Source organism: Crocosphaera sp. (assembly GCF_030064895.1).
GTDB lineage: Bacteria > Cyanobacteriota > Cyanobacteriia > Cyanobacteriales > Microcystaceae > Crocosphaera.
The window spans coordinates 57,672-115,342 of record NZ_JASJEB010000001.1 but is presented as its reverse complement, the minus strand read 5'-3'; the positions used below and the strand labels follow the sequence as shown (position 1 = coordinate 115,342).

The 57,671-nt window shown below is 35.7% G+C and carries 55 protein-coding genes and 2 pseudogenes (2 of these 57 cut by a window edge); 30 read left to right on the top strand and 27 right to left on the bottom strand.

Features of this window, described 5'->3' with window-relative positions:
* Both QNJ66_RS00570 and QNJ66_RS00565 read right to left on the bottom strand, forming a co-directional pair.
* Positions 1 to 672, bottom strand: the 5' portion of a protein-coding gene (locus QNJ66_RS00570; RefSeq protein ID WP_300501943.1) for a MinD/ParA family protein. Its footprint begins 105 nt before the window's first position; the window shows 672 of its 777 coding nt (coding positions 1-672); the start codon lies at positions 670 to 672; the stop codon falls past the left edge of the window.
* A 306-nt stretch (positions 673 to 978) separates the two neighbouring features.
* Positions 979 to 1,167 (bottom strand): hypothetical protein, encoded by a 189-nt coding sequence (locus tag QNJ66_RS00565; protein ID WP_300501942.1) that lies wholly within the window; start codon positions 1,165 to 1,167, stop codon positions 979 to 981.
* Between the two features lie 121 nt (positions 1,168 to 1,288).
* Here QNJ66_RS00565 and QNJ66_RS00560 point away from each other — a divergent pair, with 121 nt between their 5' ends.
* On the top strand, positions 1,289 to 1,972 hold the full coding sequence (locus QNJ66_RS00560) for a hypothetical protein (protein ID WP_300501940.1): 684 nt from the start codon (positions 1,289 to 1,291) through the stop codon (positions 1,970 to 1,972).
* 145 nt (positions 1,973 to 2,117) lie between these two features.
* Here QNJ66_RS00560 and QNJ66_RS00555 read toward each other — a convergent pair whose 3' ends face one another.
* Positions 2,118 to 3,689 carry an energy transducer TonB gene (locus QNJ66_RS00555; RefSeq protein ID WP_300501938.1) on the bottom strand — a complete coding sequence of 524 codons (1,572 nt, stop codon included), beginning with the start codon at positions 3,687 to 3,689 and terminating at the stop codon, positions 2,118 to 2,120.
* Positions 3,690 to 3,936: 247 nt separating this feature from the next.
* On the opposite strand from QNJ66_RS00555, the pseudogene QNJ66_RS26140 reads away from it, so the two are divergent.
* A pseudogene (locus QNJ66_RS26140) lies at positions 3,937 to 6,927 on the top strand (COR domain-containing protein).
* Positions 6,928 to 7,053: 126 nt separating this feature from the next.
* Here the strand turns inward: QNJ66_RS26140 and QNJ66_RS00540 are convergent.
* A complete protein-coding gene (locus tag QNJ66_RS00540; RefSeq protein WP_007307215.1) occupies positions 7,054 to 7,329 on the bottom strand; it encodes a hypothetical protein in 276 nt (91 codons plus the stop codon).
* Between the two features lie 252 nt (positions 7,330 to 7,581).
* Positions 7,582 to 9,216, bottom strand: coding sequence for an alpha-D-glucose phosphate-specific phosphoglucomutase (locus tag QNJ66_RS00535; protein WP_300501932.1), 1,635 nt, complete (start codon positions 9,214 to 9,216; stop codon positions 7,582 to 7,584).
* Positions 9,217 to 9,378: 162 nt separating this feature from the next.
* On the opposite strand from QNJ66_RS00535, the gene QNJ66_RS00530 reads away from it, so the two are divergent.
* Positions 9,379 to 9,729, top strand: coding sequence for a GTPase (locus QNJ66_RS00530; RefSeq protein WP_300501931.1), 351 nt, complete (start codon positions 9,379 to 9,381; stop codon positions 9,727 to 9,729).
* A 140-nt stretch (positions 9,730 to 9,869) separates the two neighbouring features.
* Here QNJ66_RS00530 and QNJ66_RS00525 read toward each other — a convergent pair whose 3' ends face one another.
* Positions 9,870 to 11,609: an alkaline phosphatase D family protein gene (locus QNJ66_RS00525; RefSeq protein ID WP_300501929.1), complete on the bottom strand. Its 1,740-nt coding sequence runs from the start codon at positions 11,607 to 11,609 to the stop codon at positions 9,870 to 9,872.
* Between the two features lie 523 nt (positions 11,610 to 12,132).
* Between QNJ66_RS00525 and QNJ66_RS00520 the strand changes: the two genes are divergently transcribed.
* The 6 genes from QNJ66_RS00520 (at position 12,133) to QNJ66_RS00495 (ending at position 16,757) form a co-directional block, all read left to right on the top strand.
* Complete coding sequence (locus QNJ66_RS00520; RefSeq protein ID WP_300501928.1) at positions 12,133 to 12,762, top strand: type I restriction enzyme HsdR N-terminal domain-containing protein; 630 nt, start codon at positions 12,133 to 12,135, stop codon at positions 12,760 to 12,762.
* Positions 12,763 to 12,936: 174 nt separating this feature from the next.
* Positions 12,937 to 14,136: a glutathione S-transferase N-terminal domain-containing protein gene (locus QNJ66_RS00515; protein WP_300501927.1), complete on the top strand. Its 1,200-nt coding sequence runs from the start codon at positions 12,937 to 12,939 to the stop codon at positions 14,134 to 14,136.
* A 125-nt stretch (positions 14,137 to 14,261) separates the two neighbouring features.
* Positions 14,262 to 14,510 (top strand): type II toxin-antitoxin system ParD family antitoxin, encoded by a 249-nt coding sequence (locus tag QNJ66_RS00510; protein ID WP_300501925.1) that lies wholly within the window; start codon positions 14,262 to 14,264, stop codon positions 14,508 to 14,510.
* 81 nt (positions 14,511 to 14,591) lie between these two features.
* On the top strand, positions 14,592 to 15,287 hold the full coding sequence (locus tag QNJ66_RS00505) for a DUF47 family protein (RefSeq protein WP_300501923.1): 696 nt from the start codon (positions 14,592 to 14,594) through the stop codon (positions 15,285 to 15,287).
* A gap of 40 nt (positions 15,288 to 15,327) precedes the next feature.
* The gene (locus QNJ66_RS00500) at positions 15,328 to 16,446 is read left to right on the top strand and encodes an inorganic phosphate transporter (RefSeq protein ID WP_300501922.1); all 1,119 of its coding nucleotides are present in this window, start codon (positions 15,328 to 15,330) and stop codon (positions 16,444 to 16,446) included.
* On the top strand, positions 16,446 to 16,757 hold the full coding sequence (locus QNJ66_RS00495) for a nucleotidyltransferase family protein (RefSeq protein ID WP_300501920.1): 312 nt from the start codon (positions 16,446 to 16,448) through the stop codon (positions 16,755 to 16,757). Before QNJ66_RS00500 ends, QNJ66_RS00495 begins: the two co-directional genes overlap by 1 nt.
* Before the next feature lie 50 nt (positions 16,758 to 16,807).
* Here the strand turns inward: QNJ66_RS00495 and QNJ66_RS00490 are convergent, their stop codons facing one another.
* The 6 genes and pseudogenes from QNJ66_RS00490 to QNJ66_RS00465 form a co-directional block, all read right to left on the bottom strand.
* On the bottom strand, positions 16,808 to 16,936 hold the full coding sequence (locus QNJ66_RS00490) for a hypothetical protein (protein ID WP_300501918.1): 129 nt from the start codon (positions 16,934 to 16,936) through the stop codon (positions 16,808 to 16,810).
* A gap of 80 nt (positions 16,937 to 17,016) precedes the next feature.
* Positions 17,017 to 18,078, bottom strand: a pseudogene (locus QNJ66_RS00485) (tetratricopeptide repeat protein); the annotation flags it as partial.
* A gap of 84 nt (positions 18,079 to 18,162) precedes the next feature.
* Positions 18,163 to 19,485: an AAA family ATPase gene (locus tag QNJ66_RS00480; RefSeq protein WP_300501917.1), complete on the bottom strand. Its 1,323-nt coding sequence runs from the start codon at positions 19,483 to 19,485 to the stop codon at positions 18,163 to 18,165.
* Positions 19,486 to 19,796: 311 nt separating this feature from the next.
* The gene (locus tag QNJ66_RS00475; protein ID WP_300501915.1) at positions 19,797 to 20,012 is read right to left on the bottom strand and encodes a hypothetical protein; all 216 of its coding nucleotides are present in this window, start codon (positions 20,010 to 20,012) and stop codon (positions 19,797 to 19,799) included.
* Positions 20,012 to 20,194: a hypothetical protein gene (locus QNJ66_RS00470; RefSeq protein WP_300501914.1), complete on the bottom strand. Its 183-nt coding sequence runs from the start codon at positions 20,192 to 20,194 to the stop codon at positions 20,012 to 20,014. Before QNJ66_RS00470 ends, QNJ66_RS00475 begins: the two co-directional genes overlap by 1 nt.
* 209 nt (positions 20,195 to 20,403) lie before the next feature.
* A complete protein-coding gene (locus QNJ66_RS00465; RefSeq protein ID WP_300501971.1) occupies positions 20,404 to 22,758 on the bottom strand; it encodes an ATP-dependent helicase in 2,355 nt (784 codons plus the stop codon).
* A 144-nt stretch (positions 22,759 to 22,902) separates the two neighbouring features.
* On the opposite strand from QNJ66_RS00465, the gene QNJ66_RS00460 reads away from it, so the two are divergent.
* Positions 22,903 to 23,286 carry a hypothetical protein gene (locus QNJ66_RS00460; RefSeq protein ID WP_300501912.1) on the top strand — a complete coding sequence of 128 codons (384 nt, stop codon included), beginning with the start codon at positions 22,903 to 22,905 and terminating at the stop codon, positions 23,284 to 23,286.
* Positions 23,271 to 24,305, top strand: coding sequence for an ABC transporter substrate-binding protein (locus QNJ66_RS00455; RefSeq protein WP_366146265.1), 1,035 nt, complete (start codon positions 23,271 to 23,273; stop codon positions 24,303 to 24,305). Before QNJ66_RS00460 ends, QNJ66_RS00455 begins: the two co-directional genes overlap by 16 nt.
* Positions 24,306 to 24,349: 44 nt before the next feature.
* Here the strand turns inward: QNJ66_RS00455 and QNJ66_RS00450 are convergent, their stop codons facing one another.
* Positions 24,350 to 25,564, bottom strand: coding sequence for a DUF790 family protein (locus QNJ66_RS00450; RefSeq protein ID WP_300501910.1), 1,215 nt, complete (start codon positions 25,562 to 25,564; stop codon positions 24,350 to 24,352).
* A gap of 148 nt (positions 25,565 to 25,712) precedes the next feature.
* On the opposite strand from QNJ66_RS00450, the gene QNJ66_RS00445 reads away from it, so the two are divergent.
* Positions 25,713 to 26,558 (top strand): tetratricopeptide repeat protein, encoded by an 846-nt coding sequence (locus QNJ66_RS00445; protein ID WP_300501909.1) that lies wholly within the window; start codon positions 25,713 to 25,715, stop codon positions 26,556 to 26,558.
* 362 nt (positions 26,559 to 26,920) lie between these two features.
* Here the strand turns inward: QNJ66_RS00445 and QNJ66_RS00440 are convergent, their stop codons facing one another.
* The 3 genes from QNJ66_RS00440 to galE form a co-directional block, all read right to left on the bottom strand.
* Complete coding sequence (locus tag QNJ66_RS00440; RefSeq protein WP_300501907.1) at positions 26,921 to 27,364, bottom strand: hypothetical protein; 444 nt, start codon at positions 27,362 to 27,364, stop codon at positions 26,921 to 26,923.
* Between the two features lie 67 nt (positions 27,365 to 27,431).
* Positions 27,432 to 27,713 carry a hypothetical protein gene (locus tag QNJ66_RS00435; RefSeq protein ID WP_300501905.1) on the bottom strand — a complete coding sequence of 94 codons (282 nt, stop codon included), beginning with the start codon at positions 27,711 to 27,713 and terminating at the stop codon, positions 27,432 to 27,434.
* Between the two features lie 42 nt (positions 27,714 to 27,755).
* Entirely contained in the window at positions 27,756 to 28,760 is a 1,005-nt protein-coding gene (gene galE / locus QNJ66_RS00430; RefSeq protein ID WP_300501903.1) for a UDP-glucose 4-epimerase GalE, read from the bottom strand.
* 327 nt (positions 28,761 to 29,087) lie between these two features.
* On the opposite strand from galE, the gene ahcY reads away from it, so the two are divergent.
* The 5 genes from ahcY to QNJ66_RS00405 all read left to right on the top strand — a co-directional run bounded on the left by ahcY (position 29,088) and on the right by QNJ66_RS00405 (position 34,387).
* Positions 29,088 to 30,365: an adenosylhomocysteinase gene (ahcY, locus tag QNJ66_RS00425; protein WP_300501902.1), complete on the top strand. Its 1,278-nt coding sequence runs from the start codon at positions 29,088 to 29,090 to the stop codon at positions 30,363 to 30,365.
* A 143-nt stretch (positions 30,366 to 30,508) separates the two neighbouring features.
* On the top strand, positions 30,509 to 31,126 hold the full coding sequence (locus QNJ66_RS00420; RefSeq protein ID WP_300501901.1) for an exopolysaccharide biosynthesis protein: 618 nt from the start codon (positions 30,509 to 30,511) through the stop codon (positions 31,124 to 31,126).
* 251 nt (positions 31,127 to 31,377) lie between these two features.
* Positions 31,378 to 32,118 (top strand): class I SAM-dependent methyltransferase, encoded by a 741-nt coding sequence (locus QNJ66_RS00415; protein ID WP_300501899.1) that lies wholly within the window; start codon positions 31,378 to 31,380, stop codon positions 32,116 to 32,118.
* Positions 32,119 to 32,122: 4 nt separating this feature from the next.
* The gene (locus QNJ66_RS00410) at positions 32,123 to 32,941 is read left to right on the top strand and encodes a methyltransferase domain-containing protein (RefSeq protein WP_300501898.1); all 819 of its coding nucleotides are present in this window, start codon (positions 32,123 to 32,125) and stop codon (positions 32,939 to 32,941) included.
* A gap of 339 nt (positions 32,942 to 33,280) precedes the next feature.
* A complete protein-coding gene (locus tag QNJ66_RS00405; RefSeq protein ID WP_300501896.1) occupies positions 33,281 to 34,387 on the top strand; it encodes a DUF3370 family protein in 1,107 nt (368 codons plus the stop codon).
* 69 nt (positions 34,388 to 34,456) lie between these two features.
* Here QNJ66_RS00405 and QNJ66_RS00400 read toward each other — a convergent pair whose 3' ends face one another.
* Positions 34,457 to 35,581 carry a precorrin-8X methylmutase gene (locus QNJ66_RS00400; protein ID WP_300501894.1) on the bottom strand — a complete coding sequence of 375 codons (1,125 nt, stop codon included), beginning with the start codon at positions 35,579 to 35,581 and terminating at the stop codon, positions 34,457 to 34,459.
* 103 nt (positions 35,582 to 35,684) lie between these two features.
* Between QNJ66_RS00400 and QNJ66_RS00395 the strand changes: the two genes are divergently transcribed.
* Positions 35,685 to 37,634: a heavy metal translocating P-type ATPase gene (locus QNJ66_RS00395; RefSeq protein WP_300501892.1), complete on the top strand. Its 1,950-nt coding sequence runs from the start codon at positions 35,685 to 35,687 to the stop codon at positions 37,632 to 37,634.
* A 48-nt stretch (positions 37,635 to 37,682) separates the two neighbouring features.
* A complete protein-coding gene (locus tag QNJ66_RS00390; protein ID WP_300501890.1) occupies positions 37,683 to 37,823 on the top strand; it encodes a hypothetical protein in 141 nt (46 codons plus the stop codon).
* A gap of 30 nt (positions 37,824 to 37,853) precedes the next feature.
* Here the strand turns inward: QNJ66_RS00390 and QNJ66_RS00385 are convergent, their stop codons facing one another.
* Complete coding sequence (locus QNJ66_RS00385; protein WP_300501888.1) at positions 37,854 to 38,825, bottom strand: tetratricopeptide repeat protein; 972 nt, start codon at positions 38,823 to 38,825, stop codon at positions 37,854 to 37,856.
* Between the two features lie 203 nt (positions 38,826 to 39,028).
* Between QNJ66_RS00385 and menB the strand changes: the two genes are divergently transcribed.
* The gene (gene menB, locus QNJ66_RS00380) at positions 39,029 to 39,862 is read left to right on the top strand and encodes a 1,4-dihydroxy-2-naphthoyl-CoA synthase (protein ID WP_300501886.1); all 834 of its coding nucleotides are present in this window, start codon (positions 39,029 to 39,031) and stop codon (positions 39,860 to 39,862) included.
* Here menB and QNJ66_RS00375 read toward each other — a convergent pair.
* Positions 39,854 to 40,129: a helix-turn-helix transcriptional regulator gene (locus tag QNJ66_RS00375; protein ID WP_300501884.1), complete on the bottom strand. Its 276-nt coding sequence runs from the start codon at positions 40,127 to 40,129 to the stop codon at positions 39,854 to 39,856. The two genes, menB and QNJ66_RS00375, sit on opposite strands and share 9 nt — an antisense overlap.
* An 87-nt stretch (positions 40,130 to 40,216) precedes the next feature.
* Here QNJ66_RS00375 and trpD point away from each other — a divergent pair, with 87 nt between their 5' ends.
* On the top strand, positions 40,217 to 41,263 hold the full coding sequence (gene trpD, locus QNJ66_RS00370; protein ID WP_300501883.1) for an anthranilate phosphoribosyltransferase: 1,047 nt from the start codon (positions 40,217 to 40,219) through the stop codon (positions 41,261 to 41,263).
* An 87-nt stretch (positions 41,264 to 41,350) separates the two neighbouring features.
* Here the strand turns inward: trpD and QNJ66_RS00365 are convergent, their stop codons facing one another.
* A complete protein-coding gene (locus tag QNJ66_RS00365; protein WP_300501882.1) occupies positions 41,351 to 41,788 on the bottom strand; it encodes a DUF29 domain-containing protein in 438 nt (145 codons plus the stop codon).
* A 553-nt stretch (positions 41,789 to 42,341) separates the two neighbouring features.
* On the opposite strand from QNJ66_RS00365, the gene QNJ66_RS00360 reads away from it, so the two are divergent.
* Positions 42,342 to 42,752 carry a hypothetical protein gene (locus QNJ66_RS00360; protein WP_300501967.1) on the top strand — a complete coding sequence of 137 codons (411 nt, stop codon included), beginning with the start codon at positions 42,342 to 42,344 and terminating at the stop codon, positions 42,750 to 42,752.
* Positions 42,753 to 42,801: 49 nt separating this feature from the next.
* On the opposite strand, the gene QNJ66_RS00355 is transcribed toward QNJ66_RS00360, so the two are convergent.
* From QNJ66_RS00355 to QNJ66_RS00335, 5 genes are all read right to left on the bottom strand, one after another.
* Positions 42,802 to 43,104 carry a YggT family protein gene (locus tag QNJ66_RS00355; protein ID WP_300501880.1) on the bottom strand — a complete coding sequence of 101 codons (303 nt, stop codon included), beginning with the start codon at positions 43,102 to 43,104 and terminating at the stop codon, positions 42,802 to 42,804.
* A gap of 152 nt (positions 43,105 to 43,256) precedes the next feature.
* The gene (locus tag QNJ66_RS00350) at positions 43,257 to 44,858 is read right to left on the bottom strand and encodes a GTP-binding protein (RefSeq protein ID WP_300501879.1); all 1,602 of its coding nucleotides are present in this window, start codon (positions 44,856 to 44,858) and stop codon (positions 43,257 to 43,259) included.
* A 205-nt stretch (positions 44,859 to 45,063) separates the two neighbouring features.
* Positions 45,064 to 46,749, bottom strand: coding sequence for a dihydroxy-acid dehydratase (gene ilvD, locus QNJ66_RS00345; RefSeq protein WP_300501878.1), 1,686 nt, complete (start codon positions 46,747 to 46,749; stop codon positions 45,064 to 45,066).
* An 85-nt stretch (positions 46,750 to 46,834) separates the two neighbouring features.
* On the bottom strand, positions 46,835 to 47,170 hold the full coding sequence (locus QNJ66_RS00340) for a DUF5615 family PIN-like protein (RefSeq protein WP_300501876.1): 336 nt from the start codon (positions 47,168 to 47,170) through the stop codon (positions 46,835 to 46,837).
* A complete protein-coding gene (locus QNJ66_RS00335) occupies positions 47,160 to 47,483 on the bottom strand; it encodes a DUF433 domain-containing protein (protein WP_300501874.1) in 324 nt (107 codons plus the stop codon). Before QNJ66_RS00335 ends, QNJ66_RS00340 begins: the two co-directional genes overlap by 11 nt.
* A 142-nt stretch (positions 47,484 to 47,625) precedes the next feature.
* Between QNJ66_RS00335 and QNJ66_RS00330 the strand changes: the two genes are divergently transcribed.
* Together QNJ66_RS00330 and QNJ66_RS00325 are read left to right on the top strand one after the other, a co-directional pair.
* The gene (locus QNJ66_RS00330) at positions 47,626 to 48,075 is read left to right on the top strand and encodes a toll/interleukin-1 receptor domain-containing protein (protein ID WP_300501873.1); all 450 of its coding nucleotides are present in this window, start codon (positions 47,626 to 47,628) and stop codon (positions 48,073 to 48,075) included.
* A gap of 131 nt (positions 48,076 to 48,206) precedes the next feature.
* Positions 48,207 to 49,562, top strand: a complete 1,356-nt coding sequence (locus tag QNJ66_RS00325; RefSeq protein ID WP_300501871.1) for a tetratricopeptide repeat protein — start codon at positions 48,207 to 48,209, stop codon at positions 49,560 to 49,562.
* Between the two features lie 21 nt (positions 49,563 to 49,583).
* On the opposite strand, the gene QNJ66_RS00320 is transcribed toward QNJ66_RS00325, so the two are convergent.
* Complete coding sequence (locus QNJ66_RS00320) at positions 49,584 to 50,789, bottom strand: transglutaminase domain-containing protein (protein WP_300501870.1); 1,206 nt, start codon at positions 50,787 to 50,789, stop codon at positions 49,584 to 49,586.
* 296 nt (positions 50,790 to 51,085) lie between these two features.
* On the opposite strand from QNJ66_RS00320, the gene QNJ66_RS00315 reads away from it, so the two are divergent.
* The 5 genes from QNJ66_RS00315 to QNJ66_RS00295 all read left to right on the top strand — a co-directional run bounded on the left by QNJ66_RS00315 (position 51,086) and on the right by QNJ66_RS00295 (position 55,273).
* Positions 51,086 to 52,432, top strand: coding sequence for an AAA family ATPase (locus tag QNJ66_RS00315; protein ID WP_300501869.1), 1,347 nt, complete (start codon positions 51,086 to 51,088; stop codon positions 52,430 to 52,432).
* Positions 52,433 to 52,434: 2 nt separating this feature from the next.
* Positions 52,435 to 53,145 (top strand): helix-hairpin-helix domain-containing protein, encoded by a 711-nt coding sequence (locus tag QNJ66_RS00310; RefSeq protein WP_300501867.1) that lies wholly within the window; start codon positions 52,435 to 52,437, stop codon positions 53,143 to 53,145.
* A gap of 148 nt (positions 53,146 to 53,293) precedes the next feature.
* A complete protein-coding gene (locus QNJ66_RS00305; RefSeq protein ID WP_300501865.1) occupies positions 53,294 to 53,572 on the top strand; it encodes a hypothetical protein in 279 nt (92 codons plus the stop codon).
* The gene (locus tag QNJ66_RS00300) at positions 53,569 to 53,982 is read left to right on the top strand and encodes a nucleic acid-binding protein (protein ID WP_300501863.1); all 414 of its coding nucleotides are present in this window, start codon (positions 53,569 to 53,571) and stop codon (positions 53,980 to 53,982) included. The genes QNJ66_RS00305 and QNJ66_RS00300 overlap by 4 nt, the downstream gene beginning before the upstream one ends.
* Before the next feature lie 115 nt (positions 53,983 to 54,097).
* Positions 54,098 to 55,273, top strand: a complete 1,176-nt coding sequence (locus tag QNJ66_RS00295) for a M20 family metallopeptidase (protein ID WP_300501861.1) — start codon at positions 54,098 to 54,100, stop codon at positions 55,271 to 55,273.
* Between the two features lie 55 nt (positions 55,274 to 55,328).
* Here the strand turns inward: QNJ66_RS00295 and dnaN are convergent, their stop codons facing one another.
* Positions 55,329 to 56,513: a DNA polymerase III subunit beta gene (dnaN, locus tag QNJ66_RS00290; RefSeq protein ID WP_300501860.1), complete on the bottom strand. Its 1,185-nt coding sequence runs from the start codon at positions 56,511 to 56,513 to the stop codon at positions 55,329 to 55,331.
* Between the two features lie 412 nt (positions 56,514 to 56,925).
* On the opposite strand from dnaN, the gene QNJ66_RS00285 reads away from it, so the two are divergent.
* A protein-coding gene (locus tag QNJ66_RS00285) for a SulP family inorganic anion transporter (protein WP_300501858.1) crosses the window boundary here: on the top strand, positions 56,926 to 57,671 show its 5' portion. The gene runs 745 nt beyond the window's last position; the window shows 746 of its 1,491 coding nt (coding positions 1-746); the start codon lies at positions 56,926 to 56,928; its stop codon lies beyond the right edge, outside the window.

Below are 57,671 nucleotides of genomic sequence, written 5' to 3'. Positions count from 1 at the left end.
AGATAAGGGTAAAATACCTACTACAGGCAATTGATAGGTTTCATGAACCTTATCTTTCAAAACACCAAAATCGATGTCAGGTAAAACTTTATTCACCACTAATAACATTTTCGGCACTTCTAATTCCCTGGCCACCTCGACAATAACCGCCGTTCCTAAATAGTCTTGTTGGTCTGGTCGTAAAATAATCACCAAGGCACTAGATAAACCAATAGAAAGTAAGGTTTCCTCGTTTAAACCCGGGTGAGTATCCACAAAGAGATAATCTAACTCTAAGGTATCTCCCACCTCATAAAACCCTTGTTGCAGCAACTCTACGTCGTACCCTTCGCTAAGAATAGTGGCAATATCTTCACTTTTCATACTCGAAGGAATCAAAAAGATTTTCCCGTTAGGGTTAGCCGCAACCCCACTGGGGTGATCTAGGACATAACTGACATCATAAGCAATTTGTTCTGCCGAGCAATCATCATCCCAAAGATAATCATTGAGAGTCTTGTTAATTTTTGTTTCATCTAGGCGAAAAAGAATGTGAATTCCTGGAGATTGGATATCGGTATCAACAATACCCACACGCTTACCTAACATGGCCATGGTGGTAGCTAGGTTAGCCGTCATATTAGATTTTCCTGTTCCACCGCGATAAGAATGGATAGAAACAATTTGGGTCATAATAAGGTGTTTTAATCAGATTAAATAAGTTATTGGGTGCAGGTTCAGAAACCAGGTAGACTATTTCCTAGATTCAGTAGATCAATACCTGAGAGAAGAGAATATAGCCTGAATTTTGGGACTACCTAGTTTCTTCTTGATCTAGCCTACCGCTTGATTGGCTAACACTTTGGCTCTATTGTGCCTAGTATTACACGCTTCCAGTGATCGCCCTAACATTAATAGTCTTCCCAAAAATCTGGCACAAATTATCATGTCCTAGTTAAACAACCCTTTAAGCAAAAATTAACACCTTACCAACTTTGATTAATCGTGGGGAAAATTCAGCAGAGGTAAGCGATCGCCTCTAAATATTTCTTCACTTTCTTGCCCCCACTCTAACAAATCTTGGCCAACGGTTTTCATCATCATTAACCCTACCAAGACAGGAAGGGTTGCGACACTAAGTCCCATTGTTGTTAAATGAGAACACTGATTTTGATTTTGATTATTCATGGATTTTCCTTTTTTTGTTCAACAGAATAGGAATAACAACTAATTCGCTTGGATAAATCTGAATTTTACCAATAGTTGTTGATAAACTCTTATCATAAAGATAATATATTAATTCTTACTTATGGCACGTCGCAATTCTTCCCCAAACACTTCTATAAATCCTCAACATAACAACACCAGTTCTTCTAGAGAGGCTGATTTTGACATTCAACAAGAATTGTCTCGCCTCCAGGAGGTCATTTATGAGAGTTTCCATATTCCAGTTTCAAGATGGACAATTATCGATGAGGATAAAGTATTAGAACAACTAGAATTCATTGGGACTAAGATTCCTGAGGCCATAACAAAAGCATTACAGGTTCTTCAACAAAAACAAGAAATTATGGCCAATGCAGAAGCTTATGCACAACGTATTATCCAACAAGCGCAACAAGAAGCAGCAGAAATTTTAGACGAATCAGGAATTATTCAACAAGCGCAACATGAGGCCAATCAAATTCGCCAACAAGTACAAAGCGAATGTGAAGCTATCCAAGCTCAAACCATGGCTGAAATTGAGCAACAACGACAGATGTCCAATGGAGAGATAGAACAGCTTTATCATAAAAGTGTCCGCGAAGCACAACAAATTCAAGAAGGTGCTGACGAATACGCAGATGCAGTTCTCACCCGTCTAGAACAGGAATTAGGTGAAATGTTAGGAGTGGTTCGCAATGGCCGCCAACAACTCTATAATCATTCTGCTCAACGTCAAACTAATAATTCCGGGAAACAACTATCTGAGGGCAAGAAACAACGTCCCTAGTCTTCCTAAAATTTTGTCTGGGGAGAGGGGGAGAGGGGGAGACTGGGAGACTGGGAGACTGGGAGACTGGGAGACTGGGAGACTGGGAGATAGGGGAGCAAAATATTATTATTCTTTGCTTCCCACACTCCCCACACTTCTTGGTCTACTTTCTACCAGCAGGTGGTGCAACTGCCCCATCTAATTTAGGAGTTGAAGGAGAATTGGCGTTAGGGTTGCTTTCTGCTGGGGTATTAGATGGATTTTTAGGTTGAGGAGTTTTATTTTCTGTTGGAGAAGTTGTGGGTTGAGGTTGAGGTTGAGGGGTTTTATTTTCCGTTGGAGAAGTTGTGGGTTGAGGTTGAGGTTGAGGGGTTTTATTTTCTGTTGGAGAAGTTGTGGGTTGAGGTTGAGGTTGAGGGGTTTTATTTTCTGTTGGAGAAGTCGTGGGTTGAGGTTGAGGTTGAGGTTGAGGAGTTTTATTTTCTGTTGGAGAAGTTGTGGGTTGAGGTTGAGGTTGAGGTTGAGGAGTTTTATTTTCTGTTGGAGAAGTTGTGGGTTGAGGTTGAGGTTGAGGGGTCTTATTTTCCGTTGGAGAAGTTGTAGGTTGGGGTTGAGGTTGAGGGTTTCTTTCCCTTTCAACAACACCAGTTCCACAGATTTTGGGGTCGTATTTGAAGGATACTCTAACTCTTGTTGGTTGAGTAAAACTGAGGGCGCGTACTTGTTGTAATCCCTGATTATTCAAAAGGCCATAACCTGAACTTTGAGTCATAAAAGGAGGTTTTTCTAATTGTCCATTACTATTAACAGCAACATTGTAAATGGCAGTTCCTTCTAATTTCAGGTTACAAGCAGCTTTTGGATAGGTTCCTTTAATATTCATCGTTTGATTTTTTAAAGTAACTCCGGTTTGCTGCATCCATTCGAGATCCCTGCGTCTCGCTTCTTGTCTGGTGGTTCCTTGAGCATTGTAGGTTAAATTCTCCGCTCCTCTTAAAGTATCTTGTAAAAGATTCTTAATAATTTGTTCCTGTCGGTCCGTGGTGTTATTGGAATTACGGGATATGGGAGGGTTATTAGGCTGAACGGGTAATCGAGGGTTAGTAGCTACAGGATTTTGTGTATTAGGGCGATCTGGTTGAAACAGTGGATTATTAGGTTTAGGGGGAGTTGCATCGCCAAAATCAATATTTTGACGTGGATCAAGGGTTTCCGTATTCTCTATGTTAGGAACTGGGGGAGTTTTTGGGGTTGGGGTTTGTAGGGAAGGAGGAGGTAAAGGAATCCGAGAAATAGGTGCAGGAGGAGGGGTAAAAGAACGTCGTGGAGGCAGAGCAATAGGAATTCTATTATAGTTATTTTGAGAATTAAGAGGAGGTAAAGGGGGTAAAGCCGGAGGTGCGGGTAAATTATTAAAATTGTTGGGTAAAGAAGATCCTAAAGAGGGAGAATCGAGCATAGGTAGATCCCCTAAACTAGAATTAGGAAACTCTGGCATGGTTGATAAACCTGCGTTTTGATCAGGGAGGCGATTTTGTTCGTTCGGGTTTAATTCAATTAGGGGAACATTAATCGGTCCTGATTCTGATACTTCTGGTTCAGATTTGGGTAAATTAGTAGCATAGGGAAGCAGTAAAAATAAAGCTAGTCCATGAAGCCCAACAGAAACCACAGTAGAGATAAGATTAGAATTAATGATGCCAAGGGGCGCACTTTTAAAATAGGATGATGCCATAGTGGTTATACTTAGGTTTTTATAAAGTAGTTGCTATTTTGTCTATCTTAAATGCAAAAAGACGACTTCGGCTACAGCTTAGCTTAACGGTGAGAGCGTAAATTACTTCATTCACTAAATTTTGCATCCGAAAACCAGTGTGATCCAGAATTGTGTATCTCTTGATACTTTTTACACTGACCTCATATCGCTGATTTTCTGTCAATGCGAAACTCCCATATTTTAAAAATTTTCAAGGTCTAGCAGTATGACTAATGACGAACTACTCAAAATTATCGATCAAGCAGCAGATGAAGACTGGGAAGAGCTTGACTTATCTGGAAATGAATTAACTCAATTACCTTCTGAGATTGGGAAATTGATTAATCTTAAAAAGTTAATTCTTGGAAAATGGGATAAAAAATCTGGTGACTATATAGGTAATAGGCTAACAACTTTACCTTCCGAAATTAGCAATTTAAAAAAACTTGAAAAATTATCGCTTAAACATAATCGACTAACTCAATTACCTTCTTCAATTGGTCAATTATTTTCTCTAAAAACACTCTACCTTAGAGGTAACAAACTTAATTGTTTACCTATTGAAATATTTTCATTAACTTCTCTTCAAGAACTTTCAATTTCTTGTAATCAACTTAGTGTATTATCTCCTGAGATTGGTCGATTATCTTCTCTCAAGAAACTTTATCTTCATGAAAACATACTCAGTGATTTGCCTAGAGAAATAAGAAAATTAATCCATCTAGAACTTATTCATTTGAGTGATAATCGACTAAAAACCTTACCTTCTGAGATTGGAAATTTATCCTCTCTAAAAACTCTATATCTTGATAATAATCGACTAAAAACCTTACCTTCTGAGATTGGAAATTTATCCTCTCTAAAAACTCTATATCTTGATAATAATCAACTAAGTAATTTGCCTTCTGAGATTGGAAATTTATCCTCTCTAAAAACTCTATATCTTGATAATAATCAACTAAGCAATTTACCTTCTGAGATTGGAAATTTATCCTCTCTTATAGAGATAGGAATTTATAATAATAAACTAAAAAATCTACCCACGAAAGTTATCGAATTGCCTTGTCTTAAACAACTGAACTTACGTGGAAATCAACTAAAGAATTTTCCTCCTGAAATGGCTGTACAAGAACTTAAGACTCTTCGCAATTATGTAAGTCAGCTTAAACTTGAAGGATATGACACTATTTATGAAGCCAAGCTACTCATAGTTGGGGAAGCGGGATCGGGTAAAACTAGCTTAATGAATAAGATATTAAACCCTAATTATAAAGTTCCTCAAACTGAAGAACCTACCCACGGAATTCAAATTAAGACTTTTCCCTTACCCTGTTCTAATAACCAAGAATTGAAGGTTAATATTTGGGATTTTGGTGGAGAAGAAATCTGGCATCAAACTCATAAATTTTTTCTAACTAAACGCTCTCTTTATGTTTTAGTTTCTGATAGTAGAAAAGAGCATCCACATCTAGATTATTGGCTACATCTTATTCAACTTCTAGGTGATAATAGTCCTTTATTAATTATTAAAAATGAAAACAATAATTACCCAGTTGAAATTAAAGGAGAATCTCAAATTCTTGATGATTTCTATCCTATGGTTAAAGATATTTTAACGACTAACTTAGCTGATAATAGAGGTTTAGAACAAATCATCGAAACCGTCAAACTTCATATCAATCAATTACCTCAAGTTGGTATCAAGCTTCCTAAATCTTGGGCTAATGTTCGTCAAGCTATTGAACAAGATTATCGTGATTATATTAGTTTACAAGAATATCTAGAAATTTGTGATAGCCATGAATATACCTACTCAATTTCTTTTGATGATAATGAAAAGAATAGTACCATAACTGATAGTAGATTAAGACTCTCGCAGTTCTTCCATGAATTAGGGGTTATTCTACATTTTCAGGATGATGAAGCCTCTCTTTTATATAATACGATTATTCTTAATCCAGAATGGGCTACTAAAGCTGTTTATGCGTTATTAAAAATAGAAGATAATCCAATTAAAGAAAAGTTTGGTAAGTTTACTTATGCTGACTTATAGCAATAGACAGGTTAGTTAGGACACATAAATTGTATTTTAAGGCAACAGGCAACAGGCAACAGGCAACAGAAAAATGTCCTAATAGCCTTGGCGACTGCTATAAAAACTATTTGGAGTAATGAGCGATATCAAGGGAAGTATCGGGAATTATTGGAATTAATGAAACGGTTTAAGTTGTGTTATGAACTACCAAATAAGACTTATATTGCCCCTCAGTTATTAGAAGATAAAAAACCCCCTCATTATCATTGGGATAATAAAGACAACCTGAGACTACGTTATCGTTATGATTTCATGCCTAAAGGAATTCTGAGCAGATTTATTGTTGAAATGAATCCTTATATTGATGAGCCTAATGTATGGCGTAGTGGAGTTATTTTAAATAAAGATAATACTAAAGCTGAAGTTATTGAAAATTATTATGATAGAGAAATACAAATTAGATTAAGAGGTAATAATAAAAGAGGTTTACTGGAAGTTATTACCTCTGAACTGGATAAAATTCATATCAGTTATCATAATTTAAAAGTTGATAAACTTATTCCCTGTAACTGCAATACTTGTATCACAATTCAAAACCCTTATTTTCATAGATTAGAAAACTTGAGGAATCTTTTAAGTAAAAATAGCCAAGTATCTCAATGTCAAATCAGTGGTGAATTAGTCAATATTTATACGCTAATTGATGATACCATTGGTAGACAAGAACTTAATAAACCTAACAGTAAGAATGTAATCAATTTTAATATAAACCAAGGTGATGATATGAATAATCCTATTAACCAAAACCACTCTGGTAATGGCGATAATGCAGTTGGGAAAACGACTAACAAAATTGCTGTTGGTGCATTAGATAGCACCTTCCATGGCCAATCACAAGCTATTGGACAGTTTAACGAAACTCCATCCCAAGACCTCGCTGAAGTTGCCAAAGAAATCCAATGTCTGCTTGACCAACTAAGTCAAACTTACCCCACGGAAACCAAAAAGGATCAAAAACACTTTGCGGTTGAGGCTATCGATAGAATTGAACAGAACCCTTCCTTAACCCAGAAGCTACTTAGTGCAACAAAAGCAGGGAGTCTCGCTGCTCTTGATTCTTTGCTCAATCACCCGGCTGCTTCTTTCGTTATTGCAGCTATTGATGACTTACAAAATGATTAGTTGATCTTCATCAGTTCATCTATAACTTTGTGGCCATAGAAACCTAAAAAGGTGGGAATATGTATAAGACTAAACTTAGAAACATATTCTCACCTAATTGATTACAGTTCAGATTGAATTTCTGATTTAATCGATTTTTTCCAGTTGCCAAAGGATTTGGTTTCCTTCTCGGCGAACTCGCGAAACAACCCAGTTACGCCAAGACCAATGATCACCACGACTGGTGACCGCACTGGCATTGATGTCCATTAAATCAGCTAATTCTGAGCTAGTGATCAAATAACCTTTACTAGCGATCTCCTCGGCAACCCGTAGGGTTTCAATGAGGTTTTGAATTTCAATGACTCTCTCTTCACGGGAGAGATCGAATTCTTCAATTGTATTGACAGATGAGTCAATCATAATAGTATCAACTTAAAATTGCAAAAGGGTGGTCTTGAGTAAACTATAAAAAAAGTAGCTAAGATTGCACGAATCTTGCTACTATTTATCATAGCGACTTTTTCATAAAATATCAGTAAGGACAAAAAATTTTTATCAGGAATGATTGATTTATGTTTTTTCTTTAAAGTCTATAAAAGAGACATTTCCTTGATAATAGATAAGGTTGGGGCATAATCATAGTATGCCCCTTATGAATCAGATAACTAATTCTTAGGTAATAACCGTGGGTTTATCTCGCCCAGTAAATTGCTTAATTTGGGCAATTTCTTCTGCTAATTGAATAAGGGGTGATAAGGCTTCTTGGGTGTCTACGTCGTGTTTACTGGCATCGGGTTCATAACTTTCGATATAGACCCGTAAGGTTGCTCCTTTTGTTCCTGTTCCTGAGAGGCGGAAAACTATGCGAGAACCATCGGTAAAGGCGATACGAATGCCTTGTTTTTGGCTAACACTACCATCTACGGGATCAGTATAAGCAAAGTCATCTGCATAGTCAACTTCATAGTTACCGTAGGTTTTGCCTTTCATCTCTTCAACCTGCGATCGTAAACGGTTCATTAATTCGTTAGCAGGCACTGACTCTACTTCTTCGTAGTCATGACGGGAATAGAAGTTACGGCCGTATTCTTGCCAGTGATCTTTGACAATTTTTTCTACGGACTCTCCTTTTACGGCTAAAATGTTTAACCAGAAAAGCACGGCCCATAAACCATCTTTTTCGCGAATATGGTTCGATCCTGTGCCGAAACTTTCCTCACCGCAAAGGGTGGCTTTCCCTGCGTCTAATAAGTTACCAAAGAATTTCCACCCGGTGGGGGTTTCGTAGCAATTTATGCCTAGTTTAGCAGCAACACGGTCGGCGGCTGCACTGGTGGGCATTGATCTTGCCACTCCGGCGATACCGTCTTTATATCCTGGTACTAGGGTCGCGTTGGCGGTTAACACGGCTAAACTGTCGCTAGGGGTAACAAAAAAGTTATTGCCTAAAATCATGTTGCGATCGCCGTCTCCATCGGAAGCTGCGCCGAAGTCGGGGGCATTTTCGGCAAACATGATTTCTACGAGATCGTGGGCATATACTAAGTTAGGGTCGGGATGGCCACCACCAAAGTCTTCTAAGGGGATGCCATTTTGTACGGTTCCTTCTTTTGCCCCTAAAGATTTCTCAAATAAGGCCTTTGCATAGGGACCGGTGACAGCGTGGAGGGAGTCCATACACATTTTGAAGTTATCGGAACTGACCAGAGACTTGATTTTCTCGAAGTCGAATAATTCCTGCATCAACTCCACATAAGGGTTTACAGAGTCGATCACTTCTACTTCCATTGTCCCTAGTTTAAAGGAACCGGGGCGATCTAAGTTAATATCCCCTGCGTCTAAAATTTTATACTCGTTAATGGTTTTGGTGTGTTCAAAAATAGCATTGGTGACTTTTTCGGGGGCCGGTCCACCGTTACCAACGTTGTATTTTATGCCAAAGTCTCCATTGGGACCACCAGGGTTATGACTGGCAGATAAAATAATGCCGCCGAAGGCGTTATTTTTACGAATAACGGCTGATGCTGCTGGAGTTGAGAAAATACCGTTAACACCGACTAAAATACGTCCGATATTGTTAGCTGCTGCCATTTTGAGGATAATTTGAATGGCTTGACGGTTATAGTAACGGCCATCACCTCCAACAACTAGGGTTTGACCTTGACAACCATCGAGACTGTCGAAGATCGATTGAACGAAGTTTTCTAGATAATTCTGTCCTTGGAAAACTGAGACTGCTTTACGGAGTCCGGAGGTTCCTGGTTTTTGTCCTTCAAAGGGGGTTGTGGTTACGGTACGAATTGTCATAATGCAATTAGACCTAAATTTAGTATTTTGCTATACCCGTATCTGAGTATGATTCATAACCACTTTACGCCATTTGCGGTCTATTTTATCTGATTCTAATGCTAAGTATCCCATTTTTGATAGAATATAACTGTTATTTAGATTTAACAAAATTATTGAAACATGAAGATTATTTTCGTTTATAACGCTAATAGTGGTCTAATGAATACTGTCTTAGATATAGGACATAAGATTATCAGTCCAGATACTTATGAATGTAATCTTTGTGCTATTACTTATGGTGTCTTGACAGAAAATCAAGAATGGAAAACTTTTCGGGAATCATCTAAGGATGAGTTAGAATTTTTACATAAGGATGAATTTGAAGAAAAGTATCAACAAGTTAGAGACTATCCTATTGTTTTAGTCAGTAACAAAAATAACGAATTATCAGAAGTGCTTGATAGGGATGAATTGAATAAAATGCAAACTGCTAAAGAGTTGATTCAAAAGCTTCAAGAAACTATCAAATAATTTCCAGTATTCAGTTATCAGCTTCAATCTAAGTTTATACTATTTTCATGATATTGTAGGGGTTAACAGTGGTTGACCCCTACGGAAATTGGTATTATTTTTAAATTGTTCTAGATAGTTGTTCTCCTGCTTCTCTAGTTTTAAGTTTTTACTGAAATTGAGTCATTTTTAACTAAACTATAACTTATTGTATATTTATGATTCTTTTCTGTAAATTCACAGGTCAATAAATCTTGTTCTTGATCATAATTGGATGCTGTAATTATATATTCTCCTAGACATTTTTCTGAAGATAAATTATATTTATCAAATAGTTTAATTGTTATGGTTTTATTAAAGCAAAAACTTTGGTTGATTGAATAAATATCATCTTGAGACAGTTGTAAATCAATATATTGGGTATGATAGTTATCAACTGAAACTGTTAAACAATATTCATCTAAACATAAACTACTTGTCTGATAATCAATTTTTAAAGAATTAAGATTGAGTTGATAGTCAAGAAAATCAAACGAGAAATAATTACTATCAAGTAATTTTTTGTTTTGATTATACACAGAAACTTGTAACCCATTGGGGTTAATATCAACACGAGTAAAATTGTGTTCTCGAATAAATTTACTGGGAGTTGTAATCAAATAAGATTCATTATTTTCAAGAGAACCACAAAGATTATAATCTTCAGGATAACCGGAAGCAATGGGTAAAGGCCAATAGAAAGGGGAAGAAATAATTTGGATGATTTTCACTCCATTTCCTTCGAGAATAGAGGTATAAGAATTATGAATATCTCCTGAGAAAAATATGACTTTTTTTAGTTTATTTCCTGCTATAAAATCAATCAATTCATTTCTTTGTTTGAAAAACTGTCCCCATTTATCATTATTATCTTTTGCATCGGGAAATAATGGAACAGAAGAAACTACACATTTGACACGATTTGAATCATCTTTTAGCCAAGTTTTTAAGGCGCGCATTTGCTCAAGAGAAATTATTTTTCCCTGTTTAAGATTACGTTCTGTTCGTACATCCATAACAAAAAAATCGGCGCAACCATCGCGATAACTGTACCAATAATGATTAGAATAATCCTGAATTTTGTTATTTTCGACTGGTAATAAAGGGCTATGATTTGCTTGATAAGCAGTGTAAGCATTCATAGCATAAATATATTTTCCATGAAGGTCTTTTCTGCTTGCATTTTCTGGCCAGTTATCTTCTATTTCGTGGTCATCAAGCATCATAAAGGTGGGAATTCTTGCCATTAAATCTTGAATATATGGTTGAGAAAAAGCGACACGATAACGCAGTAAAAAATCATCTAATTCACCAGCAGCCAAGAAAACATTGAGGTCATCGGCATAAATTTGGTCTCCACACATAATGACTTGATTAACAGTATTTTTATTAACATGATCTTCTACGATCGCTTGAAAAGTTTTATCTCCTTTTTCTTTAAATTGAAATTGATTGGATTCTTCTTGGTTTAAAATTAATCCTCTTTTTCGTAGTAAATAACGACAGGAACCAAAAATAAGAGAACAAGGAGAAGTATCATTAATTGATAAAATTTTTACTGAATAGGTTTTTATTTCTTCCCATTCTAAAGGACAAGGAGTTGACTCTATAGTAGTTTCAATCCAACCATATTGATAATAATAAACTGTTTCGGGAGATAGATTAGAAAATATAGCGATTCCCGTGAGATCAAAGTCATCATCTAGAGGAACAAAACGAATTAATTCTTCTTGAAAATCTGGTGTTTTTGCTAAACGCATTACTCCTACCCCAGGAACATTTTTGCCTCTTCCTAACACACGAAGATAAGCAGGGGTTGCTTCTCCAACTATTGGACCAACTGTTAAGGGGTTAACTTTCATTTTTTACCTCATTGTTAACGAAAATATTGGGATTAATCTTATTATGTAACACAAGCATTATGTTTGTACAGTCTAGAAGACTATGTTACCGTTTATATATAGTCTTTTTGAGGAAATTTGTCTTAATATTATTCTGTAGAATAAGCATAATGCTTGTACCTTATAAAAGGACCTTTTAGTTTTTACATATAATATTTTCTGGTAAATTATGTTTAATATTATTCTGTAAAATAATTATAATGCTTGTATATAGCAATCAGGAATGATTCATGAGATATCTTTTTTATTATTTCCTGTTCCTGAGTTCCCTTATACTTAGACTTGATTTTCACAACTGATAACTGATTGCTATAGCATAGAAGGCTATGTTACTTTTGATATATAAACCGCGTCCATCTTGAGAAGTGGAGTTTTAACTTAATTTTTCCTATTCCCTGTTTCCTATCCTCACAAACTACTGTTTTCAACCTAGACAAGGTTTCGTCTCACCTAGAAAATTAATATTAAATTAGGAGTAATTTATATGGTAACAACAATTGGTGTTAGAGAGGCAATTAAAAACTTAAATGACTTACAAACTAAATTAAATTTAAGTCAAACAGAAGAAGATAACTTTTTTTCAGAATGGAATGAAGAATTACCAGAAATAACAGAAACAGAACAAACAGCAATTACTCGAATAAAACAACGTTATGATTATCATCGTTCATCGTCTCTGTTACTAGAAGGAACAATTAATTTATTGGTAGTTTTTCCTATTTTAGAGGTAGCAGGATTTTTAGATCCACCCTTTAGAATTAAATCCCCTGAATCAGTAGAACTAATTATTGAAGATGCAGATAAAACAATTATTAGAGGATTAATCGATGTTTTGGTTGTAAAAAATTCTTTATGGGTATTAGTAATAGAATCAAAACGTAACAGTGTTCCTGTTGCTGCTGCACTTCCTCAAATTTTAGCTTATATGATGGCTAATTCTCAATCACAACAAATAATATACGGGATGGTAACAAATGGAGATAGTTTTCTTTTTCTCAAATTAAATAAACAGGAAAAATCTCAATACGATCTTTCGATAGAATTTTCTTTATTCCCTCGAAAACATGAATTATCCCAAGTGTTGAAAATTTTGAAAAAATTGGGACAACTATAGGTTAATAATGGACAATTGATAATTGATAATTGATAATTAGCAGAAAAATTATTTCTACATTCATAGATAATTACCTATCCATAAAAAAGAATAGGACAGTTTGCAACTTATTAGGACGATAACTGCTATATTGTTAATAGATACTATAAAAAAATCACTTAACCAACTTATAAAATGACCACATCACCTTTAAGCTGGACCGAACTAGAAAACCTAACCGACTGGACAAGAGATAATATCAATGAATCAACTAATTCTCAAGCTATTTTACGGCTTTTTGGTCATCAAGAAAAGGATATTAGAGTCACCCTTTACCGTGACAACCATGCTTGGTGTCCCTACTGTCAAAAAGTTTGGTTATGGTTAGAAGAAAAACAAATTCCTTACCGTATCAAAAAAGTTACTATGTTTTGCTACGGAACAAAAGAACGATGGTATAAAAAAATTGTACCATCGGGAATGCTTCCTGCTCTAGAATTAGATGGACGCATTATTACTGAAAGTGATGATATTTTGCAGTCCCTAGAAGCAGCATTTGGCCCGTTAACTCATAGCATGAAAGATGCAAAGGTTATTCCTTTACGACAGTTAGAAAGATTACTGTTTAGGGCCTGGTGTGGTTGGTTGTGTTACCCTACTTGGTCACAAAAACAAGACCTACAAAATCGTGAACAATTTGTTAAAGTAGTGGCGATGGTAGAAAAGGCTTTAGCTAATACCCCAAGTCCCTATTTTCTCGAAGAGTTTGGCATAGTAGATGTGATTTTTACGCCCTATGTTGAGCGCATGAATGCTAGTTTATACTACTATAAAGGGTATTCTTTGCGAGAGGAAAATGAGGGTTTTGGAAAGTGGTTTGATGCAATGGAAACCCGTCCAACCTATCGAGGAACTCAAAGCGACTTTCATACCCATGTTCACGACTTACCTCCACAAATGGGTGGATGTTACAGTAACAGTGAAGAACAAGCAAAAATTAATCAATATAGGGTAGATAATGGTCCCTGGTTTGGTTTACCTGATGTGATGTATGTTGAACCCGAAAACTCTCGTCAAGAAGCTTTACAACGGGTGATTAAACATCGTGAGAATATTATTCGGGTTAACCCTGGAAAAGAGAAGGTGTTCGATGAAGCGTTACGTTGTGCATTAACTACCATGATGACAGAGGAAACCTGTCAACCTCCCAAGGGATCTGATGTTGCGTTACGGTATTTACGGGATAGAATTAATGTTCCACGGGATATGTCTATCTATGCAGGAAAACGGTTACGGGACGCATTAGAAACTACTGCTAGTTTAGCAGGCGATCGCCAAGGTGTACCTATTCCTGTTAAACATCGACGGGATCAAGATCCGACTAATTTTGTTTAAATATAACTGATGTAGGGGCTTAATTTTATCAGTGATCAGTTACCAGTTACCAGTGATCAGTTATTGGTTATTGGTTATTAAGTCCCTACAGTCATTATAATTATGATCACGAGGTTATCTAATCTATGAATATTACCTTAAGTCCTGAACAAGAAAAGTTTATTCAATCTCAAATAGCTAGAGGTAACTATCAGGATGTTGAACAAGTAATTAAAGAAGCATTGACAATTCTTGAAATTATTAATCAGCAAAATGATCAGAAACGCTTAGAAGAATTAAAACAAAAAATAGCATTAGGATTAGAAGATGTTAAACAAGGAAATGTAAGAGATGGAGAGTTGGTTTTTGAAAGGTTACAAGAAAGATTACGATAGTAAAATTAAATGAGTAACTTGCTAAAAACTTGAAAATAAGAGACGATAAAATATACGTATTGATTGAAATTAATTTAACTTATGTCTAAAGAAACACCCGCTTTATTTGGTAAGACAAAATTATTAGAAGGGCAAATTGACGAATTTCTCGATAAAGTAGCAGAAGGTGCAATTTATTTTGAAAGGGGAATTAGTGCTTTTCTTGAAACGAGAAATACCTGTGAAACTTGCGAGGAAAAACTATCACAAATTATTGAACTCAAACAAAGATGTAGAGACTTACAACGTTCCATTATTAATGTTCTCTATAGTGAAATGTTAATCCCTGATTTTCGTGCCGATGTTCTGAGACTATTGACGGATTTATTTTCTCTTCTGGATCAAATGGGGAAAAATTTTCAAGACTTAATGATTGAACGAGATCAAAACAAGGACATAGAATCACAAATAGAAGAGACAGATAATGAACTTGGGAAAAAAGAATTTTTAGATTTAGTGCAAGTTGTTGTGAAAAGTATAGAAACAGTAATTATTGCTGCTCGTAATTTTTTCCGTGATCCTAAGTCGGTAAAAGACCATACTTATCAAGTCAGAGTTTATGAATCTGAGGCTGATAAAATTGCTATTAGTTTGAAGAAGAAAATTTTTGCTACTGACTATAAATTCTCCGAAAAAATAAACTTACGAGATATTGTAAACGCTATTGATGCTATTGCCGATCTCGCTGAAAATGTGGCAGATGAGTTAGATATTTATGCAATTCAACGCACTTTATAGTTATCATAGCTTAACTTGTCAGATTAGTTAGATTAAGTTTATGGACCTAATTAGCACTTTTATTTTTCTCTCTAGTGGTTTATTTTTGGGATGGTCATTAGGAGCAAATGATGCTTCCAATGTCTTTGGAACTGCTGTGGGGAGTCGCATGATTCGTTTTTCCACTGCTGCGGTTATCTGTAGTGTTTTTATTATTATTGGTTCAGTAACCGCAGGGGCCGGGGCAGCCGGAGGACTGGGAAAACTAGGTGCAGTCAATGCTTTAGCAGGTTCCTTTACCGTTGCTTTAGCTGCTGCTATAACGGTTTTATGGATGACTCAGTTAGGACTGCCAGTATCCACTTCTCAAGCCGTTGTAGGGGCGATTGTGGGTTGGAACTGGTTTAGTGATTCCCCCACCAATATTAATGATTTAATCAAAATTATGGGGACATGGATAGCTTGTCCTATTTTGGCGGCTATATTTGCGGCAGTTATCTATAAGTTAGTTGTACTTTTGATTGATAATACTAAACCCCATCTTTTGAGTTTAGATAGTAATATTCGTTGGGGTTTAATTATTGTTGGTGCGTTTGGTTCTTATACTTTGGGAGCGAATAATATTGGTAATGTAATGGGGGTTTTTGTCCCTTCTTCTCCCTTTGAAAACCTAAAAATTGCGGGAATTTTTGATATATCCGCAGTAGAACAATTATTTTTATTAGGAGCGATCGCCATTGCTGTTGGAGTGTTCACCTATTCTAAGCAGGTGATGATGACGGTGGGTGGTAGTTTAATGACTTTATCTCCTGTGGGTGCATTAGTGGTGGTTTTGGCTAATTCTTTAGTATTATTTACTTTTTCCTCCCAAGAATTGTCAAATTTTGTGGTTAGTTTGGGTTTACCTCCTATTCCTCTCATTCCTGTTTCTAGTTCTCAAGCAGTGGTGGGTGCAGTTATTGGTATTGCTCTTTTAAAAGGCATAAAAGGGGTTAGACAAGTTAAATGGGGGGTTCTAGGGGGTATTGCCTCGGGTTGGATCACAACTCCTATTATTGCTGCTGTTATTAGCTTTGTTTTGTTATTTATTGTCCAGAATGTTTTTAATCAAGAAGTTTATCAAGTTGCTTCTGTGCCGGTTTCTACCCCAGTTATCGAAATATTAGGAGACAAATTATAATGAATAAAAATCTACCGATTGCTATTTGTCAACACACATTGTCAGCTTTTTGTCAACAATATTATATTGCTAAATTATCTTTATTTGGTTCGGTATTAAGAGAAGATTTTACAGATAAGAGTGATGTTGATTTTTTAGTGGAGTTTGAAACAGGAAAAACCCCTAGTTTCTTTACTTTAGCAAGAATGGAAAGAGAGTTATCTGCTATAATTAATTGGCATAAAGTTGATTTAAGAACACCGTCAGAATTAAGTATTTATTTTCGCGATCAGGTAATGCAAGAGGCAAAGGTTTTATATTATTTATCCTGATGAAAATAAAGTTAATGGTGATTATTTTTGATCTATATACTGAATAATATCTAAGATTTCTTTGCTTCTAATTTTTCTAAATTTTCTAATAGTTTTTGAATAGTCGTAAATTCTTCAGAAGGTAACAAGACAAATTCTTGACCATTCTTTGTTAAAAATTGAGGATATAATTCAATCATTGCTGTGTTCTGAATAAGTTATATGATTAGTAATTCATTGTATCTCAATGTTTATTTTTTCATCTATTTTCTTTTTCCTTTAATGCGTTATTACGATTATTAATATATAGTTCCTCATCTGGTTTCAACTGTAATGCTTTATCGTAGGATGCGATCGCTTCATCCAACCTTCCTAAGTCATATAAAGCATTCCCTCGGTTATTCCAAGCTTGATGAAAATCTGGTTTCAACTGTAATGCTTTGTCATAGGATGCGATCGCTTCATCCAACCTTCCTAACTTACCTAAATCTATGCCTCGGTTATACCAAGCTTGATGATAATCTGGTTTCAACTGTAATGCTTTGTCGTAGCATGCGATCGCTGCTTCATATTCTGCTTGTTTTGCATGAATTAAACCTTTTATCAACCAAAGTTCTGATTTTCTGATGGGATCAAGGTTAGGGGAGTCAGTCAAATAAGCTTTAATTTCTGCTAATTTTTCCTCTCTTTCTTGTGGAGTAAACTGTTTATATTTTTCTAGATCGCTATCCAGATAAACAATACGATAAGCTTCCTGTTCTAAGGTATCTTTATCAGTAGGAAATTCATACAGTCCCGATCGCCAATCAAAAAAATCTGGCGCGCGTTTGATAAAGTAACGCAAGGCAAATTCTGGTAAGAGGAAAACAATAGTAAAGGAAAATTGCTGATAAAACCGTTCACGGGAGAGGTTTAAATAACCCAAAATTCTCGGAATACCAGCCCAAGTTCCCCCATAAACAGGACTTTCACTAGGCAGTTGATAACCTTCGCTTTCTGCTTCTTCGTACCGTAATAACGCCGTTTCTAATCCACAGACAAACAAAATATTAAGCTGTTGATAATCAGGAATATTAATAATTTTCTCGTAGATATTATCTGTTTCTGAATCTAGTTTGAGAGTAGCAGATTTTTTCTGTGGTAAATCCTTATTTATTTGTTCAATAATTTGCTTTCCTTGTATGGGAGAACAACGCACAAACAATAAATTAAAGCCTTTTTTGCGTCGCAAAGAACGTCGCAACGCTTGATAAGATTCTTCTCGCGTTATTGGTGCGTCTTCCCACTGTTCAGAAGGAGATGAATCAATCATTAAATTGTTGTTTTTAGATGAACTTGTCATATAAAAATCAGAAATAAACTTAACTGTTAACTGCTAACTGATGACTGATAATTGCTTAACTGGTAACTGCTTAACTGATGACTGCTAACTACTCAACTGTTCAACAAACTCAGAAATTTTAAGGATTAGGGGATGCACGTCATACCAACTAATCAACTCCTCATCATCATCGTAATAACTATATTGTAAAACACAACGATTAAATAATAGTTTACGATGTTCTTGATCGTTTTGAATTTGATGGGTTTCATGAACTTTTGCCAATAATGGCCATTGTTCATGTTCTACTGTTCTCCTGTAAACATCCCTTGCTTGAGTAATTGCTCGTTGTGCTGCTCTTTTTGTAATAGGTAAATCATCAATATAATTAAAAGCAGAGTCCATCAATAACATCAAATTACGCACATGGCCCCCAGTCATTAAACATAAATTATCAAGCAATTCTTTGCTTTCAAATATATCGCTTTCTAAGTTTTGATCTGGTGAAAATTGCTTAATTCTTTTACTAATAATTTCCTGAACTTTCTTAATTCCTGGATCATAAGGATTATTATTAACATCATAAACCCGAATCATAGGTAATACCATAAGATCCCCATCGTAGGACTCTCGTAAATCATTAGCACGATTAGAATAGACCATAGAAATAGGAATAGTATAGACTATATGACATTTTAATTTTTTTAGTTGTTCAGCACGATCCAAGAAAATTTCATCATGATTATTTTTATCTTCTCCGCGCATGATAGGAACAATGCGATCTAAATTATCCACCAACATCACCAATTTTTTATCTTGAGGCAAAGGTTTTTTCTCATTATCAATAAATTCGTTTAAAGCATCTAACAATGTAGCGGTATGAGGATTAATTTTCTCTCTAATTTTCTGTCGTTCACTAGGAATTCCCCGAATAGCAACAGACAACTTTCCAAAATACTTAATTAAATCTCCCGTTTCTAAAGTAGCGTCTCCTATCTCAATTTTCGTTAAGGATAAATCAATCAAATCTTGCCAACGTTCCTTTAACCAATTTTTTAATGGTGTAGAATTAGCTTCTTTTAATTCTTCGAGAAGATGACGAGTACAAGCGATTAAAATATCTGTATATTGAGCATCTTCTGGATCAATATCTTCTTGATCTGCGGCAAAATAGACTACAAAACAACCTTTATCTTCCAGATATTTTTTAAGTCTTAATAACTCCGTTGACTTCCCTCCCCCACGATGTCCAGCATACAATTGATAAGTATGTTTATTTTGAGGCGATTGTATAATTTTTTTTCCTAAGTCTCTATAAATATTTGCATCTGCTCTAAACTCAGTCAAATCTACATATAAATCACTACCAGCAGGTAAAGGAACCGGTTCAAAAGCATTAGCAAGGTTAGCAATTAAATCTTGAGACATGATGCAAAATTCTTGAATTTATATGACATATTCTAACACATTCCGTAGGGTGGGTTAGGCGCAGCATCAATTTTTCTGAAAAAATCATAAGTTTTTATCTGCGCTGTAACCCACCATTTTCAATATATAATTGACTGTACTTTTTTCTCAAAACTGTTGAAATATTACCCTAAAATTTAGTTTATATTTTCCTATTTATGCTCACTAAGATGGTGGGTTACGAAGTATTTTTATCTTCTGGTAATAACCTAAATTATAGCCTTCTAACCCACCCTACTTTCTGAAATGCCCACCTTACAAGATTAAGAAAGCTAAAGTGTAAATTTTTCTTGAAGACGTTCAGTAATTAATGAAATTTGTTGTTCAGGAGTTAATGAATCTAACTCATCAATCCCAATCATTACTTGTTTAGGTTGTTGTTTTTTGCGATCTAAATAAGCATAAAAAGCTTCTTTATCGTCTTTATGTTCAAGCAGATATTTTTTGAGTTCTTGATTAGTCATATTAGTATAATTGACAGATTTCATTAGAATACTTCTCCATTCGGGGTAATAACAATTTCAATGTTTTCTTGATGTCCTGCTAAGATAAATAAATTCTGATCTCGTTCATCGAGACGAATAATATGGATAGGTTGAAACATAACATTGGTTAATGTATAACTTAGCAGGTATAAACGTTTGAGTTGTGCTATGGTCGGATCATTCATTCCATCTATTATAGACGGTTTTTAGTTATTTCATTCTAACTATCCCATATTAAAAGGATAAAAAAGGTTTGTATCTTGAGGACAAAACCCCTTTCTAGCAATAAGTATTGGCAAAAATAGAATCAATTACATCAGAAACTTTACCATAAGTTAATGAGATTCCTCGTTTCTGTGTAATAACAGTGAAAAAAAGAACGAATATTCTATATTTAAAATAAATATTCAATAACAGAATTAGGAAATTGTTTCCTTAAAATAGGAAAAATAGGACAAGGTTTTTTACTCTGTAAATTAATGCTTGTATCTGCTTTAAAAACACTCCAACGAAAGGGGCCTTCTTTTGCAGCAGACATCCATAAAAGACGTTTTGCACGAGTCATTGCCACATAAAGTAAGCGATATTCTTCGGCTTTTTTCAGTTGTTGTGCTTCTTGCCACGCATCATCTGGGTTAGGAATAATTAAAGGATTTTCTGGGTTAATATATTGATGATGAACCGCAGCACGAATTTGTGCGCGAGATACTTCTGCTAAAGTAAATTCTCCTAAAAATTTTGCAGCAGTGGGAACCCAAGGATTACCGGGTAAAACGTCTTCATGGAGGAAAGGAAGAAACACATAATGCCAGTCTAAACCTTTTGATTTGTGCATGGTAATAATGGTTACTTGATTCTTTCTTGTATAACGTTCTTCGCTGTCTTCTTCTATCCCTTCAAACTGTTCTGAATTAATGATTTCTCTGAGAACATTTAAGATACTTTTTAAAGAAAATTTGCCAATTAATTCTTGACTAATTCTATCAGAAAGTTTCTGAACTGTCGCTAATTCTGCACCTGTATATTTTAAGGTCATTCCTAAGAAGGGAATCAGTTGATAATCTGGTAATTCTAATTTTGCTTGGAGGAGATTACAACAATAACGACGTGCTTCTAATACTGGTTTTTTCTGTTCAGGAATTAAGGGACTAGGATAAAGAAAATTTTCAGGATAAGTAGCTAAAATATTGAGGTCTTGTGAGGGAATTAAACCCCTATTTTGTAATATTTCTAAGGCATTTTTTAGATAGTCGGGAGAATGGGGTCTATCTATGAATTGTAATAGGTTTAAAATTTCGCTAGGAATCTGAGAAAATCTTTCTGATTCTCCTACTTCATAGACCCTTATTTTATGTTTTTTTGGTAAATCTTTCAGGTTTTCAGCTAGGAAACGTCCTTGACGATTTTCTCTGACTAAAATAGCTGCATTATGGTCAGGATTTTTGCTTAATAATTCAATAATTCTTTCCCGAATTAATTCAACTGTGTGATAAATATCATCGGGATAATAAAGTTCTAATCCTTCCCCAACTGCTTCGGGGTTAGCATTAGGTTGAGGATCATCTTTGCTAACGGTTTCAATATTTTGTAAGCGAAAGGGAATAACTTCTTTTTTATCTTCTTGAATATCAGAAATAAGCTGTTTTTGATCTTGTTTTTTAGCTTCAATTTGCCACTGCTGATTCACCCATTTTAAAACAAAGTTAGCTGCATCAATAATAATCTTGCTACTGCGTCCAGCTTGAGTCATTTCTGCTAATTTATCTTGACTCTTGCAAATCTCACAAAACCAATTAAAATAAACAGGATCAGCAGGAGTAAATGTAGAATTAATCGCCTGATTAGGATCACCCACACGAATTAAATTACAATCATTTTCCTTACTTGCTAAAGCAGAAATTAATCGTTCTTGTAAAGGACTAGAATCTTGTGCTTCATCTTCAAATACTGCAAATATTTGTTGTTGCCATACTTGTCTAATTTTCTGATTTTCTAGAACATTTAACGCCCCTAAAATCATGTCATCGTAATCAATAAAATCCAGCGATCGCATAACGGTTTGATATTGTTCATATAACCCGGCAGCAACAGCCAAAATATCATAATGTTTCTGGGAATAATGACTTAATTCCCACACTTTTTCTGGTCTTAATCCTGAACTTTTGGCCTCTCGGATAATAGTATGAGCAAGTTTAGGTAAAACTTCCGTTCTTAACACAGATTGACGGCGTAATTTTTCCGTTTCTTCTCCATCAAATTCTGAACCTTCTAATAATAGTTGATAACGCCGAGGATTGCCACTAATCCACCTTTCAACGGAACTACGAATTACCCGGTGACTAGGAGTAGGAATAATCACCGTTGATGTTTCTAAATTCAGTTGAGATAAGTCAGGGTTACGAGTAGCAATATTCAAGGCCAAACCGTGTAAAGTCTGTACCATAAACCCCGTTTGAGGTATCTTTAACTCCTTGAGACGTTCCTTGATTTTGGCCTTAATTCCAGCAGCAGCAGAGCGAGTATAAGTAACAATAATTAACTGGTTTCTAGGGTGTAGTTGATACTTTGCTATCATCATAGCAGCAGCTACGGCAAGACTGTGGGATTTCCCCGCCCCAGGAACCGCAGAAATTGCCATTTTTCCCCCTGTCCAACTGGCTAATTGTTGTTGTCCAGGCCGTAAACTATTCCGCAGTTCCTCTAATTTTATTGACAGGTTAGCAACAGACTCATTAGAAGTTAAATCAATGTTATTTTTCAAGGGTAAATCTAATTAATTAAAGCAACAATTTCTATTTTATATTATACTAAATAAATAGCAGCAATGCTTAGGTAAGGGCTTAATAATATTAAGTCCCTACTGACTTATGAATGCTGACTTAGTTGATCTTCCATGACTCAAAAAAAAGAAACCCAAATTCTCATCTTATCTTTAATCATAACCGCTACTATTTTAGGAGCAGGTTATTGGTATTTTACAAGAGGAAAAGAAGGAAATATTACCACAAATAATAGTCCAAAACCAACACAAACCATTAATAATCAATCTACTGTAAGTATAGGAAATGAATTATTAATTGCTGAGGATGATACTCCACAAAAAAAAGCCGGGATTGAGGCATTTAAAGAAGGAAATTATTCACAAGCGATCTCCCAATTTAAAACCTCTCTACAACTCCAACCTAATGATCCAGAAGCCCTCATTTATTTAAACAATGCTCAAGCTGCAAAAAACAACCCTATAAAAATTGCCGTAGTTCCATTGGTGGTAATTTAAACATAGCTAAAGAAATTTTAAGAGGGGTTGCCCAAGTACAAAATAAAGTTAATGAACAGGGCGGAATTAACGGAAAATTTCTACAAATTGCCATTATTAATGATAATAATAACCCTGAAATAGCCGCAGAAGTTGCCCAAAAATTAGTAAAAGATAATAGTATTTTAGCAGTAGTTGGTCATAATTCCAGTGATGCTACATTAGGGGCCGGACCAGTATATCAAAATAGTCAATTAGTGATGATTTCTCCCACAAGTGATGCTAAGAAAATATCTACATTAGGAGACTATATTTTTCGTACAGTTCCCAGTATTCGTTTCCAAGCAGATCAACTATCTCGTTACCTCATTAATACTGCAAAAAAAACCAATGTTGCTATCTGTTTTGATTCCAGTGCAGAATATAGTATATCCCTAAAAGAAGAATTCACTTCAGCTATTTTTGCCGATGGTGGCAAAGTAATAGAAATTAACTGTGATTTAGCCGATAAAAGTTTAAATTCTTTAGATAAAGTTGACCAAGCGATCGCTCAAGGTGCAGATAGTTTATTATTAATTCCAACGGTGAATAATATTAAAGCAGGAATTAGTATTGCTCAAGCTAATCAAAATCGTTTATTGCTGTTAGGAAGTGCTTCCCTTTATACCTTTGAAACACTCAAAGAAGGACAAAAGACTGTAGAAGGGATGGTTTTAGCCGTTCCCTGGCACCCTCAAGGAGTAGAAGATAATGGTAATGGATTTATCACCCAAGCAAGACAAATATGGGGTGGCGATGTAAATTGGCGCACAGCTTCTGCTTATGACGCAACAATGGTTATTGTGGCCGCTCTAAAAGAAGGAAATAGCGATCGCCAAACTATTCAAAAAAGTCTATCCAGTACTAATTTTTCCGTTGAAGGAGCAGCAGATGAAGTAAGATTTTTACCATCCGGCGATCGTAATGGTGGTTCTATTTTAATCACCATTACGCCTGGTTCAAAAAGCCGTACAGGATTCGATTTTGTTCCATTAAAATAAACTACGTTTTTTACTTTTAAATTACATAGAACTTATCATTAATTTTATTCCAATAAAGACAAAACATTTTTAGGATTCAACTTATCTTTAAACCAGATAACTTTTGCGGGAGTATCATTAAAATCAACTCCTGCTTTCTCTAAATTTAAACGTTCAGAAACAGCTAAAATAATGTTATCGTTATCAGCATTTTGCACTTGATAAAACTTCTTTCTTAAATATTCAGGTCGCCAATAACCCACAATTTCTAATAAATAATCTCTCCCATCGGGATGCACTAATCTAAAGTCAGGAATCATAACACTTCCAGGAATAGGAATTAAGTCAACTTCTCGCTCTAATTTCCAATCAGTTTTTAACTTTTCCCATCGTTTTGCAAATGATTCTTCTAACATACTATCGTAGGTTTTTCCGCGAGAATAATGGGTTACTAAACCACAATGATCGTCTAAATTAAAATAACTATTTTTGATTCCTCCTGTATAAGAATCTTTGGTTTGTAACTTGGTTTTTAGACTCCATTTACTGACATGAAGTAATGCAGGAATCATTTTTGCTAAGGATAAACCGTAACGGGTACTAGGTTTAAATAAACTGGTTGGGCCATCAATAGTAATGGTAAAACCTGTGTCAGCATCACCTTCAATATAGGCCATTAATTGAAACAATTTTAAATAACGAAATAACAATTTATATTCCCCAGGATCGTTACGATGAGCATTAATAACAATATAATTAGAACGGTAAAAAACTCCCTGAATTTGTGAGATGTTGTAGCGATGGATTAAGGTTTCTGGTTCCGGTGGTTCAAAGCTGGTTAAAATTCTATTTTCTTGTAAGTCTGCATATAATCCCCTTTCAATTTCACTGGGTAATACTTCTCTTTTTAATTCTTCTGTTAGTAAACTAGCTATTTTTTCCAATATTTTCGGTCTATTTTGTGGAATAGGTAAGGATTCAGCAGAACGACTAAATACTTTTTTTCTTAATTCTTTTGGTTCTAGGGGACTAACAATTTCAAAGGTAGAGAAATGATTTTTTAATAAGTGTGCCAACCCTCTTTTTACCCGATAATTAGGGTTATCTCCTTCTAATTCTGACAATTTTTCATTTAACTGTTTTTGGGTTTGATCGACACAGTTTAAAAAACAATCAATTTCCTCAGCCGCTAAACCGATTGTGCTATCATTTAAAGGTAAACGTTTAGGGATAATAGTATCTCCACTGTAACGATACATTAATAAATCTGAAGGTAACATAAGACATTTTATCTAGTTAGTTCTACAAAATTAACTGATCACTGTTAACTAATAAGCTATTGTGTTATTTTTGAATTGTTCAATGTAAGTTTTACATAAATTCTTAATAAATTGTCATATAGTACAAGTATCATCTCCTGACCTAGCCATGATAGAGATCAAAGCGACTATTTACCGTCCTTTAGAATGTCGTCCCGACAGTTATCAAAGTTGGTATCAACAGGGAAATAGATTCCGTATGGACCAACTTTTCTCGGAAGCGTTAATGTGTTACGAAAAAGCCTTAGAATATTATCCAAATGACTATTGGGCTTGGTATAAAAAGGGTATGACATTAGAAGAGTTAGGACGTTACGAAGAAGCTGTCGTCAGCTACGAAAATGCAGCTACCATAGAACCAAATAATTATTGGTCTTGGTACGATCAAGGCTGTGTGCATCTTGAAGAGTTAAAAGAGTACCAAAACGCCATTAACTGTTTCAAAAAGGCTTTATTGATTTATTCTAACGATTATTGGGCGCAATATCGTATCGCCGAAGCGTATCGTTTGTGGGAAAAATATTCCGAAGCGATCGCATCTTATGATCAAGCGTTAGCCATCAGACCGAATGATTATTGGTCATGGTATCGCAAGGGAGACTGTTTACGCCATCAAGGAGAGTTAGAAACAGCTTTAAGCAACTACGAAAAAGCCTTATTAATTAAACCCCGTGATTATTGGTCATGGTATCAAAAGGGAAAAATTTTCCAAAAATTAAACCGTTTTGATGAGGGAATTAATTGTTATCAAAAAGCCTTAGATGCAGAACCAAATGATCAATATGCTTGGTATTATCAAGGTCATTGTCATGGAGCTTTAAATAACAATGATGAAGCGATTAACTGCTTATTAGAAGCCATTGATATTGCCCCTAATACCATACTTGATCTTGCTAAAAATAACGAAATATTTAATAGTTATTGGCAAGATGAACGGTTAAGAGAGTTATTATAATATCAATTTCCTAAAGTAGGGGTCATTTCATTTATCATTTATCATTCGTTTGGAAGTAGGCTTGAAACCTCTCCCAAACTTCTTTCTCCCTAAAGGGAGAGACTTGAAACCAAAATGTTCAATGTGCGGAATGCACTGCCGCTTTCCACCTCGAATTGAATTCGAGGTGGGTCGGCAGTTCAATGTTCAATGTTTGGTCAACGGCCGTTGACCCCTATAAAACATTTGGGTAGGGGTTAAGGAATGTTAACTCCTAGAATATAAATATCTATAATCTAAGTTAATAAAAATGGGACAATAATATAGAATCTACAATATAGAATTAATTTTTTCTGTCATTCTACATTATCCATTATCCATTATTAATTATCTTGACAATAATCTTTCATTTTTGCTCCCAACTCTTGTTCTTTTTTACCCAGTTGTTGAACCTGTTGCTGCATTAACCTAGCTTTATCAATATCTTTATCATTCAAAGCAGCTACAAATTGACGAGTTGTATCGGCATTTCCTTGATAAATATCAGCAAAACCAATTTGATATTCTTGTAAATTTTCGTCTTCAATTTTTAATTGTTTCATTTGTTGGGAAGTTTCTTCAAAAATATCAGCTACTTGTAAAACTTTCTGTCTGTCTTCTGTTTGACGATAATTTTCGCTTTCTTCAGCCATTTTCTGGGTCAAAATTATAATTTTTCGACATTGAGAGATTTTAGTTTCAGCGCAACCTATTAAAAATAAGTTAACTAAAATTTGCAGAAAAGATAGGGAAGAAAATAGATACTTTTTGGGAGAATAATTTCTCATTTCAAGTTCCTCATTGTTTAAATATTTGAATAGTTTTGTAATCAGACCCCACATTAAAAATGGGGTGTTATTCTTGCTGATTTAAACAATTAACTAAAGTATGAATTAAATAAGTTAATTGTGTTAGTTGGTCTCTAGACTCTGTTTGAGCATCTACCAGGTTTTGGATCGACTCACTTAAAGCAAAAATTTGATAACCTTGTTGCTGTATTTGTTGTTCTTGTTCCTGCACTTGTTCAACAAGATTTTCCATTTTTGCAGCTAAACTTTCCATAGTTTCGGTAGTAGCAATAATAGTTTCTCCCATCTGTACTAAAATCGTTTCTAATTTTTGATTATTTTGAATCATTTTAGATAAATCTTCTAATTTTTATTAACTTAAACTCAATATTTAGGATTGACCATGACGTTTTTTGTGCCATCGCCAAGCATCATTAACAATGGTTTCAAGCTCAAAGTATTGAGGTTTCCAGCCTAAAATATTTCTAGCTTTTTCACTGCTTCCTACTAAGATTGGGGCATCTCCAGGACGGCGATCGCTTTCTTTAACCAAAAAATCTACCCCTGTTACTTTCTTGGCCATTTCAATAACTTCCCTAACAGAAAATCCGTTGCCATTACCTAGATTAAACATTTCACTTTGACCTCCATTTAAAAGATAGTCCAATCCTAAAACGTGGGCCGATGCTAAATCATTGACATGGATATAATCTCTAACAGCAGTACCATCAGGTGTTTCATAATCTGTCCCAAAAATAAAGAGATTATCTCTTTTTTTTAAAGCAGTTAATAAAGCGAGAGGAATTAAATGAGTTTCTGGGTTATGATCTTCCCCTAAATCCCCAGAAGTATCAGCCCCTGAAGCGTTAAAATAGCGGAATACAACAGACTTTAAGTCATAAGCTCGATCAAAATCTTGGAGAATTTTTTCTACCATATATTTACTAGAAGCATAAGCATTTAACGGGCTATTAGGATGCTTTTCTGTCATGGGAACTTCTTGGGGCATCCCATAAATAGCACAGGTAGAAGAAAAGACAAACTTATTAATATTAGCAGCTATCATCGCCTCCAATAAAGTTAAAGTTGCTGCCACATTATTTTGATAATAAATAGCCGGATTGCTCACCGACTCTCCCACAGCAATAAAAGCAGCAAAGTGCATGACAGCAGCAATATTTCTACTAGAAAATATCTCATCTAATAGGGTGCGATCATTGGTATCACCAACAATTAATTCAACCTTTAAAACATCTTTGACAATTTCAGGATGGCCATAGGAAAGGTTATCATAGACAATGACATTGTAGCCAGCTTTTTGTAAAGATAAAACAGCATGGGACCCGATATATCCGGCTCCTCCTGTAACCAAAACGGTGGGTTTGGGATCAGACACAAGCAACTCCTGAGAATGATTTAAGGGCAAGGCTCTAGGCCATCACACCTCATGAATTTCACTTAATTCAGGATAGGGCATTTTTCCTCTTAAGAAAAGGTAAAATTAAGGATCTTGGTTGTCCATTGTTTATTGTTGAATATTGCCTCTAGGACTCCCATTACACCAAGCTTGTTAACGACGAGATCAATGGTAACAAGTCCAAAAATATAACCCTTGCACAGTCTGCTGAGGACGTTCCTCCTTTAAGTGAAAAAAACGAAAAAGGCTGAAAGTAAGCTAAACTAAAGTTTTAGTACGTAAATTTAATAAAGGACAAGTCCTCCTATGGTTGCAACCCCAACAAAACCTAAATACGATATCAAAGACATAAATCTTGCTGCTCAAGGAAGACAACGCATTGACTGGGCTGCTCGTGAAATGCCTGTGTTGCGCCAGATTCAAGAACGTTTTGCTAAAGAAAAGCCTTTTGCTGGTATTCGTTTGACCGCTTGTTGCCACGTTACCACTGAAACCGCTAGTTTAGCAATTGCTCTTAAAGCAGGTGGTGCAGACGCATTACTCATCGCTAGTAACCCTTTATCTACTCAAGACGATGTAGCTGCTTGTTTAGTGGCTGATTATGGTATCCCTGTCTATGCTAAAAAAGGGGAAGACGACGCAACTTATCATAGTCATGTTCAAATAGCTTTAGACCATCGCCCCAACATTATCATTGATGATGGTAGTGATGTGGTTGCGACTTTGATCAAAGAGCGTCAACATCAGATGGAAGATATCATCGGTACCACCGAAGAAACCACCACCGGTATCGTTCGCCTCTTAGCGATGCTGAAAGATGGGGTTCTCACCTTCCCTGCCATGAACGTTAACGATGCTGATACCAAGCATTTCTTTGATAACCGCTACGGAACCGGTCAATCTACCCTTGACGGTATTATCCGCGCCACCAACGTCCTCTTAGCTGGTAAAGTTGCTGTAGTTGCTGGTTACGGTTGGTGTGGTAAAGGGGTAGCAATGCGCGCCCGTGGCCTCGGTGCTAATGTAATTGTTACAGAAATTGACCCTGTAAGAGCCATTGAAGCTGCTATGGATGGCTTCCGTGTTATGCCCATGGCCGAAGCTGCTCAACAAGGAGATATTTTCATCACTGTAACCGGTAACAAGCACGTTATCCGTCCCGAACATTTTGAAGTTATGAAAGACGGAGCGATGGTTTGTAACTCTGGTCACTTCGATATTGAAATTGACTTAGAATCTTTGGGTGCAAAAGCTTCTGACGTTAAGGAAGTTCGTAACTTTACTCAAAAATATACTCTACCCAATGGTAAAGCTATTGTTGTCCTTGGAGAAGGTCGTTTAATCAACTTAGCTGCTGCTGAAGGACACCCCAGCGCGGTAATGGATATGAGTTTTGCTAACCAAGCTCTTGCTTGCGAATACTTGGTACAGAATAAAGGTAAATTAGAACCCGGTATCTACAATATTCCTCAAGAAGTGGATAAAGACATTGCTCGCTTAAAACTGAAAGCGATGGGCATTGAAATTGATACTTTAACCGCCGATCAAGAAGAATACATCAATTCTTGGACTGTTGGAACTTAATTTCAATAAGACTGACGGCAAATAACACTGTGTATCTAGTGTTTTTGTTTTAATTTTCAAGTATTTTCGGGTAGGTCATTCCTACCCCTTTTTTGTATGGTATATTGATTTTCAATCTTTTTAAATTTTCCAATAACACCATTATGGCAAAATTATCAGTAGAATTACATCGTTATTTTTTTGAGGAAGAACGCTCCTCAGATATAAAATTAATTGATATCTTAGAGTTAGCTGGAGAACGGGTTTTTGGCTTTTTATTCGTCATTCTAGCCTTACCTTCTGCTTTACCAGTTCCGGCACCTGGTTATTCTATTCCCTTTGGAATTTTGATGTTTTTGTTGGCTATTCAACTGATTGCAGGCTCAAAAATTCCTTGGCTTCCTCAAAAAATGATGAAAGGATCAATGAAGTTAACAACTGTCCAAGCTTTTCTTAAAAAAGGTAATCCTTGGTTAAAAAAAATTGAAGCCTTAACTCGTCCCAGAATGAGCTATATTTGTACCAGTTTTCCTGGCAGAATTATTATTGGAGTTGCCATCGCTTTAATGTCCATTTCTATGATGATTCCTATTCCTGGAACTAATACTTTACCTGCGATCGGTATTTTTGTAACGGCTTTTGGACTACAAGAAGACGATGGTTTTATTAGTTTAGGAGGGTTGGTTATTTGTTGTCTTGCTGCTGTTCTTTCTACTTCTATTATTATGGTTGCTATTTGGGGAGGAACTAGCTTAGTTGATGTTATTAAAGACGCTTTATAAAACTACTTGTTATTGTTGACAGTCTGTAGGGGTTTAGCAATGCTAAATCCCTCTCCACATATCTAATACTAAATCCCCTTGCTATACCCCCTTTTAAATTCCATAGCTTACAACTTGAAAAACCTCCTGCCTGCTGCCTCCTACCCACTGCCTCTTCTAGAAAATAAGATAGGTTTGAGAGTACGGATTTGGTATAACTTGTCATTGCAAGGTACGAGAAGTCTCATTAAAATACTTCAAGAGATAATATTATGAAATATTCTATTCAAGAACATTATCAAAAATTAGCTAGACAGTACGACGATTTTTGGGGAAATTCCTCAGATTTTATTGAATTTTTAAGCAAGAAAATCATTGAAAATTTACAGTTAAAATCTACAGATAATTTAGTTGATCTCGGCTGTGGAACAGGTATTTTTAGTAAAGGTATCGCCTCACAAATAAAATTAGAAAATAAAATAATTTGTGTTGATCCTTCTGATAAAATGCTCTCAAAAATACCAAAAAATAGTTCTTATCAACCTCTGGTTCAAGATGCTGTAGAATTCGCTAATGAACCAGGAAAATACGATAAAATTTTAATTAAAGAAATGATTCATCATATAGATGACAAAGAAAGATTATTACAAGGATTATTTGATAGATTAAATGAACAAGGAATATTATTAATTATTTTGCTTCCTCCTACTATTGAATATCCTTTATTTCAACAAGCTTTGTCTGTTTATGAATCTGTACAACCCAATTATAATGATTTAGTTAATATCTTTGAAAAAATTGGGTTTAAAACTAAAGTTAATTTTGTAGAATATGCTGTTTCTATTCCCAAAGAAAACTACTTCAATATGGTTAAAAATCGTTATATGTCTTTATTATCTAGATTTAATGATCAAGAACTTAAGCAAGGATTAATAGAAATGACAGAAAAATATGCTAGTTTATCTAACTTAGAATTTTGCGATCGTTTTGTTTTCCTATTAGGTCAAAAATAAGCCAATGTTAACTCCTTATCAACAAGCGATCGCTAATCTTTATAATCAACGTAGTGGCACTTATGATCAAGGTGATTTTCATCCGAAACTGGTTGATTTATTACTAAGTTATCTTGATGTTAAACCTCAGCAAAATGTCTTAGATATTGCCACAGGAACAGGTTTAATGGCTGTTGAATGTTCTAAAAAAGTAGGGGACTATGGTTATGTTATCGGAGTTGATATTGCCGAATTAATGCTAAAAAAAGCCCAAGAAAAAGCCCAAATTTTAAACTTAAATAACCTAGAATTTTTAGAAGCAGATATAGAAAATTTAGAATTACCTAAGCAAAAGTTTGAGAGAATAAGTTGTTGTGCTGCCATGGTTATGTTTAATGATATTAGTAATCTTCTAAATCGTTGTTATGATTGGCTAAAATTGGGAGGTAAAATAGGGTTTAATTATTGGTCAGAAACTTCTTTTATTGAAGGATATACCTTGAGTAAAATTGCTCCTAAATATAACATTAATTTTCCCCATTGGCACAAAAAAATAGGTTCAAAAGAAACTTGTTATAATCTTCTCAAAAGTGTTGGATTCAAAAACATAGAAATTCATCAAGATCAATTAGGTCATTATGTTAATTTGGAAACTGTAAAAAATAAATGGCAAATGATGATTAATTTCCCCGTTAATAATAATAATCTCTTTCCTTTTCAAACCCTTTCAAAAGAAAAATTAGAAGCTGCAAAACTGGATTATTATCAAGAATTAGAAACAAGATTAACCCCTAAAGGAATCTGGAATGAGATCATGACACTAACAGTTATTGCTGAAAAATAAAATTATAATTTTATATTAAAACTTCGAGCAATATAGCTACTTCTGAGAGGGAATAGAAAACTAGCAACAGGGTTTTATTTTGATGCTAAATTATTATAAACCTGAGTTCGATATAAGGAAATTTATAAAAAACTACTCAAAATCAAGAGTCTTAAACCCTTCTTTTCTCATGGAAAAAACTTCAACTCCTAACTCCTAACTCTTAAGATTAATTATTTACAAAATTTTACATATTGAGCTTATAAATTGATATATTTAGATACATTGAAGATATTATTTGATGAGGTTATATAATTTAGGAAAAAATAATTATTCATTATCAAAATCAAAGAGATAATTATGGTTGATATTGATTCAAGTCAGTGGAAAAGTGGCTTACTTAGTCCTTCAGAAATTCTCTCGAAAAATGATTTAATCCCTTTAACCAGTAGACCTTCAGGAAACCCCATTTGGAAAAGTAATAATCCTGAACAATTTACTAGCGATGGGTGGTTGATGCAAAACTCCAGGGATGGAGAACGAGGAAGTCGAAGATATACTAATCTTAGTGGTTCTTTTGCAATCTATTTATTTCACATTAACCAAACCTCCAGAAATAAGTTTTTACACCTTCTTGCCACCAACCCAGGAAATAGTACACTAACTTTAAGCGGTAGTGGTTCGATGTTAAATAATAGAGATTTTCCCCTTCCCCCTCCCCCCACCAGACGAGGCAAAGGACAAAGTTATCAAGTTGCCAGAGACTGGCTTGATAACAGTCCTAGAGTATCCTTTAATGGCATTAATATCCAACCAGCTAAAGCATCTGAAATCGATCGCATTAGGTTAAGTCCGAAAAATATGGTCGATGGTCGTTTTGAACTAACTGCCAGCAATAGTGTGTTTATCTACAACGTTATTACCTCCACTGGGAATTTTAATGATGCGGTCAATCTTTCTCAACGATCTGCAGCCCAGGGAATAATTGTCAGTCCAGGAACGGGACGACTAGGCCGAGAAGGGGGAATTTCTCGCCATTCCCTCTGGTCTGAGACAATAACGGCAGAAATTCCCGTTACACCATCATATTTAGGCTTAGAATTGAATACGAGGCAACAAACTACTGATTACTTAATGCGTTTGGGAGACTCTTCTTTTGAGACTTTTGGTAATTACGGTCATAAATATGATCTAACTATCACCTTGACTAATTCTTCTAATTCTCCTCGTAATGTTCGTCTGTCTTTTGCTTCTAACGATACTTCTGCATCGGTGGGTTCTCTTTATAATGGTCCAATTCGTCTTAATAATCGAATCATAGACGTACTCAATACCCCCAGTGAACCATCACAAACCCTGCAAACATTTACAGTCAATCCCTCGACAACAATTAATATCTCCTTAGAATTCTATATCCCAGGACTAATTACTATTGGACAACAACTTATCCTGGAATCGATTACTTGATCAACATTTTTGGTGACAAAAGTATCTGGACAAAAATAAAAAAAGAAACTTGAGACTAAGATCAACTTTTCAATCAGCAACATCTAAGTAACAGTGGCAATTTGGCTTTTCAATTGTAGATTGAGCGATCGCATTTAATGCCGTTCCTGCTAATAATCCGCCCCCAAAAGTTCCTGAAATAGTAATAAAAGGTACGTCAGAACCCATTAGCAAGCGTTTAGCAGCAGGAGCATGACTAAAGCCAACGGGCATCCCAATAACTAAAGCAGGTTTTAATTGTCTATTTTTTACTGCTTGACAGATACTTACTAATATAGATGGAGCATAGCCGACGACTATAATACAGCCAGGTTCTAGGTGGAGTAATTTTTGTTGCCAAGGTTTGCTATGGAAAAATTCTTGTTCAGCTTCGGCAGCACTGACGATGTGCGGATTGTCGATTAAGGTGTCGACACGACATCCGAGATGGGCAAGACGAGGACGATCTAAAATAGCAGTGAGTGCCTGAACATCTCCAATGATCTGACAGCCAGATTTTAGTTGGGAGCGAGCAGCAGCGATCGCCTGCTTACTAATTTTGAGAAAATGCACCAAACTTACATCTCCACAGGCTAGTACCAGTTGAGAAATTAAATCAACTTCAATTTCAGATCGCCCCGATAAATCGGGTAAAAGATTTTCTAGAGATTCTTCAAACGCTTCTGGGTGAGCTAGTATCGAGTCATCAAAAGCTTTCCAAAGAGAATCCATTGGATCTAACTCATCCTCTAACTCAACGGGATCAACATTCAACTGCTTTATTTGGGCAATTGTCTTTGCTTGAACAGTTTGACAAGAGTGATCGCCCCCTAGTAATCTTTCTAATGCTGATGCTGTTTGTCGTAGTCGAGTTATCTGTTGGATAATCGAATAGTAATGCTGCTGTAGTCGAGTGAGCAGCGTAACATTTGCTTCTGGTTCTGATTGATTTTCTAGTAGCTTGCGGATATGTTCTAATTGAAATCCTTGTTGTTTGAGTGCCACAATCCATCGTAGATACTGGACATGGTTTTGGGTATACAGACGGTAGTTACTCGGGGATCTAATGGCTTCGGGTAGTAAACCTATTTGATGATAGTGACGCACCATGCGGGGCGTTATTCCTCCTCCTACTGTCTCCGTAAGTTTTTTAATAGTTAAGTATTCAGTAGACATTTAAGGCAATTATTGATGTTTTTGGCAAAGTGCCATTTATTGTCTTGACTTTAACATTAATGTCAAGGTTTATCTTGAAAGAGTAATCAGATTTTCTCAGTCCATGACTCCAAGATATCTATCTAACTTCTCTTTCTATCAACTTTTACAGAAGTATCCAGACACTTTTGCTGCTGCTGCTTGTGCAATTCTCATCTTTTTGGGTTGGTTAAGTCTTCATCTGGGTTGGATTGGTCTTGCTTTGTTAATTTTTCCCATCGGTTACGTAATTGGCGGTTATGAAAGCACAAAAGACGGATTAACGACTCTATTTAAAGAACGAGAGTTAGATGTGGATTTGCTCATGATCGTGGCTGCTTTAGGGGCAGCTATTTTAGGATTATGGCAACAAGACTATTATTTAATAATTGATGGGGGAGTGTTGATTCTGATTTTTGCAGTTAGCGGTGCTTTAGAAACTATTGCCATGGAGCGTACGGAGCGAAATATAAGTTCGTTAATGGCAACTGCACCAAATACGGCCATAGTCATCGACGAGGAACGACAACAAGAAATTGCGATCACCAAATTACAAATAGGAGATTTAGTATTAGTTAGACCAGGAGAATTGATTCCTGTTGATGGAATTATTATAGAAGGTTGGACGAATGTTAACCAAGCATCAATTACTGGAGAGTCTATTCCTGTAGATAAGCAGGTTGGAGATGAAGTCTTTGCTGGTACCCTTAACGGTAATGGAGCTTTGAAAGTAAAAGTAGCTCGACCACCTGAAAACAGTCTTATTCAAAGAGTGATTCGGTTAGTAGAAAAAGCACAAACTGAAGCTCCCCCGTCTCAGCAGTTTATTGAACGATTCGAGCGAAGCTATGCACGAGTTATCGTGTTAGTCGGGTTATTGTTGGCAATTTTACCACCGTTTTTATTAAGTTGGGACTGGGAAACAACAATTTATCGAGCCTTAATATTTTTAGTTGTCGCTTCTCCCTGCGCTTTGATGGCTGCAATTATGCCTACTCTGCTATCAGGAATTGCTCGTGGTGCTAGAGCGGGAATTCTCTTTAAGAATGGAGGACAATTAGAGAAAATTGGCAAAATAAAAGCGATCGCCTTTGATAAAACTGGTACTCTAACTACGGGAAAATTAGAGGTGGCAGAGATTGTTTCAGTAGTAGGAGAAAAGAGCGATCGGGTTTTAAAGTTAGCTGCGGCCTTAGAATCTCATTCAGAACATCCTATCGGCAAGGCAATTACTCAAGCTGCTTTACAGAAAAACTTCCAATTGCAAAATGCCAGTCAAGTACAAGCAAAAACGGGTTTAGGAATTGTCGGTGAAGTAGGGGGAAAAACAGTTAAGGTAGGAAAAGCGGCTTTTATTCGTCAAGAAATGTCTCATTTAAACCCGGAATTCCTTCGGATAAATAAACGGCTGGAAAAACAGGGAAAAACTGTTGTCTGGGTGGTTGAAGCTGAAAAGGTTATAGGTTCGATTGCTGTTGCTGACACTATTCGATTAGAAGCAGTAGCATCGATTCAAGAATTAAAAGAAATGGGGATCGAACAAATAGTTTTACTAACGGGGGACAATCAAGTTACTGCTAATAGTGTTGCTGAATCCCTTGGCATAGAAATGGTTCATGCCGAACTTCTGCCAGAAGATAAATTGACAGTTATTCGACAGCTACAGCGAAAATATCAAAATGTAGCAATGGTAGGAGATGGTATTAACGATGCCCCTGCACTTGCTATGGCAACAGTAGGTATCGCTATGGGTGGTGCTGGGAATGATGTCGCTTTAGAAACTGCCGATGTAATCTTGATGAGCGATCGCCTAGAAAAAATATCTCAGGCAATTAGCCTTGGTCGTCGTGCCAATCGTATTATCAAACAAAACATAACTTTTGCTCTGTCTTTTATTCTCCTCTTATTGATAGCCAACTTTACAGGTAATATTAATATGCCTTTAGGGGTAATCGGGCATGAAGGCTCTACAGTTTTGGTAACTATAAGTGGTCTTCGTTTATTGCTTGGGTCAAAAATTACAACCCAAATCTAGGTATTCATAAAAAAGTAGGATGGAGACGAGGAAGATCAATATCAGATAGTGCATATTGTTCGTTGTCTTTTAGTCCTCGATGAAGCCTTAGTAGGAGTGGATGCTACGGGAGAAATAGAATTTGCAGTTTTACTCAACAACCTCAAAGAACAATACAACTCGACGAATATAATGTGGCTAGATTATTAAGGCTAGCCGAACAAAATTATTATTAATAATTTAACTCATCCGATATTTCATTGATAGATAATGTTGCATAATTGTTTTTGTATTTGGATGATTTTCTCCTAATAGTTCTTTACTGAGTTTAATTGCTTGTTCATAAAAAATTTCTGCTTGAGCATATTTATCTTGGTTATTGTATAATGTTGCTAAATTAGAAAAGGTTTGTATAAGATAGGGATGATTTTCTCCTAGTATTTTTTTATAAATCATAAGTGCCTGTTGCAAAAAGGTTTCTGCTTCTGAATATCGTTTTTGTTCATTATATAATGTTCCTAGATTATTGAGGCTACCTGCTACATAATGATTTTCTTCTCCTAGTAGTTTTTTGCTAAATTCAAGTGCCTCTTTAAAAAGACATTCTGCTTCTGAATATCGGCGTTGATAATTATATAAAAATCCTAAATTGTTGAGTGCAGTCGCCACCTCTATATCCCCTTCTCCTTGTAACTTTTTTCTGATTTCAAGTGACTGTTTCAAAAGAGGTTCTGCTTGAGTATATCTTTTTTGAGCATTATATAAAAGAGCCAAATTATTGAGTGCAGTTGCTACATCTATATGCTCTTCTCCCTGGCTTTTTTTTGTGATTTCAAGTGCTTGTTTAAACCCGAATTCTGCTTGAGAATATTTTCCTTGAGCATTGTATAAAAGAGCTAAATTGTTAAGTCCAGTTGCTACAGAAGGATGTTCTTCTCCCAGGTTTTTTTGATAAAGTTTAATTGCTTGTTTTAGAAGTAGTTCTACTTCAGAATAGTTCCCTTGAGCATTATATAATGTGGCTAGATTATTAAGGGTAACTGCCACCTTTATATGCTCATTTCCTAAAATAGTTTTTCTTATTTCTAATGCTTCTTTTGTCTTGAGTATAGCTTTTGAATAGTTGCCTTGTTGGTATAATATTGATGCTTGTTTAGTCAGTTGTGCTGCTTGAGTAAGCTTTAGGTTTTGTTCGCTGATTTTTCTTGTCATTATTAATATATCTAGTTTTGTTAGAGGTATAATATCGAGGATACCATTTCTTAATAGTTTTTTTATAATTTAAGTATTCATTAGGTTGATATTCTTATTTAATTTTTGTAAATTTTGATTGACAAATTATCTTAATTTCATTCCCAATTTTATAACTTAAATCATGGTTTAATAGAGGGTTGAAGCTTATTTTTTCTTAGCTGATGGAAATAACCTGGCAAATTGTCAAAACTTACGAAGATATCTTGTATCATAAAGCGGATGGTATAGCCAAAATAACCATTAACCGTCCCCATAAACGCAACGCTTTTCGCCCCAAAACCGTCTTTGAATTATACGATGCCTTTTGCGATGCTAGAGAAGATAGTACCATTGGGGTCATCTTACTAACTGGGGCCGGACCTCATACCGATGGAAAATACGCCTTTTGTTCTGGGGGAGACCAAAGTGTACGTGGCCACGCCGGTTATGTCGATGATGCAGGGGTTCCTCGTTTAAATGTGCTAGACTTACAACGATTGATCCGATCCCTCCCTAAAATAGTCATTGCCTTAGTAGCCGGTTATGCCATCGGTGGGGGTCATGTTTTACATTTAATTTGTGATCTTACCATCGCTGCTGATAATGCTGTTTTTGGGCAAACTGGTCCAAAAGTGGGTAGTTTTGACGGTGGTTTTGGGGCGAGTTATTTAGCCCGTATTGTGGGGCAGAAAAAAGCTAGAGAAATCTGGTTTCTCTGTCGTCAATATAACGCAGAACAGGCTTTAGATATGGGTTTAGTTAATTGTGTGGTTCCTGTGGAAAAATTGGAAACAGAAGGGGTGCAATGGGCAACAGAAATATTAGCGAAGAGTCCTATCGCCATTCGTTGTCTCAAAGCTGCTTTTAATGCCGACTGCGACGGACAAGCGGGTTTACAAGAGTTGGCCGGGAATGCCACATTACTCTACTATATGACAGAAGAAGGAGCAGAAGGGAAACAAGCCTTTTTAGAGAAGCGTCCCCCTGATTTTCGGCAATATCCCTGGCTACCTTAGCCTAATTTTGTCGTAAATGGCAATATCAACCACTTCTTCCATGTCTAAGCCCAACACTTCTACAATGCTAATGGCATTGTCAATGTCCACGGCTTTACCGCGAAAAAATCGTTCAATCGTGCTACGAGATACCCGACAATTTAGGGTTTCCTCGATGTTTTCATAGGTAATACGTTTACCACCGCTTCGGTTTTGGGCTTCTCTAAGTTTGCGTTTGCCAGTCTCTGTGACTGCAATACTTCTTCGGGACTTTTGCGCTGATGTCATAGGATCAATATTGACTCTCTATGCTTAGTATTCCCATTTAGTTCGCTAATATTGTCAAATTCAGTTATCAGTTACCAGTTATCAATAATGATTACTCAAGATTCTTTAGAATTTACCCAAAGTTTACTACAACAACTCCTTGATGGTGAGTCCCTTTCTCAGACTCAAGCAGGCCAACTGATGCAAGGATGGTTAAATGAGACTATTCCCCCTGTGTTATCAGGGGCTATTTTAGTGACGCTTCAAGGCAAAGGGGTTTCAGGGGATGAACTTGCAGGAATGGCCCGAGTGTTGCAACAACAGTCTCTCCAAGAAACGGCAATAGTTCATAATGTTCCTGTGATTGATACTTGTGGTACCGGAGGGGATGGGGCATCAACTTTTAATATTTCGACGGCGGTAGCTTTTGTTGCTGCGGCCGCCGGGGTAAAAGTGGCTAAACATGGCAACCGTTCGGCTTCCAGTAAAGTCGGTTCTGCTGATGTTTTAGAATATTTAGGGGTTAAACTAGCAGCTACACCCGAAAAGGTGGCCGAAGCATTAGAAAAAGTGGGTATTACTTTCTTATTTGCCCCAGGTTGGCACCCTGCTATGAAGCACGTTGCACCATTGCGGAAAACTCTCAAAGTTCGCACTATTTTTAATTTATTGGGGCCTTTGGTTAACCCTTTACGTCCTACAGGTCAAATTATTGGGGTTTATCATCCTCAGTTTATTCGTCCTATGGCGGAAGCTTTAAATCAATTAGGTATTGCTCAAGGAATGGTTTTACATGGTAGGGAAACCCTAGACGAAGCAGGTTTAGGAGACGTTACTGATGTGGCATTTTTAAAAGACGGTGAGGTGAGTTTAGGGGAAATCAACCCTCAAAGTTTGGGTTTAACTGTTGCACCTTTAACTGCTTTAAAAGGGGGAAATGTGCAGGAAAATGCGACTATTTTGACGGATGTTTTACAGGGAAAAGGTACTTCTGCACAACGGGATGCGGTGGCCGTTAATGCTGCTTTAGCTTTACAGGTGGGTGATGTTGTTCCTTGGTGCGCTCATCAACAAGCAGTAGAAATGGCTCAAGATATCCTTAAAAGTGGGGCTGCTTGGGATAAGTTGACTTCTTTAGTCCAGTTTTTAGCATAAATATAGCAGTACAAAAATTAGTTGTCATTGAGAATATATCAGGACATAATCCTATTATGTCCCTACAAATACATACTTGTCGGGATGTCATTGGAGCCATTCATCTAAAGAATATGGTGATGTTTCTGGTAGCTTTGTTTTAAGTTCTGGATAATCTATTAATAGGTCTCTTTTTGCTCGTTGATAAACTTTTTCGAGATTAATTTTGCGTCTCAATGAATTAGTTAAACGATCATCAATTCCATCTTTAAATGTATTAATTTCTTTTTGCCATCCTCGACGACAATATTCATCATTGACATATTCTAGTTTAAAACGATGGGCAATTAACTGCTTTAGATAACTTTCTACTGCGTGGAGTTGTTCTCTACCCAATGCTTCTATCTCCTCTATTAAGTTATCCCAATCTAATAATTTTAACTGGCGATCACGTAATGCTTGAGATTGTTCAATCGTCCACTCATAAAAGTCTTCTTCATAAGTTAATGATTCATTTTGATCGATTTTAGTAGATATTTGATTCATCGGTTACCCTTTGAAATCCATGTATTCTCAAATTATATCTTGAATCATAGGTAAAAATGATCACCAGATATAACTGTTGCGCAATAGTAACCACTTCAAAACTCTAGGATTAGGATTATTATCTCAATGGATTAATGCTTATGAATCAGCTAAAAACCCTATAAAACAAACAAAAATTATTTTTAATTATGTGCCATTGATTGATATAATAAAACCCCCAAAAATCATAACCTGTCATGATTAAATACCCTAAACTTGTCAAAGCAATTACACCAACTTTACGAGTTGTTGTCAGGTTACTTAAATAGTGTAAAATATTAACAGGATTATGGGACTCAAAATGATTGCTAATAGTGACAATAGAAAGAGTTAATAAGGAGACAGCTAGAAGAATAGGCAAACATTGAATAAAACGCCGAAACATGAAAAAATTTTAGAGGTTGAGACGACTTATCTTGTTATTATAATTAAGAAAGCTAAATTACCTTCAAACTAAAACTTGAGGAAATGATTAATGTTACAGTCTATAAAAAATTATGCGATCGCTATAATAATGGGGTGTGTATTCTCCCTATTTAGCAGCTTATGGAGTTCACCAGCATTGGCTTTAACTAATATTAAACTATTGGATGTCTCTTATAAAGATTGTCCCGCAGAATTAGCAGAAGGAAATGTTACCAGTGGGGGTTCTAGTCTTCCTGCTGCTTGTTATATTATAACAGGAAAAGCTAAAAATACATCAGGTAAAACTCTTTATGATGCTGATGTTTTTGGGCGCATTTTAGATGCTAATAACGAGCCTGCTTTACAAAACAGAAATCGTGTGGGTTCTATTGCAGAAGTACCCCCAGGAGTGAGCGATTTTGAAATAAGAATTACGGTTCCAGCTAATCAACCAACTCCCTTAAAATTGAAGAAGTTTAAAGCTTCTGGGTTTACCACAAAAGTAACACCTATCTTCTAAATAGTTCAAGACCCCATCAATAATTACTGATGGGGTATTTTCTGATATTTTAGAATCCTGTCATACCAAAATGGAATCCACTGCTAATAGCAGCAGAAACAGCAAGGACTTTGGCTCGATCTGCCAGAAATTGTAAAAGAAAAATAGCTAAAATAGCAGATATGTCGATACTACCTAATGGGGGTATAAAGGAACGAAAAATGTCAAGGTAAGGGTCAGTAATGGGACTTAAAAAAGATATAATGTTATAGGACCACTCCTGGCCTCGAAACCATGACAAGAGAACACGAACAATGATTAGTACGTAATAGATGGTAAAAAACCAATAGAGAGTGTTTAATGCAATATACATAATGAACAATTTTCCCGATAAATTATAGGTCTATCCATTGATCTTATATCAAATTTAGATTAAATGTAACTCAGCAAGGTTAATTTTAAGGAGTTGAGGGTTAAGGGGTGACTAAAAAAACTGATCACTGATCACCGATCGCTGAGAGTAGTTTACCAATCATCCTCTTCTTCTTCTAACACAGCTTTTTGTTGTAGAGGGGGTTGTTTAATGGGTTCGATATTTTCTCTGTCTTCTTCCCAACCATCTGATAAGGGTTGCACTACTTTGGTGATAGCATCTTGAACAAAAGCTTTGAGAAATTCATCTTTGCGACTCAGTTGAAACTGTCTTTGCACTACTTCTGTGATCCCTCCATCTCCCCAGTCTTGATCTTGACGGAAATATTCCATAAAACTTTTACCAGCAATACGGGTTAAATAAGCAGCAGTTACTCCTTGAATGACTTTTCCTACTAAATAGGTTGCTATGTTTAATTGTAGGACTTTTCCTAACAGATCAACTGCACCTTTTACTACTCCTAAACTTACTAAAGTTTTCCCTAAAGATAAAGCTAATTCTTTACCGCGATCGCTATTAATTTCGCAACCATAAACTTTCCCTATTTCCATTACCATTTGTGCATTAACTGCGGCGGTTGCTAACATATCTACTACGGGTAAGGGTGTAACTGCAATAACTCCGGCACTAATCCACTGATAACGATCAATTACCTGCTCACTTTGTCGTTTTCTCTGACGATCAATCAGTTTTCTTGCCTCTTCTCCTAACCGTTGAGATTGTAATAAAATATTGTCCGCAATTAAGTCTTCTCCTTCTGCTCTCAATATAGCTGCTAGTCGTTTTATTAGGGGTGTAATATTGGGTAGTGGTTGAACTTTTTCTCCGTTTTCTGAGGTAATACTTTGGGGATTGGCTGATAACGAAATGACATCTTTTTCAGCAATAATTGATTTAACTCTTTCTTTTAGTTGTTCTAATATTTGGTTTTCTTCTTCTTCTGTATAGAGGTCAACTTTATTAAAAACAAGGAGCGATCGCTTACCTAAATTTACTAATATTTCTAGGGGATTATATTCAGATTGTCTTAGATCATTATCGACGACAAATAATAATAAATCTGCTTCGGTTGCTAACTGTTTGGCTAAGGTTTCTCTTTCGGTTCCTTCTATTCCTGCTTCGAGAATACCGGGGGTATCTGTGATTAAAATTTCCCTAGATATTCCCTTCAATTTTAAACAATAAGTTTCTCCTATTTTTGTAGTTCCCATAGTTGCTTCTACGTCTCCAACAATGTCCCCGAATAAAGCATTAACTAAGGATGTTTTTCCCGCAGAACCTGTCCCAAAAATAACAACTTTCAACTCACCTCTTTGTAAATTATCGGTAATTTCTTGCGAACGATTTAATAAAGCTTTTTGTGCAACTTTATCTTGAATTGTTTCTAGTTGGCGACGAATTGCTTTTAAATTTTCTTGTGCTGCTTCTGTTTTTTGTTCGGGTAATTTTAGCTGAGGACGACTTTTTTTATAACCACGAGAGGGACTAGAAGAAAAGATATTAAAGTAATAAATAAAGCCATAAATTAATAATCCTAATAATCCCATTATTACAAAAACGAGAAAATTAGCTAATAAGGGTGCTGTAAAAGAAATTTGTATATAAAGTCGGTAAATAGAGGTAGTTAGGGAAATAATTAATCCGATAATTACACTTAAACCAATTATTAATATAATTAAGCGATGAGTAGGCATAGAATAACTTGAGTTCGGAGTTAGGAGTTAGGAGTTCGGAGTTATAAATTTTTAAACGAGAGAATGAAGGTTTAAGACTTCTGATTTGAGTCAGTTTTCTCGAAATTTCCTTATATCGAACTCAGGTCACGTAGAATAAGATTATTTATTAATAATTATATTGTTATTATATCACAAGATTAGGTGGGCAATGCCCACCTAATATTTAAACCAAATTCAAGTCAGTAACTCCCCCTAAACTACTAGAAGAAACTAATTTAGCATATTTTGCTAATACTCCTCTTTTATAGCGAGGTTCGGGGGCTTTCCAATTAGCACGACGTTGGGCTAATTCTTCCTCAGAAACGTTAACTTGTAATAGCTTTTTTTTGGCATCAATGGTGATACTATCTCCTTCTTTTACTAACCCAATAGTTCCCCCCACATAAGCTTCTGGGGCAACATGGCCGACAACTAAACCGTAGGTTCCTCCTGAGAAACGACCATCGGTAATTAACCCGACAGAATCACCTAAACCTGCCCCAATAATAGCAGAGGTTGGTGCTAACATTTCTCGCATTCCTGGGCCTCCTTTGGGACCTTCATAACGGACAATAATCACATCTCCTGGGTTAATTTTCCCTGCTAAAATTGCCTCTAAACATTCTTCTTCTGACTCAAATACTCGTGCTGGCCCTGTCATTGTTGGGTTCTTAACTCCGCTAATTTTAGCAACGGAACCCTCGGAGGCTAAATTACCTTTTAAAATGGCTAAATGTCCTTCTTTATAAACAGGGTTATTCCAAGGACGAATAACATCTTGATCAGCAGGAGGTTCATCGGGAATATCAGCTAAAATTTCTGCGATGGTTTCACCAGAAATAGTTAACGCATCCCCATGTAATAAACCATGATTTAATAACATTTTCATCACTTGAGGAATGCCACCAGCTTGATGTAAATTAACGGTAACATAACGTCCCGATGGTTTTAAATCACATAGTACAGGAACTCGTTGACGAATAGTTTCAAAATCGTCTAAAGTTAACTCCACACCGATGGTATTAGCAATAGCTAAAAGATGTAATACAGCATTAGTTGAACCACCCACGGCCATGATTACAGAAATAGAATTTTCAAAGGCTTTTCGGGTTAAAATTTGACTGGGTAAAATCTGCTTACGGATAGCATTAACTAACACAGAAGCGGACTTTTCTGTACTGTCTGCTTTTTCTGCATCTTCTGCTGCCATTGTAGAAGAATAAGGCAAACTCATTCCCATCACTTCAAAGGCCGAAGACATGGTATTTGCGGTGAACATTCCCCCACAGGAACCGGCACCCGGACAAGCGTTGCGCTCGATGGCTAATAATGTGCTATCATCTATCTTACCTGCACTATGTTGGCCTACCGCTTCAAAAGCACTGACAACTGTTAAATCCTCCCCGTCGTAGTGGCCGGGTTTAATAGTTCCCCCATAGACGAAAATTGCAGGAATATTCATTCTGGCCATTGCAATCATTGCACCTGGCATATTTTTATCGCATCCACCAATAGCAATCACTCCATCCATGCTTTGAGCGTTACAAGCGGTTTCGATGGAGTCGGCAATGACATCCCGTGACACCAGGGAATATTTCATGCCTTCTGTACCCATAGAAATACCGTCACTGACAGTAATTGTACCGAACATTTGAGGCATACCACCGGCATCTTTAATCCCTGCTTCAGCGCGCTTGGCTAGGTCATTAATCCCCATGTTACAAGGGGTGATGGTACTGAAGCCATTAGCCACACCAACGATAGGTTTAGTAAAGTCATCGTCCCCGAAGCCCACAGCACGCAACATGGCGCGGTTGGGGGTGCGTTGACTGCCTTGGGTGATAAGACGACTTCTTACATTCTCAGACATTATAGTGTTCTCCTTATGGCTCTGGCAATATTTCTATTGTCCTTTGTTCTGTTGCTTAAGAAGCTAAAAAGATAACAAAAATTCGTTATAGATATTCAACCCGTCCAACCATTTCCTCTGGAGAATATACTTGATAAATTAACATTAAACCCTCAATAATTTCACCAAGAGAACGAGTTCTTTGTTTAGAGTAAATGATTCCAGGATGTTCATTGGTTTGACTAGCAATTATTAGGAAATCTCGATCATGGGTAAAATTTACTCGCTTTTGTTGACGAATAAAATCTAATTGAGATTCATCAGAAGCAGTACGCAACCCTGCTGTTATAGTTGTTGTAACATCAATACCACGTGAACCTAGTTGTAAAGCAATTTGAGGATCAACTTGTTCATCTAGGTGAAAGCAAATTTTATCTTTCACTGTTTATTTTTCTCCATTGTTCTTGAAATTTTGAGGACGCACTTTTTGATTTCATTTCTTCAACAATTTTTTCTGTTTCAAGACTATGGCGATCAATTTCTGCTCGGTGATCATAATAGTATGACATGGCAGCATAAACAGCAGCTAAGGATAAATCATATTTGATAGCAATTTTTTCTAAAGATTGTCCCATCTCTAAATACATCTCTGCAATAGCAGCAACCGTTATTCTTGTGCCAATAATTCGAGGTTTTCCAAAACAATAATCAGGATCTATTGTTATATATTCTGTACTTATTTGTTGGCTAGGCATTGGTTTAAATTAGATTAATAGGCAGCTTTAACTAATTATATCATTATAAATCATGTCAGGTATGAAGTTAACCTAAATATATCACTCTCAACTCTTAAGTATTGCTATAATCAAAGTTACTTAAGATTACGGGTTAGTTTATATGAGTGTTGAAGTATTTTTTTCCTATTCTCATAAGGATGAAAGCTTACGGGATGAGTTAGAAAAGCATCTTAGCACATTGAAAAGACAGAAGGTTATTTCTGCTTGGTATGATCGAGATATTACAGCAGGAACAGAATGGAAAGGTCAAATTGATGAACATTTAGAGTCAGCACAAGTTATTCTCTTATTAATTAGTGCGGATTTTTTAGCATCTGATTACTGTTATGATATTGAACTAAAACGGGCGATGGAACGTCACGAATTAGGGGAAGCAAGGGTTATTCCTATTATTTTAAGAGATGTAGACTGGAAAGGTGCAACTTTTGGCAAGTTACAAGCATTACCAAGAAATGCTAAACCAATCACCAGTTGGGATAATGAAGATGAAGCATTTACTAATGTTGCTAAAGGTATTCGTAAGGCAGTTGATAAGTTAAAAAAAAAGTAAATTCGGATAGTTTATCTTCTCCTAAACGTCCCGTAAAAAAGATAATCAGTGTTATTATTGTTGTTCCCATTCTGACTATAAGTGGGTGGTTTGGATGGCAACAGTTTAAACCGGTGAAAACGAGGGAAATATTGGTATTAGTTACACAGTTTGAGGGACAAGAACTTGAGAATTATTTTGTGACAGATACTATTGTAGAGAACTTAGAAGAAGCTACGGAATCTTATTCTAGAGTGAAGATAAAAGAGTGGAATCAGATAGTTAAAAATAGTGACACCGCACGTAAATTAGGGGAAGAAAAAAAAGCTAGTATTGTTATTTGGGGAAAGTATGGAAAAACAAAAGAGGTTGTTCCCATTAGTGTTAATTTTGAAGTCATGGAATCAATCAAATCTTATCCTAAGTTAGAAGCAGAAGCAAGGGGAAAATTTCAAAGAATGGCAATTGATGACTTAGAAAATTTTAATTTACAAACTCATTTATCAGAGGAAATGGCTTATTTAACTTTGTTTACTTTGGGAATGATTAATTATGAAGCAGAAGAATGGGATATAGCGATTAGTTATTTTACTGATTCTATGAGACAAATAGATCAATATTCATCATTTTTAGATAGAGAAGTTCTTTATTTTTATCGTGGCAATTCTTACGCTGATAAAGGAGAATATAATTTGGCAATTGCTGACTATAATCAAGCTATTAAATTTAATCCTAATTATGCTTCTGCTTACAATAGTCGAGGTATTATTTACTCTAAGCAAGGAAAATATGAGTTGGCAATTGCTGACTATAATCAAGCCATTAAACTTAATCCTAATTATGCTTCTGCTTACAATAATCGAGGTCTTACTTACGCTTATAAAAAAGAATATAATTTAGCTATTGTTGACATTAATCAAGCTATTCAAGTTAATTCTAATAATGCTAATTATTACTATAATCGAGGAAATATTTACTCTGATAAAAGAAAATATAACTTAGCAATTACTGACTATAATCAAGCCATTAAACTTAATCCTAATGATGCTGAGGCTTACTATAATCGAGGTATTATTTACTCTAAGCAAGGAAAATATAAGTTAGCTATTGCTGACTATAATCAAGCTATTAAACTTAATCCTAATTATGCTGGTGCTTACAATAATCGAGGCATTACTTATGCTTATAAAGAAGAATATGATTTAGCAATTACTGACTATAATAAAGCTATTAAACTTAATCCTAATTTAGCTCAAGCTTACGTTAATCGAGGTATTATTTACTCTAAGCAAGGAGAATATGAGTTAGCAATTACTCACTATAATAAAGCTATTAAACTTAATCCTAATTTAGCTCAAGCTTACTATAATCGAGGGAATGCTTACAAGAATAAAGGTGATAAAGATAAGGCTATTAATCACTTTAAAAAAGTTCTAGAATTAACTAATTATCCAGAGTTAAGAAAAAAAGCAGAATATCAGTTAAAAGAATTAGAAAAATATCAATAGACAAAATTTAATTATAATTAATCAAGAACTAAACTGAAAACGTCCTAAATAATTATATTTTCCATACTTTTCTTGAGAAGCAAATAAATTTACTAGATATTCTCCTTGTTTTGGTAATTTGCATTTTATACTTGTAACTATTCCTTGATTAATTTGACAGTCATTATCTTCGCTATTATTATTACTTCCAATTAAATTAAATTCGGCAAATAAATAATTATTATTCGGATTAGTAATTTCTATTTTTGCCACAGAATTAACATTGTTTTTGAATTGTTTAGGAGAGATAAGAGATAAACCTTTAGCAAAAAATTCTGGTTCAATCATTGGATTATTTAAAAATTGTTCTTTCCCTAAAGGATTAGATAATAATTGCCAATCTTTATTATCAGGAAAATGACTCATAATTATTACTTCAGGAGGAGTAAATAAATAATTTGTATTATAAGAGGGATAAAAACCCGATTCATCAACATAACCACTATCCCAAGTGGGATCAATTAAATACCAATAACCATCTATTTTTGCTGCATTCCAAGCGTGTCCTTGTCCATATAAATCACTTATTTCAGTTCGAGAATTACCAACAATAATAATAATTTCCTCATTAATTGCTTTACCTAATGCCATTAATAAATTAGCATATCCTTGACAAACTGCTTGACGACTTTTGAAGACAGTTTGAGCATCTTGAGGTGGATATTCTCCTGAAAAATAAGCAGGTGCATCATAAGAAATACGAGTTGCTACATAATCATGAAGTGCCTTAATTCTTTGAAAATGATCAGATTCATGGTTAGCGATATAATTAGCAACAGATTTAATGCTAACCTCTTCATTAGCAGGGATATTCATAACCAGAGGATGAGGTTTATTTCTATTTGATAACCAGAGATTTTTATCAGCTATTGTTGTGGGTTTTTCAACTTTAGTAAAGACTGTACTATTATAAATTTCAGTTATCTGATAAGTTTGATCACCTTGAGGATAATTTTGAGCAGAATAAATAACTGCTGCAATAGCTATCAGATAACCTAGTAAATGTTGTAAATTAACTCGTCTCCAATAACGTTTGATTCTATCTATAAAATTAGGACGACGAGAAACATAATAAGAATATTGACGACGTTTTTTGATTTTTTGTTGACGAACTATATAAATAAGATAAACAACTAAGAGAACAGTAATAACAATCAAACTACCAATAATTATATAAAATATAACCATGATTTATAAATCCATCTAAGTATTAAGTTGTTGATAGTATTCCCAAATAAGATTGAAAACTATAATATTAAACTATGTTTATAATTAACTCAGTAATTTTACTTGATTCACAATCTATAACAAAAATGTAATTAAAAAATTCAGCAATTGTACCGTTTTCTAGTCAGTATATACTTAGGGATAATAAATGTAATATACTTTTTAAAAGTAGTGAATTTTACTTTTAAATAATTGTTCCTAACCCTTATTTTTATTTCATTGTATCCTCTATCTTTTATTATTGAGGAAATAGTCAATTGCACTTTAATCCTAGATCCTGTCATAATGAGAGGGAAGTAGAGAGTAAACTAATTGTTCAATATTTACTCCCAAAATTAGGGTATTCTCCTGATAATTGGTATCAAGAAGTTCGTTACGACAATATTCGTTTAGATTTTTTAACCGTTGCTGTTAAAAAAATCAAAAATTTTTCTTCTTGTGTTGTCATTGAAGCAAAACATCCCCGAGAAAATTTAGATCATCATGTACGTCGTTTGGGACATTATTTGATGAAAACTAAAAGTTTTTATGGGGTGTTAACCAATGGGAAAGAATTCCGTATTTATCAGCGATCGCAGGATAAATTAAAGTTTATCTTTTGTTGTCAAGGAGAAAATATTGCTAACAATATCAACAAAATCAATGCTTTAATTGGTAAAGAGAGTTTAACCCAAAGATTAGCTACTTCTCAACCTGTTTCTGTCCCAAAAGTTTCTCAAACATCTATTAAGGAGTCAACCAAGAAATCCATGAAAGTTATCGCTGTTTATCATAATAAAGGTGGTGTTGGAAAAACTACCACAGTTGTTAATTTAGCTGCTGCTTTAAGTAAGAAAGGAAAACGAATTTTAGTCATTGATTTAGATAGTCAAGCTAACACAACTTTTGCCACTGGTTTAGTTAAATTTGAAGATGAAGAATTTGACAATATTAAAGACTGTAATGTTCTTCATGTCTTACAATCAGAAGATTTTTATAGTATTGAAGAAGTAGCTATAAAATCTCAATTTTCTAATCCTGAAATTCATGTTATTCCCTCTCATATTGAATTAATGCAGTATGAAAATGAACTAAATCAAGTTGATTATAGTCGCTTAATTTTGATAGATAAGTTAGAAAAAGCAAAAAATAAATATGATATTGTTCTCATAGATACACCTCCATCATTAAACTTGTATGCTAGAATTGCTCTAATTGCTGCTGATTATTTAATTATTCCTTCTGATCTAAAACCTTTTGCCAATCAAGGATTAATTAACGTTAAAGAGTTTATCAAGAAAGTAGATGGTTTTAGACGACAAATAAGAAGAGAATCTATTGATATTTTAGGTATTCTTGCTTGTAAAATTTCCACCAATGCAAGATTTGTAAAAGCTACCCTCAGAAAACGTTTAGATGTTATTCCTAAGCGTTATGAACTTCCGATGATGGAAACAGTTATCTATGATAGGGATGACTTAGCTAAATGTGCCGAAAAAATGCAAATTGTAGGTGATCTAGAAATTCCTAATCCTGTGTCAATTCTAGACTTTAAACCTGCTTCTAAATCAGCACAAGAATTTGAAATTTTAGCCGATGAAGTATTAGAAAAAATAGGAGGATAATCATGAAATTATCAACATCATTAGTATCTGTAAAGAGAATCAATTCATCTGTAGAACGTTCTCAATTTAATGAAAAAGAAATTGAAAAATCTGCCCAAGCAATTTTAGATGCAGAAGGGATTATTAACCCAATAATTTTAGAGAAAATAAGCTTAGAATCTTATGAAGTTGTCTGTGGATATTTTGAATATTATGCTGCTGTAAGAGCAAGAGAAATTGATCCCAGAAAAGGAGAAATGATTAGTGCATTTATCATTGAAGAGAAAAAAGAGGAAGCTATCAAAACACAGATAAAAATATTTCGAGAATCTAATCAAAATTCATCAAATAAAACAATAGTAACAGGTGGTTCAGAACAAAAATTATCAAATATGGAATCTCGTTTAACTAATATTGAAGCGAGGTTTGAAAGACAACTAACAGAGGTGCAAAATAAATATAAGAACGAAATAGAAACATTGAACAAAGAACTAACAGAAATTAAACAACGTCTTCCTGAACCTATTGATTGTTTAAAAGCCTTAAATACACTGAGTTTACCGATGCTGGTTTCTCATTTAAGTCGCGGTGGTATTAACAAATCTATTCTTGAAAAGCTTATTAGTGAACGAGAAAAAAATGGAGATTTTACGTCTTGTAGTGATGTGGTGAGTAGAGTTAAAGGATTAGGAGATAAAACAATGATTAAAATCATTGATCAATTTTCTGATTAACAACAATAGGGACATGATTTATTATGTCCCTAAATACTGCTATAATATTGAAACAAAGAATCCCTTATGATGATCAGATTTAATAAAACCTGAGAAAAAGGTGTTAAGATTAATATAATATACTCCTATCAACAAGAATACTTAAACCATGTCAACCAAAGAACAGCTACTAAAAGAAATTGAACAATCTCCTGACTATCTCATCGAAGAAGTATTAAACTTCCTACTCTTTATTAAACTTCGTTTAAAACAAAAAATAACCCCCAATACGAATAGACAAACCCCTTCTAGTCAGGAAAATTATATCTTAGATATGATAGATGAAATCACCCAAGATATTCCCCAAAGTGAACTCGAACAACTACCAACTGATTTTTCTAAAAATTTAGATCATTACTTATACGGTTTACCACAAATTGAAGAATGAAGATAGTATTTGCAGATACCGGTTATTGGATTGCGATGATTAATAAAAAGGATAGTTTACATCAAAAAGCAAGACAAGTAACCTTAGAAATGAATCCCATAAAAATAATTACAAGTGAAATGATTTTGTCAGAATTACTTGATAGTTTTTCCAAACAAGGTTTATTTCTAAAACAAGCAACAGTGAACCTAATTAATCGTTCCTACGATAATCCAAATATTGACATTATTCAACAAAACCCTCAACTTTTTAAACAAGCATTGAATCTATACAATCAACGACTTGATCAACAATGGAGCCATACAGATTGTTCTTCATTCATTATCATGCAAAACTATCAAATAAGAGAAGCTTTAGCTTATGACAAACATTTTGAGCAAGCAGGATTTATTGCTTTACTTAGGACATAAAACCGATGAAAAAAATAGTTTAAGAAACCAAACACTTTTGTAGCCTGTCCATAATTTGAGCATCCCTTATAATAACTATTAACATTAAAAAAATGCCAAATCCTCGCCATTTCCTATGCTGTCCCAAATAAAAACCCTTGCTGAAGACCTTGCACCAAGATTAATCGAAATACGTCGTCATTTCCACGCACATCCAGAACTAAGTGGACAAGAATACCAAACCGCAGCCTACGTTTCAGGGGTTCTCTCATCTTATGGTATTCACGTACAAGAAGCAGTAGGAAAAACAGGGGTTGTAGGCAACTTAGAAGGAAATGGCACAAAAAAAGGAATTTTAGCCATCCGCACCGATATGGACGCTTTACCCATAGAAGAAAGGACAAAACTAGAGTTTGCCTCCTGTAAGTCCGGGGTAATGCACGCCTGTGGCCACGATGTCCACACCACCCTTGGCCTAGGAACCGCCATGATTTTAGCCCAGTTACGAGACCAATTACCCGGTAACATCCGTTTCCTATTCCAACCCGCCGAAGAAATCGCCCAAGGAGCAAGTTGGATGGTGCAAGACGGGGCGATGCGAGATGTAGATGGCATTTTTGGAGTTCATGTATTTCCGTCCCTTACAGCACGTTCTGTAGGCATTAGGTACGGTGCCTTAACCGCAGCAGCAGACGATATTGAAATCTTTATCCAAGGAGAGTCCGGTCACGGGGCCCGTCCCCACGAGGCAACAGATGCTATCTGGATCGCATCTCAGGTTATCACCACCCTACAACAAGCAATCAGTCGCACCCAGAACCCTCTCCGTCCCTTGGTTTTGACCATTGGTCAAATAACAGGAGGCCGCGCACCCAATGTTATCGCCGATCAAGTGAGAATGGCCGGAACAGTGCGATCGCTACATCCAGAAACCCACGCCAACATACCCGAATGGATAGAAAGTATTGTTGGCAATGTCTGCAATGCTTACAACGCGAAATATGAAATGAACTATCGTCGGGGAGTGCCTTCGGTTCAAAACGATCTGAACTTAACGCAAATCATAGAAAGTGCCTGTCGAGAAGCATGGGGCAACGATCTTGTCGAAATATTACCCGAACCCTCCTTAGGTTCCGAAGATTTTTCCTTATACCTAGAACACGCCCCCGGCACCATGTTTCGCTTAGGAGTAGGCCATGACAATAAAGACAACTATCCCTTGCATCATCCCCTCTTTGAAGTAGATGAGTCAGCCATTGTTACCGGGGTTGTTACCTTAGCTTATGCTGCTTGTAAATATTGGGGAGTTTAGGAAGTGTGGGGAGTGTGGGGAGTGTGGGAGAGAGATATCAACTCCGAACTCCGAACTATTTAACAATCTGAACCGGCATAACTAAATAAGTCATTTGTAACCCTCCCAAAGGATTAAAAATAACCGGCTGATTGCCTTCGTTTAGCTGCATTTTAATATCTTTGGTGGGTAATGCTTTCAAACCATCCATTAAATATTTAACATTAAAAGCAATTTCTCCGCTTTCCCCCGTTACTTCTGCCGGCATCGATTCTTTAGCACTACCTAAATCTTGAGTTTCCACTGATAAAGAAACTTGTCCTTCTTCATGACTAAACGTACACTTGACTAAATTGTTTTTTTGATCAGCTAAAACCGCTACCCTTTCCAAACTACTCAATAACCTTTTTCTTTCTAAACAAACGCTGCGAGTAAACTGCTGAGGGATGAGCATTTCATAATTAGGATAAGCACCATCCAACTTACGAACCGTTAAACGTTGATAACCCAATTGAAACACCACTTGAGCCTCATCCACCTGTAACGCAATGGTATCAGATTCACTGCGATTACCAATTATTCGTTCTAACTCCCGTAAAGCACGCGCTGGAATCGTTACCGCAAACCCCTCTAAATTAGGCATTTCAGGGATTTTTTCCTTCTCATCCGCCTCCTCATCCGTTTCTGGAGATAAAGAGGTTTCTACCACAGATAAACGGTGGCCATCGGTGGCCGCAAACTCTAAACTATCAGGAGTCCCAGTTAAATGAACCCCAGTTAAAATTTGTTTGGTTTCGTCGCTACTGGCAGCAAATAACGCCCCTTTTAAACCCTCCGTTAACATAACAATAGGTAATTGAAGGGATTCCCCTTCTTCCACTGTTGGTAGTGGAGGAAATTCCTCCGCATCCATGGCCCTGACTTGAAACTGTCCCGACGCTGATTTTAAAGCCACAATTTGACTCTCACTATCTTCGTCTTCTTCAACCATGAGAGTGATTTCTCCTTCTGGAAGTCGTGATACAATATCATTAAGAAGTTTAGCTGGTAGGGTAATTTTTCCATCTTCGCTAACATCAGCACTAAAACTGGTTTCTATACCTAAACTGAGGTCAAATGCCGTTAAGCTAACTCGATTTTTTTGACTATCAGCCACTACCAAAACATTAGCTAAGATAGGATGAGTGGGACGAGAAGGAACAGCGCGACTGACTAAAGATAAATTGCTATTAAGATCACTTTGACTGCAAAGGAATTTCATAGGGACTTGAAAAGGTGATAAACGTAGATCAATTGTATTTTAAAACAGCTTCTCCCTTACTTAAAAAAATCTTTTGTTTCCTAGAAACTTGTGGAAAATTTGTGGAAAAAATGAGACAGTTTTCCACAGGTTTCTCAGATTAATTTCAAAAATTCTCAACTGCGCCGCCTCAATTCTAACATAACCTAATTTCCTTGAGCTTAGATAGAATATAATCCCCATAAAAAGCCTAAAAATCACCAAAAATATTAATTTATTCAGAATATTAGAAAATTTTGTAATTTTAGGTAATTTTAACTTTTTCCACAGAGCAAGAAAAATAGGAAAAAGTAACATCGATCACGGCAATTTTTGTTATTTCCCCCAAAGATGAGTAATATGGCCTTGTTTTTTCCCCCAATCTTCCCCAAGTATGAGCGAAATTTTTACCAAAAAGGTTTGGTTTTCTAACGTCAAAAACGATTTATTATCAGGGACACTTGTTGCCTTAGCCCTCATTCCTGAAGCGATCTCCTTCTCCATTATTGCTGGAGTTGACCCGAAAGTGGGCTTATATGCCTCCTTTTCCATTGCAGTCATCACCGCCTTTATGGGAGGCCGCCCTGGTATGATTTCAGCGGCTACAGGAGGGATGGCCTTAGTAATGACCAGTTTAGTCAAAGATCACCCTGCCAACGGTTTACAGTATCTTTTGGCCACAACTATTCTTACAGGTATTCTACAACTTCTCTGGGGTTGGATCAAACTCCCAAACCAGATGCGCTTTGTGCCTCGTTCCGTAATGATCGGATTTGTCAATGCTTTGGCTATCCTGATTTTCCAGGCACAACTCCCTCAGTTTCAAGGGGCTTCTTTCCTAGTTTATGCTACGGTTGCTGCCGGCTTAGCCATTATTTATGGCCTACCACGACTAACTACCATCATTCCCTCCCCTTTAGTAGCTATTATCATCATTACTGCCGTCTCTTGGATAGGGAAATGGGATATCCCAACTGTAGGAGATCAAGGGGCGTTACCCACCAGTTTACCCATTTTTGCTCTTCCCCAAGTTCCTTTTAATTTTGAAACCTTACAAATCATCCTCCCTTATGCCTTAGCCCTCTCTTTAGTAGGGGTACTTCAATCCTGTTTAACCGCTAATGTTGTTGATGATTTAAC

Coding starts and splice junctions, on each gene's coding strand:
- QNJ66_RS00565 (WP_300501942.1), bottom strand. CDS start 1,167: ATGAATAATCAAAATCAAAATCAGTGTTCTCATTTAACAACAATGGGA.
- QNJ66_RS00560 (WP_300501940.1), top strand. CDS start 1,289: ATGGCACGTCGCAATTCTTCCCCAAACACTTCTATAAATCCTCAACAT.
- QNJ66_RS00555 (WP_300501938.1), bottom strand. CDS start 3,689: ATGGCATCATCCTATTTTAAAAGTGCGCCCCTTGGCATCATTAATTCT.
- QNJ66_RS00540 (WP_007307215.1), bottom strand. CDS start 7,329: ATGATTGACTCATCTGTCAATACAATTGAAGAATTCGATCTCTCCCGT.
- QNJ66_RS00535 (WP_300501932.1), bottom strand. CDS start 9,216: ATGACAATTCGTACCGTAACCACAACCCCCTTTGAAGGACAAAAACCA.
- QNJ66_RS00530 (WP_300501931.1), top strand. CDS start 9,379: ATGAAGATTATTTTCGTTTATAACGCTAATAGTGGTCTAATGAATACT.
- QNJ66_RS00525 (WP_300501929.1), bottom strand. CDS start 11,609: ATGAAAGTTAACCCCTTAACAGTTGGTCCAATAGTTGGAGAAGCAACC.
- QNJ66_RS00520 (WP_300501928.1), top strand. CDS start 12,133: ATGGTAACAACAATTGGTGTTAGAGAGGCAATTAAAAACTTAAATGAC.
- QNJ66_RS00515 (WP_300501927.1), top strand. CDS start 12,937: ATGACCACATCACCTTTAAGCTGGACCGAACTAGAAAACCTAACCGAC.
- QNJ66_RS00510 (WP_300501925.1), top strand. CDS start 14,262: ATGAATATTACCTTAAGTCCTGAACAAGAAAAGTTTATTCAATCTCAA.
- QNJ66_RS00505 (WP_300501923.1), top strand. CDS start 14,592: ATGTCTAAAGAAACACCCGCTTTATTTGGTAAGACAAAATTATTAGAA.
- QNJ66_RS00500 (WP_300501922.1), top strand. CDS start 15,328: ATGGACCTAATTAGCACTTTTATTTTTCTCTCTAGTGGTTTATTTTTG.
- QNJ66_RS00495 (WP_300501920.1), top strand. CDS start 16,446: ATGAATAAAAATCTACCGATTGCTATTTGTCAACACACATTGTCAGCT.
- QNJ66_RS00490 (WP_300501918.1), bottom strand. CDS start 16,936: ATGATTGAATTATATCCTCAATTTTTAACAAAGAATGGTCAAGAATTT.
- QNJ66_RS00480 (WP_300501917.1), bottom strand. CDS start 19,485: ATGTCTCAAGATTTAATTGCTAACCTTGCTAATGCTTTTGAACCGGTT.
- QNJ66_RS00475 (WP_300501915.1), bottom strand. CDS start 20,012: ATGAAATCTGTCAATTATACTAATATGACTAATCAAGAACTCAAAAAA.
- QNJ66_RS00470 (WP_300501914.1), bottom strand. CDS start 20,194: ATGAATGATCCGACCATAGCACAACTCAAACGTTTATACCTGCTAAGT.
- QNJ66_RS00460 (WP_300501912.1), top strand. CDS start 22,903: ATGACTCAAAAAAAAGAAACCCAAATTCTCATCTTATCTTTAATCATA.
- QNJ66_RS00450 (WP_300501910.1), bottom strand. CDS start 25,564: ATGTTACCTTCAGATTTATTAATGTATCGTTACAGTGGAGATACTATT.
- QNJ66_RS00445 (WP_300501909.1), top strand. CDS start 25,713: ATGATAGAGATCAAAGCGACTATTTACCGTCCTTTAGAATGTCGTCCC.
- QNJ66_RS00440 (WP_300501907.1), bottom strand. CDS start 27,364: ATGAGAAATTATTCTCCCAAAAAGTATCTATTTTCTTCCCTATCTTTT.
- QNJ66_RS00435 (WP_300501905.1), bottom strand. CDS start 27,713: ATGATTCAAAATAATCAAAAATTAGAAACGATTTTAGTACAGATGGGA.
- ahcY (WP_300501902.1), top strand. CDS start 29,088: ATGGTTGCAACCCCAACAAAACCTAAATACGATATCAAAGACATAAAT.
- QNJ66_RS00420 (WP_300501901.1), top strand. CDS start 30,509: ATGGCAAAATTATCAGTAGAATTACATCGTTATTTTTTTGAGGAAGAA.
- QNJ66_RS00415 (WP_300501899.1), top strand. CDS start 31,378: ATGAAATATTCTATTCAAGAACATTATCAAAAATTAGCTAGACAGTAC.
- QNJ66_RS00410 (WP_300501898.1), top strand. CDS start 32,123: ATGTTAACTCCTTATCAACAAGCGATCGCTAATCTTTATAATCAACGT.
- QNJ66_RS00405 (WP_300501896.1), top strand. CDS start 33,281: ATGGTTGATATTGATTCAAGTCAGTGGAAAAGTGGCTTACTTAGTCCT.
- QNJ66_RS00400 (WP_300501894.1), bottom strand. CDS start 35,581: ATGTCTACTGAATACTTAACTATTAAAAAACTTACGGAGACAGTAGGA.
- QNJ66_RS00395 (WP_300501892.1), top strand. CDS start 35,685: ATGACTCCAAGATATCTATCTAACTTCTCTTTCTATCAACTTTTACAG.
- QNJ66_RS00385 (WP_300501888.1), bottom strand. CDS start 38,825: ATGACAAGAAAAATCAGCGAACAAAACCTAAAGCTTACTCAAGCAGCA.
- menB (WP_300501886.1), top strand. CDS start 39,029: ATGGAAATAACCTGGCAAATTGTCAAAACTTACGAAGATATCTTGTAT.
- QNJ66_RS00375 (WP_300501884.1), bottom strand. CDS start 40,129: ATGACATCAGCGCAAAAGTCCCGAAGAAGTATTGCAGTCACAGAGACT.
- trpD (WP_300501883.1), top strand. CDS start 40,217: ATGATTACTCAAGATTCTTTAGAATTTACCCAAAGTTTACTACAACAA.
- QNJ66_RS00365 (WP_300501882.1), bottom strand. CDS start 41,788: ATGAATCAAATATCTACTAAAATCGATCAAAATGAATCATTAACTTAT.
- QNJ66_RS00360 (WP_300501967.1), top strand. CDS start 42,342: ATGGGGTGTGTATTCTCCCTATTTAGCAGCTTATGGAGTTCACCAGCA.
- QNJ66_RS00355 (WP_300501880.1), bottom strand. CDS start 43,104: ATGTATATTGCATTAAACACTCTCTATTGGTTTTTTACCATCTATTAC.
- QNJ66_RS00350 (WP_300501879.1), bottom strand. CDS start 44,858: ATGCCTACTCATCGCTTAATTATATTAATAATTGGTTTAAGTGTAATT.
- ilvD (WP_300501878.1), bottom strand. CDS start 46,749: ATGTCTGAGAATGTAAGAAGTCGTCTTATCACCCAAGGCAGTCAACGC.
- QNJ66_RS00335 (WP_300501874.1), bottom strand. CDS start 47,483: ATGCCTAGCCAACAAATAAGTACAGAATATATAACAATAGATCCTGAT.
- QNJ66_RS00330 (WP_300501873.1), top strand. CDS start 47,626: ATGAGTGTTGAAGTATTTTTTTCCTATTCTCATAAGGATGAAAGCTTA.
- QNJ66_RS00320 (WP_300501870.1), bottom strand. CDS start 50,789: ATGGTTATATTTTATATAATTATTGGTAGTTTGATTGTTATTACTGTT.
- QNJ66_RS00310 (WP_300501867.1), top strand. CDS start 52,435: ATGAAATTATCAACATCATTAGTATCTGTAAAGAGAATCAATTCATCT.
- QNJ66_RS00305 (WP_300501865.1), top strand. CDS start 53,294: ATGTCAACCAAAGAACAGCTACTAAAAGAAATTGAACAATCTCCTGAC.
- QNJ66_RS00300 (WP_300501863.1), top strand. CDS start 53,569: ATGAAGATAGTATTTGCAGATACCGGTTATTGGATTGCGATGATTAAT.
- QNJ66_RS00295 (WP_300501861.1), top strand. CDS start 54,098: ATGCTGTCCCAAATAAAAACCCTTGCTGAAGACCTTGCACCAAGATTA.
- dnaN (WP_300501860.1), bottom strand. CDS start 56,513: ATGAAATTCCTTTGCAGTCAAAGTGATCTTAATAGCAATTTATCTTTA.